This window comes from Ruegeria sp. HKCCD4884 (genome assembly GCF_013110855.1).
Lineage (GTDB): Bacteria > Pseudomonadota > Alphaproteobacteria > Rhodobacterales > Rhodobacteraceae > Ruegeria.
This window is the reverse complement of sequence record NZ_WVRJ01000019.1, coordinates 1-57,054: the sequence shown is the minus strand read 5'-3', so window position 1 is coordinate 57,054 and position 57,054 is coordinate 1. Positions and strand designations below refer to the sequence as shown.

The window sequence follows — 57,054 nt, the reverse complement described above, 5'->3', positions numbered from 1 at the left end:
TTTTGATGGTCCCGGCAAACACGCAAAGGGAAAAGCCGAAGACCCAAATTGCCCCAGCCTCTTCCCCGTTCGGTGCGAAACCTGGCATGACGCGATTTTCGTCAATCTCGACGGCAACGCCGGTCCACTGGCAGAGCATCTGGATCCTTTAATAGAACAGGCCGAAGGCTTTGATCTGAGCCAGTTCGAATATGCCCGCACCGTCAAAGGTACATTCGATTCCAATTGGAAACTCACAGTGGAAAACTGGTCAGACGTCTATCACGTCTTTGCGGTTCACCCGACATTGAACAAGATGATGGACGAGCAAGCCCGTACAGGCATGTTGACGGATCGGAACCTGATCTATTGCCGGTGGGGATATGACGAAAGTACGCTCGAAAACGAGGCGCTGCCCATAGCACAGAACCTTACCGGTGCAGCGAAAACCTCTTCCTTCATGGGGCACCTTTTTCCGGCGCTATGCGTCAGCTACCACCCTGCCATGTTGCTCTTTTGGGACTACAAACCGCTGGCGCATGACCGCACGCAGGTCAAGTTGCACATATATGTCGCGGGCGGCGCGGCATCTGATCCAGACTTTGCAGACGTGCTGGATCAACGTGTTCAGTACTACTTAGACCTAAACGGCGAAGATGATGAAGTCTGCCGCCTAATGCAGGTTGGGCGCCGCGCAGATGGCTATGATGGTGGGCGTTTTGCTCCATATTGGGACAAGGGCACTTTGCACCTTGCCAAACTGGTCGTTGATTCTGTGTCATGACGCCTCTGTCCAAGAGCGCTCAATCCCGTTAGTTTCGCGCCATGACGGACGAAACCTTAGAACCCGACAACCTCGTAGACCGCGCGGTTGTCAATACAACAGAACCCGGCGGCATCCGCCCCGGAGATAACAAAGCAATGATCGGCAATGAGGTGCGGTTCTGGCGAAAGGAGCGCGGCTTGACCGGTGCTGAATTGGCGCGCCGTGCCGAGATTACCGCCGGCATGTTAACGAAAATCGAGCTGGGCAAGGTGGCTCCGTCCATCTCAACCCTTTTGTCGATTGCTGATTCGTTAAACGTCCCGATCTCTATGTTTTTCCACCGGATCGAAAAGAGCCGCTATGTGTCCTTCGTTCCTGCCGAACAGCGCATGAAGGTTGACAAACGCGGTGCACGCGCCGGGCATCTTTATGAAATGCTGGGGCATAACACCGGTCAATCCATTGCGATTGAACCATTCTTTGTGACCTATGATACCGAAGCGGAGGCCTATTCCACTTTTCAAGAAGAAGGCTACAAATTCATCTACATGATGTCAGGTCACATCATCTATCGGCATGGCGAACGACATTTCCCGTTGAAGCCTGGCGATACGCTTATTTTTGATGCTATGGCCCCGCACGGCCCCGCAGAGCTGATCGAGCTGCCCTCGACGCTTCTTTCCGTCGCCATTTCGTCGCGCTATGATCCAGGCATGCGCTGACGCCAGATCATGCGCTGCCCCATACTTGCTGACGACCACAGGATCTTATGCAAACTTGTTTGACATCGGCGCTAATGGGATAGTCTAAGTCGATTTGATTAGAGAGGCTTTACGCTGCCAGTTGGGCGAAGTGCTGAAAAAGACGGAGTGCGGGCGTGAATTAACCTTTTCGGATCATGTTGATTGGTTCTACGCTTGCAAAGACAGATGCGACTGAAGCAAAAGATTTGAATCCTAGCATGGCTCTGTTCCTTCGTTTGATGAAACGGTAATCCTGTTCAAAGATGTTGTTGAGGAATTTCCGCCTGACCATTTCGATCGGGATCGGGCAATAGGCTGAATGCATCGGAACGGGCGTGGCGGTATGAAGTTGCGGTGAGTTGACAACGGCGGGGGCGGAAGATCTGGTTGATCTGGTCATGCGTAGACAAAATCCTCTGAGCCTGCCCCTAGACATCCAACGTGTGCTCTTTTTCCCAGCGTGAGAAATGACTGACGAAAGAGTTCCACTCCTGATGTTTCATTTTCAGGTAGGCAGCGGAGAATTCCAGGCCCATCGCCTCTTTCAATGCGCCATCCTTGTCATATTCACGCAGCGCATCCAGCATGTTCAGCGGCAGTTTCGGTGCATCGTCCACGGTGTGGCCTTCCGCATACATGTCGATGTCATAGCGACGGCCCGGATCGGCCTTTGACCGAATGCCCGACAGACCTGCCGCAATGACCACCGCCTGCAGCAGATACGGGTTAGTCGCGCCATCGGCCAGGCGCAGCTCGAACCGGCCCGGCCCGGGAACGCGAACCATATGGGTGCGGTTGTTGCCCGTCCATGTTACGGTATTCGGAGCCCATGTGGCACCTGACATCGTGCGCGGCGCGTTGATGCGTTTGTAGGAGTTCACGGTCGGGTTGGTGATCGCCGCCAGCGCACCGGCGTGCTTCATGATCCCGCCGAGGAAATGCTTGCCCTTCTCGCTCAGGCCCAGCTCACCGGTAGGACCGTCGCCTTCTCCTGCAAATACGTTGGTCTTCGCGTCCGCGCCCGGCGCATCCCAGACCGAGATATGGGCGTGACAACCATTGCCAGTCAGCCCCTCGACCGGTTTGGGCATGAAGGTGGCGCGGAAGCCGTGCTTCTCGGCCACCGATTTGGTCATGAACTTGAAGAAGGAGTGTTTGTCGGCGGTCTTCAGAACATCATCAAATTCCCAGTTCATCTCGAACTGGCCGTTGGCGTCCTCGTGGTCGTTCTGATACGGACCCCAGCCCAGTTCCAGCATGTAGTCGCAAATCTCGCGCACCACGTCATAGCGGCGCATCACCGCCTGCTGGTCGTAACAGGGCTTTTCGGCGGTATCGAACGGGTCGCTGATCTGTTCACCATCTGGGGTCAGTAGGAAGAATTCGGCCTCGATACCGGTTTTCACATGCATGCCCTCGGCGGCCGCCTCGTAGATCAGGCGGCGCAAGACGTTGCGGGGTGCTTGGGCGACATCCTCGCCTTCCATCACACAGTTGGCGGCAACCCAGGCGACCTCGGGTTTCCACGGCAGTTGGATGACCGAAGACGGGTCAGGCACAGCCAGCATGTCGGGATGCGCCGGGGTCATGTCGAGATAGGTGGCGAAGCCCGCGAAACCCGCTCCTTCCTCTTGCATGTCGGCAATCGCTTGCGCAGGAACCAATTTGGCCCGCTGCCCACCGAACAGATCGGTGAACGAAATCATGAAATACTTGACGCCTTTTTCCTTGGCGAAAGCTGCCAGATCTGTTGTCATGGTCACCTTCCCTTTCCCAGTTGGTTCAAAGAAGAAAGGCGCCGCCCTTTTGGGTCGCGCCTTCGTATTGTTTGCAGTTCAGAACACGGCTTTGCCCGGATACCAGTCGGTGCCCGCCAACGGCACTTTGGCCATCGCAGCCGCCTCCATCGTCAAGGCGCAGAGGTCCTCGGGCTCCAGATTGTGCAGGTGATTGTGACCGCAGGCGCGTGCGATGGTCTGCGCCTCCAAGGTCATCACCTTCAGATAGTTGCGCAGGCGACGACCGGCCTCGACCGGATCCAGACGCGCAGCCAGTTTCGGATCCTGCGTGGTGATGCCCGCAGGGTCCTTCCCTTCGTGCCAATCGTCATAGGCCCCGGTGGTTGTGCCCAGCTTTTGATACTCAGCCTCCCATTTCGGGTCATTGTCGCCCAAAGCGATCAGGGCTGCCGTACCGATGGCCACCGCGTCCGCGCCCAAGGCCATCGCCTTGGCCACATCGGCCCCGGTGCGGATGCCGCCCGAGATCACCAGTTGCACCTCGCGGTGCACACCCAGGTCCTGCAACGCCTGAACAGCAGGGCGGATACAGGCCAGCGTCGGAATGCCGACATGTTCGATGAACACATCCTGCGTGGCAGCGGTGCCGCCCTGCATCCCGTCCATCACCACGACATCGGCCCCGGCTTTCACCGCCAGCGCAGTGTCATAATAGGGCCGCGTCGCGCCAACCTTCACATAAATCGGCACCTGCCAGCCGGTGATCTCACGCAGTTCGAGGATCTTGATCTCCAGATCATCCGGCCCGGTCCAGTCCGGGTGACGACAGGCCGAACGCTGGTCAATCCCTTTGGGCAGCGTGCGCATCTCAGCCACGCGATCGCTGATCTTCTGACCCAGCAGCATGCCGCCACCGCCCGGCTTGGCCCCCTGCCCCACGACAATCTCGATGGCGTCGGCTTCGCGCAGATCGTTGGGGTTCATACCATAGCGCGATGGCAGGTACTGGTAGACCAGCTTGGACGAGTGCCCGCGCTCTTCGGGTGTCATGCCACCGTCACCGGTGGTCGTTGACGTCCCAGCCATCGAAGCACCCCGACCCAGAGCCTCTTTTGCCGGGCCGGACAATGCCCCAAAGCTCATACCCGCGATCGTGATCGGGATATCCAGCTGGATCGGATTCTTGGCAAAGCGTGTACCGAGCGTCACCGAGGTATCGCACCGCTCACGGTACCCTTCCAGCGGATAACGCGAGACGGACGCCCCCAGAAACAGCAGGTCATCAAAATGCGGCACCTTGCGTTTCGCCCCACCACCACGAATGTCATAGATGCCGGTGGCCGCTGCCCTGCGGATTTCCGCGTTGATCGGGTTGCTGAAAGTCGCCGACTGGATCGGCATGGTACGGGGGATGCTGTTCTTTGTCTCTTTCATTCCCGTGTCCTCAGTAGGCCGCTGTGTTGTCGACGTCGAAGTTGTAAAGCTGACGGGCCGAGCCATAGCGCTTGAACTCCTCCGGCCGGGCGTTGGCCCCGGCACGCTCCAGCAGATCGGCCAGCAGCTCCAGATGTTCCGGCCGTATCTCTTTCTCGATGCAATCCGCGCCCAGGCTCTTGACCGAGCCACGCACAAACAGCCGTGCTTCGTACAGCGAGTCTCCAAGCGCATCGCCTGCATCGCCGCACACAACCAAATTGCCTGCTTGTGCCATGAACGCGGACATATGGCCGATATTGCCATGCACAACGATGTCGATGCCTTTCATCGAAATCCCGCAGCGCGAGCTGGCATTGCCTTTGATCACCAGAAGCCCACCATGCCCGGTCGCGCCCGCATATTGGCTGGCGTCGCCTTCCACGACAACGGTGCCAGACATCATGTTTTCGGCCACTCCCGGCCCAACCGAGCCCTCAACCCGGATGGTCGCCTGTTGGTTCATCCCTGCGCAATAGTACCCGGTCGAGCCTTTGACGGTCACTTCAATCGGTGCGTCCAAACCCACGGCAATCGCGTGGCTGCCTTTTGGATTCTGCACTTCCCAACTGGTTTGGTTCGTTTCGTAGCTTTGCGCCTGTAGGGCCGCATTCAAACCCCGCAGGCCGTTTTCTGCAACATCATAGGTCTGCATCTCAGTGGCTCCAGAAATAGACAGTGGCGGGCTCGGGCTCCCAGACGCGGGCGTCTTCGATACCGGGCAGATTGACCAACGCGCGGTATTCGCTACCAAAAGCCACGTATTGATCAGTCTCGGCCATCACTGCGGGCTTGCAGGCAATGGGATCGCGCACTACCCCGAACCCATCTTTGGTGCCCACAACAAAGGTGAAGAAGCCATCGAGGTCCTTAAGACTGCTCTCCAGCGCCTCACCCAGCGTTGAACCGTTCTGCATTTTCCACGTCAGATAAGCTGCACCAACCTCGGTGTCATTCATGGATTCAACCCGAACACCCTCGCGTTTCAGCTTCCGGCGCAGCACATTGTGGTTAGACAAAGAGCCATTGTGGACCAAGCACTGATCCGCGCCGGTGTTGAACGGGTGTGCGCCTTCGGTGGTCACGGCGGATTCGGTGGCCATGCGGGTGTGACCTATTCCGTGGCTGCCGCTCATGGCGGACAGGCTGAACCGGTCGGCCACATCGCGGGGCAAGCCAACCTCTTTGTAAATCTCGATGGCCGCGCCATCCGACATCACCCGCAAACCCGGACGTAATTCTCGCACCGCTTGGCGAGCTTGGTCAGCCTTGTCACCGGCCAGCTCCAGAACCGCGTGCGTGGAATTTGCGCGCAGGGTCACTTCGGCACCAATGGCGGCCCCAAGATCCACGGCAAGGGTCGCAAAATCCGCCTCTGGCGTGTCGGATTGCACGGTCAGCTTGACTGCGCCGTCCGCCTCTGCCCCATATATCGCGATACCTGCACTGTCCGGGCCACGGTCCGTCATCGTGACCAGCATGTCCGTCAGCATTGAACCCAACTCAGGCTCTAATGCCCTGTCTTTCAAAAAAAGGCCAACAATTCCGCACATGGCTTTTGCCCTCCGAAATTTCGTCGTGAGGAACGCTAGCAGGCCAAAAATCAAAAAACAACTTCAAGAAATATTTTTTCCTGGTGGGAAAATATTTGTGCCTAAACCACAGGCACGACACAGCGTGTGCGAAAGACGCACCTCGGGCTTGTCGGGACGATGCAAGACGCATCAACTCGTTTGCGGATAAGAGATGATGGAAAGATATTTGGCAGGAAGTTTCACCAAAACCTCGGGCCCGTGCGCCGCGTCTGCGTCGAAAAACAGCGTGTCTCCCGGTTTCAGCGAATAGATATCGTCACCATGACGGTAATCCACCTCACCTTCGAGCATGTACAACATTTCGATTCCGTCGTGCTGAAAGGTTGGGAACCTGTCCGATTCTTCTGTCAGCGTGATCAGGTAGGGTTCGACAACCACGCCACTGGCATTGGCCCCCAAATGGCCTAGAAGATTGTATTGATGCCCGGCTCGTGTACCGGCCCTGTCGGTTTCGACCCCTTCACCAGCCTTGGTATGTACGGCATTGCGCGTTTCCTCATACCGACGAAAGAATGAAGTGATCGGAGTGCTAAGCGCGTTTGCCAGCAACTGCAGCGTCGTCAGCGACGCGGATGTCGCGCCGTTTTCAATCTTGGACAACATGCTGATGGACAGACCGGTCAGTGCCGCCAATTCAGCAATCGTTGTGCCCTGTTGCACACGCAGGGCCTTGATCTCGCGCCCAATCGCAGTTTCCAGGTTCTTTTCGCCGCTGTCCCGAAGCTTGTGCGGGTCCTGCGACAGGGCAACGGGCTGCTCGGGATCGTGTGACTGCGCCATCTGGCCTCCTGATCTCTCATGCGGGTTCATTAAGATGGATCGGCATTTCTCAAGTGATCTGTAAACGACCACAAACCTACTCGCAGATTGTTCAGATATTTAAAACATGCAAGCGCACTCCTCAAATCTCAGTGAAATTGGGCTAATCAGAACACCTCGTAAATACAGTTTCCAAGCGGTTCCGTTGCAAAGTTTGCGGTTGTTCGGAAAACTGCCTTACACGCAAAAACAGGGCGTTTCGCTCATTACTTCAGATGAGTTCAAAAGCCTCTATCACACTCGATAAGTATCCCTTATCGGTACTGATTGATTTTACCGGGAAAACCGCGCAGAATAACGCCCATGACACCAACAGCGCCCTATCTTCCCGCCGCCTCCCCTGCCCTGTCTCAAGCCGATCAGGACGCGCTGACAGACCTTTATGTCCGCGGCACGCCAGCCAATACGCTCAGGGCCTATGAGCGGGATCTGCTTTACGTGACCGCGTGGAAATCAGCGCGCTTCGGGTCAGCTTTGGATTGGCCGGAATCCGAGGCCACCGCCCTTGTCTTCATTCTAGATCACGCCCGCAATCTGGACGACGCACCAGAAACGGATGTGGCGCGCGAAACCGCAGAAGCGCTGATTGCTCAGCGGCTGCGCAAGTCGCTGGCTTGCCCAGCCCCGTCAACGCTGGACCGACGCATCGCCTCCTGGCTGGCCTTCCACCGGATGAAGAACCTCCCCTCCCCCTTCGACGCGCCACAGGTCAAACAGGCCCGCGCCAAGGCGCGCCTCGCCGCCGCCCGGCCCCCTACTCCAAAATCGCAGCACCCGATCACCCGCGATGTGCTGGAGCAATTGCTGGCCACCTGCCGGGGCAGCCGCCGGGACTGCCGCGACCGGGCGATCCTGATGCTGGGCTGGGCCAGTGGCGGGCGACGGAGGTCTGAGATCACTGGGTTGATGCGCGAGGATGTCAGCCTGAAAGCATTCGGCAAGGAACGTCTGATCTGGATCTCGCCGCTGGAAACCAAAACCACGAGCAAGGGTGAAACCCCACGGCTGGTCCTGAAGGGCCGTGCGGCACAGGCGCTGGTGTATTGGATCGAGGTCGGTGAAATCCGCGACGGGGCGCTGTTTCGTCCGATCTCAAAAGCCGATCGGGTGCTGAAACGGCGCCTTAGCCCTGACGCGATTGCGCAGATCGTCAAGCACCGGCTGAAACTGGCCGGACTGCCGGATGATTTCGCCTCACCCCATGGGCTGCGCTCGGGGTTTCTGACCCAGGCCGCGCTCGACGGTGCCCCGATTCAGGCGGCCATGCGCCTCTCCCTGCACCGCTCCATGGCGCAGGCGCAGAAATATTACGATGACGTGGACATTGCAGAAAACCCCGCGGCGGATCTGTTGGGGTGAAAGAAGGCGTGGTTTCGCGGCGAAACCCGACCCAGCGCGATGCGGACAAGAGGTTGTTTCTGTCTGGCCTAACCGACGATCTGGATCGCGAACACTTCCGCGCACATGGGTGGAGGTCAGGATTAAACGCAACGGCGATCTTTGCGTTTTGGGAAGAACTGGAGCCTGGTGTATTCGAAAATCTTGGATAGATTGAAACAACCTTGAAACGCGGGCTGCGTTTCAAGGTGGTAACAAAGTCAATGGTCAAAAGATTGCAACGGAACCGCTCCTAACTACGCTTTGCAAAGGATCAGGGACATTACGATTGGCTTATGGAGAATGTCGCAAAGTATCTTCGATTTGACCAAACCGGGTATGCGATGAAATCAGCACGTGGCCCAGCTATACGCTTCATGGTTCTGGGAAATGTCTTTCAGCGCGCCGAGAAGAAATGGTCTCATGGCTCTTGTGTGATTTCTCTTTTGGTAAAGATGGAAAGTGGTGAAATGAGACCAACGGCCTTGTTGGCAACAAAGGCCAATGTGAAAAAATCTCGACCTGTCTACTGAAAGAAACCACTAAAAAAGTTCACTTGTTGTGATGGTAAAGCTCAAGCAGTGCTTTCAGTTTTCAGGGTCTTCGATTTCAGTTGGTCGGATATTGACTTTCAATTGGTCGATCCCTTACTTTCAATCGGACGAAGAGAAGTCTCTCAAACATGTATCCAAGATTTGCTAAAACCAGAATAGAAGAAGCGTTGTCCGACACGCGTGTTGTTCTGATCTCCGGACCTCGGCAGTCTGGCAAAACAACTCTGGCAACAGAAATCGCCTCTGACAAAGTTCCCTTTTTGACATTGGACGATGCGACCGTATTGCAATCAGCTATAGATGATCCGGTCGGTTTTGTTCGCGGGCTGGACCGGGCGGTTATCGACGAGATTCAGCGAGCACCCGACCTCCTTCTGGCAATCAAGAAAACGGTGGATGATGACAAAAGGGCAGGGAGGTTTCTGCTGACCGGCTCCGCCAACCTAATGACCATTCCGCAGGTCGCGGACTCTCTTGCCGGGCGAATGGAAATTGTCCGTCTCCTACCTCTCAGCCAGACGGAAATCCTAGAAACGAAATCGGGTTTTATCGACCGGGCATTCGAAGCCAAAGCCCCCGTCGTAGACAAGCCGGTCATTGGGGATGAACTTGTTGAGACAGTTCTTTCTGGTGGCTACCCCGAGGCTCTTGGACGGAAACGATGGGGGCGAAAGCAGGATTGGTATCATGATTATCTTGATGCGATTGTACAACGAGACGTTCGCGATGTGGCCCAGATCGAACAGCTCGCAATCATGCCAAAACTACTGGGAGTTCTGGCGGAGCATTCTGGTCAACTGGTCAATTACTCGGGGATCGGTGCTGCCATAGGTCTGAATCACGTGACCACTCAGAAATACGTACGAGTGTTTGAAAACCTCTTTCTCGTGCACAGTTTGCAGCCGTGGTTCACCAATCGCCTGAAGCGCCTGACCAAATCCCCCAAGTTGCATTTCTTGGATGCAGGCCTTCTAGCAGCCATGCGCAGCATTTCTCCGGACACTGTCAAAAAGGACAAAACACCCTTCGGGTCGATCCTGGAAACATTTGTGTTCAGCGAGTTGCGTAAGATAGCCACCTGGAGTGAACAACGTTGCACGCTTTCGCATTTCCGCGACAAAGACAGAAACGAGGTAGATATCGTTCTTGAAAACAGGCGTGGCGAGATCGTTGGGATCGAGGTGAAGTCATCTGCGACAGTTACCTCCAGCGACTTTTCCGGGATGCGTAGATTGGCAGAGGCGTGTGGTAACAAATTCATCCAGGGGCTCGTTCTCTACGACCACGATCAGGTTGTACCCTTCGCAGACAACATGTTTGCGACTCCAATTTCCAGCCTATGGGCAACGAGTTGATGACAGGTACAGCCAAGGAAGGGCGGGGGGCTTAAACCATCGATATCTCTGCTCTCGACAGTTAGTATTCTACACAAAGGGCGGAAAGCAGGCATTCGCTACGCTTTGTGCCAATGACCGCTGTGCGGACAAAGCTGCCACACAAATGACCTTACTAAAATGGGGCGTTCAGGTTGGCACCGCCCCTGTATTGTGTTCCTACAAAGCATCATTGCTCGGCTGGAATAACGCCTACCTCTTCTGCATAGGCGTCGTAAGCGGCTCTCAGCTCGCTAAGCAGGTCAGGCATCTCAGCGGACAGATCGTTTGCTTCGCCGGGATCGGTTTCAACATTGAAAAGACGCCAGTTACCATCGCCATACGGTGCGGGAATTGTCACAGCTTTGAACGCTCCTTGCCGCATCCATTTGCCTTCGCCCATTTCGCCGCCGACCAGTTCATCTTCACCGTAGAGAGCATCGGTGTCACCCGTGAGCAGCGGCATCATGGACCGCCCGCGTGGCTGCTCCTTGTCCGCAGGGTAAGTGGCACCGGTGAGTTCCATGACGGTCGGAAGAATGTCCCAGACGTATGCGAAGGCATCAGTTCGCTCGCCGGATGAAATGCCGGGCCCCGCGATGATCAACGGCACACGCATCCCGCCTTCGCCGACGGTCATCTTGAACCGGTCGAGCGGCCCGGACGAGGCCCCCGCCCAGCCTGATCCGTAGGCGACGTTTGACCCCGGATGACCGATATTGCCAAGGCTGTTGTCGAACTGATCCGCAAACTCCGGTTCTGTTGCGCCGGGGTAATCTGACGAGAACCAGGGGTTTGCCCCGTTATCGGAGAGGAAGATGATCAGCGTGTTGTCTATTTCTCCAATGTCGGTCAGGAAATCGAGCATTCGGCCCAAGTGATAGTCCATATTGGTGACCATGCCCGCATAAATCTCCATCGCGCGGGCTTCGGCCGCCTTCCTGTCGTCGCTCAGTTCGTCCCAGCGTTCCACGATCGGGGCCATGGGGGCGAGGTCTGCGTCCTCCGGCAGAATGCCCAAAGTCCGGGCGCTCTCCCAGCGTTGCCGCTCAAGCACTTCGTACCCTTCGTCATACACTCCGCGATACATCGAGTGCCAGGGTTCAGGTGCATGAACCGGATCGTGAGGCGCGGTGAAGGCCAGATAGCCGAAGAAGGGGCGATCATCGTCACGGCCTGATCGGATCAGGTCCATCAAATGGTCTGTATAGGAGCGGCTGGAAAAGAAATCGGCAGGGAGTTCCTCGAGAAATTCCCCATTCATCGCGTATTCTGCCGGGTCATCTCCCGGATTAATGCCGAGCCGGTCGTTCCAGTGGCTTGCGCCACCAACGAGCAAGGTCAAGGTCTCGTCAAAGCCCCGGTCGTGCGGCAGTGACCCTTTTTCATGTCCCAGGTGCCATTTCCCGGCCATGTAGGTCTTGTAGCCTGCGTCACGCAGCACTTCGGCCATCGAGGCCACGCGATCATTGAGATGACCTTCATACCCAGGTTGACCGACTTGGTTCGGGGCAAGGATTTCGGCCATCTGACCCAAACCTGCGACGTGATTGTCGTTGCCGGACATGAGCATAGAGCGCGTAGGAGAACAGGACACCGAAGCGTGGAAATCGGTGAAAAGCGTTCCCTGCTCGGCAAGTGCATCTATTGTAGGCGTCGATATTTCACCGCCGTAGGGGCCGGTATCCGAAAAACCAAGATCATCAGCCACAACGAGGAGAATGTTTGGTCGGTCTTGCGCAGATGCCGCGCAGGGTATTGCAACTGCGCAAGCAAAAGTAGCTGCCATCAAATTCAGTCGAGTCTGTCGCGTCATTATCAGAGCCTTCAAATAGATTCGAAAGAGTGCCTACCTTGAAATACCATGCACTTATGTATGCTCAAAACACTTTCGTATATAGGATGTGATCTGGTACTGTGATACCGTGCCCAAAAACAAGGCAGACGAATGCTTAAGATCGAACTTGAAACTCGATACAATCGCAACGCATGGCTGGCGACAGCAATTGAGGTGCTATCAAAAGAGGGTCAGGCTAAGCTTAGGACAGAGCATATTGCTAAGGCGCTAGGAGTCACGCGCGGTAGTTTCTACCACCACTTCAAAAACCGCGATGAGTTCGTCTTTGCCCTTGTCGATTTTTGGGCGCAAACGTTCACAGAGCAAACGAACGCAAATGTTGATGGGCAGGAATTGTCTGCTGATCGTCGGCTGCTGTATCTCATGCGGCTGATCCGCGACAATCGTCTGGACAAGTACGACATCGCCTTTCGGAGTTGGGCGGCGCAAGAGCCGGCGGTCGCGGAAAAAGTCCGCGAGGTTGATCGCCTTCGCTATGAGTTCGTCGCAGAATTGTTTGCCGAAATGGGATTTGCGGGCGATGACCTAGAAGAACGAGTGCGTCTGTTTCTTGTTTACGAAAGTGCGCAGCACACTCTTTGGTTCCCTAAAAAATCCAGACAAGCGCGCGACAGTGTTGAGCGTCGCTTCGAACTGATAACGGGGCGCAAACCACCAGCCGATTGAGGTCTGCTTCGGGCTCAAGGCAGTCATCTGAGTCTTTAAGTCAGAAGACGGCTTAGGAACGGATAGCGGTCATTGTTGGTGGTCATTCCGAGAATTTTCGCCTGAAAGTCTGCATTGAACGGCAGCAGACGTTCGCAGAAATCTGCTGAACGACCGGCATGCGGACAGAGCAGACATCGAGCGACGAGCAAATTGCAAAGGACATGACACCTGTATACAGCTCCACCGCAAGGCGAATGACATTGGAGCTGGTCTTGAGGTGCTTGATTGGCGATTTTTATTTCATAGAGAAAATGGCGCGAAAGCCCCTGCCCGCCTCAACTCTAGTTCTTCTGGAAAGACCCCACCTTACGTCATTTACAAATCAATATATTCATTTTATTGATTGTTAATGGATCGAAATGAGTTTTCACGACGCAGATTCTTGTATGGCGCCACGTGTATCGCAGCGCTTGGAGTTCAATCCAAGATCGGGTGGGCAGAGTTACAACTCGGCGCTTCTGCTCGGATTACAACCATGTCAGATGGGTACCTGTCATTGCCTTCGGAAATGGTCTTTGGCGCCATGCCGAAGGAAGAGCTCAGGCAGCTTTTGGACAACTACAAGGTGGACGCGACCAAGTACGAGCCAGAGTGCAACGTGGCACTTTATAAAGATGATCAAAACTCCGTGCTGTTCGATGTGGGAGCTGGGCCAGATTTCATGCCCACTTCTGGTAAGCTTCTGAAGGCTCTTGAAACAACCGACCTGTCGCCCGAAGATATCTCGCACGTGATCTTCACCCATGCGCACCCGGATCACATTTGGGGCGTTTTGGATGATTTCGACGACCTTCTGTTCCCCAACGCCATGCATCACTTTGGCCGTAGTGAGTGGGATTATTGGTGGAACCCCTCAACGGTGGATACCATTGGAGAAGATCGCGCTGCATTCGCAGTAGGCGCAAAACGGCGCATGGAAGCAATTGAGGATCAGGTCGCGTTCTTTGACGACGGGCAAGAGATCCTTCCCGGTATTGCCGCACGCGCGAGCTTTGGACACACTCCCGGTCACATGGCGTTTGAAATTCGCAGCGGCGGTGAATCCGTGATGATTGTCGGCGACGCGCTGGGAAATCCACACGTAGCTTTTGAACGTCCCGACTGGCACAGCGGTACGGATCAGGATCCGCAGGCGGCGGCGGCAACTCGGATTTCACTGCTGGATCAGATTTCACACGAGCAAATGAAAATAATTGGTTTCCACCTGCCGAATGGTGGAATCGGCCGGATCGAGAAGACTGGGTCTGCTTATAAGTTCATTGGAGAACAATAATGATGCGATCGCTGGTGATTTTCTTGGCCCTAGCCACACCAGCTTGGGCAAGCGAGGATATTGCAGACCAATACCCGCAAAGTGTGCTGTATTCCGAACCGGTCGAGTACATCCCCGGGGTCTATTCCGCTATTGGCGCAACCGCCCCGCCGACCTACGAGAACTCTGGTCACAACAACAACCTCAGCTTCATAGTTACCGGAGATGGCGTGATCGTCATAAACGGCGGCGCGGCTTATGTGCTTGCCGAAGCGCTTCACCAGGAAATTCAGGCAATCACGGATCAGCCGGTTAAGTTTGTCTTCAACGAGAATGGTCAGGGGCACGCGATGCTTGGCAACGCCTACTGGTCAGAGCTGGGTATTCCGATCATCGCCCATTCGGATGCTGCGGCTGAATTCGAGGAATACGGCCCACAGATCCTTGAAGGAATGCAGCGGTACAACCAGGACAAGGCGGAAAGAACCTTCCTGGCAGGCCCAACCGAGACCTTCGAGGATGAATACGTGGTTGAAATGGGTGATTTCCGGATTGAGGCCAAATATCTCGGGCCGGCCCATAGTCCCGGCGATATCTCGATTTGGCTGCCGAACCAAAGCCTTGTTATCGCGGGTGATATGGCGTTTCACGAGCGAATGCTACCGATCTTTCAAGAGACCTATACGGCGGATTGGCTTGAAACATGGGACAACGAGTTCGAAGCTTTGGGAGCCAAATATGTCATCCCCGGACATGGTCATCCGACGAACATGGATCAGGTGCGCCGTTATACACGCGACTACCTAGTCTACCTGCGCGGCAAGATCCAAGAGCACATGGATGCCGGCGGCGATCTGGCAGAGGCTTACTATGTCGATCAGTCACCGTATGCCCATTTGGACACGTTTGAGGAACTGGCGACAAAAAATGCCGGGCGGGTATTTGAGCAGATGGAATTCGAATAACTCAGGACGTTTGAGGAACAGGAATTCGGCGCATTAACCTATGCGCGCTGATCGCTCCAACCCACATGAAGAAAACGGCAAGCCAAGCCGTCAATGACAGGGCGGACCCTCCTGAAAGCCCTGCACCCACGGCGCAACCTCCGGCCAGCATGGCTCCAAACCCCATGAGGACAGCTCCAACAAGGTAGCGCTCCATCGGAGCATCCGGACCAAAACGTTCGATCTTCCACTCCCCTGCAGTTAGGGCCGAGCCTGCGGCACCAATTGCTACGCCTGGAACAAGGCCGATACCGAAGGACAACACGACGTTTCGCTCGGCAACCAACGCCATCAGTGTATCCGTAGCCGGTCCGGTGAACGTGACTGACGAAACAGGAACGACTTCAAATGATGCTTGCGCGATGGCAAATGTCATTAACCAGCCAAGCGCCACCGCCACGCCAACTCCTGCGGCTGTTACGATCCTGATTGGCACGACTCTCCGGTGGAATGCGAATGCAATTGCCGACACCAATCCCAATACTGCAACGGCTGTATAAACCACTGGTGAAAATCCAAGTATTTCTGAAAGGTCTCTCGAGGTGCCACCTGAGACAGTCCAGATCCCGGAAAGTAATTCTCGGGCGGGACTAAGAACGCCCGTGTAGGTCGCCTGAGCCACTAAGGTTAAAACCAATCCTGTAATCAGGGCGCGCAGATTACCGCAGGCGGCCAATACCAACAGGCGAGATGCACACCCACGCGCCAACACCATGCCAACGCCGAACATCGCCCCGCCAAGTATTGCGCCGCTGAGGCTGCCCGTCGACGCAATCGCGCGTGTCTCGGAAAGGTCTAACCACTCAAACGCGACAAACGCCTGCACTAAGGTGAGCGCTGCGGTAAAAGCGATCAGCCAGACAGCCAGGCGAGGACCAAGCTCGCCTTCGGCGACTTCGATGGTCGACGCTCTCAAACAAAAGTGAGACTTCTGGGCCGTCACACCGAACAAGATACCGACAAACGCACCGGCAAATGCCAAAGCGCCAGGGTCTCCCAACAAATCGATGAGCCTTTCCATCAACAGAGACTCTCACTTGGTTGCTTGCGCGTCCTTGTCTTCGGTCAAGTTGCCATTGTCATTGAGCGGCCATTGGCCTGCGCGCCAATTGGCATTGCGTCCATAGCTCACCCAAAGCAGACACCAGTCGATCCACGTCGGCGGTGGAATGCACTGGGGAAGGTGTAATCCGTAAACGTTCCGTTCCCTTGGGGACGGTTGGATAGTTGATCGGCTGGATGTAAATTCCATAGTCACGCATCAGCACGTCAGAGATGAAGCGACACTTGACCGGATCGCCGACCATGACCGGAATTATGTGACTTGGGTTCGGTGTATGCGGAATGCCCAGACCGTCCAGCTTTTCTCGCACCTCTCGCACGCGCTGCTGGTGCAAATGTCGTTCCGAATTGCTTTGCTTCAGGTGCCGAACAGAAGCGGCAGCTCCTGCGGCCACGGCGGGAGGCAAAGCAGTGGTGAAGATAAACCCGCTGGCGAAGGATCGCACAAAGTCGACAAGCTCTTTCGACGCGGCGATGTATCCGCCAACTACGCCGAATGCTTTGCCCAACGTCCCCTCGATGACGGTTAGCCTTTCCATCAGGCCTTCGCGTTCGGCAATGCCTCCGCCGCGCGGTCCATAAAGCCCTACGGCGTGAACCTCATCCAAATAGGTCATCGCGCTATAGCGATCGGCCAGATCACAGATTTCGGCAATTGGTGCAATATCGCCATCCATTGAATAGACGCTCTCAAACGCAATGAGCTTCGGTGCATTGGCAGGCAGTTCAGCAAGGTGCCTTTCAAGGTCGGCTAAATCATTGTGTTTCCAGATACGCTTTTGGCAACGACTGTGGCGAATTCCTTCGATCATCGACGCATGGTTTAACTCGTCAGATAAGACTGTGATGCCCGGAATGCGAGACGCCAGAGTTCCCAGCGCGGCCCAGTTCGAAACGTAACCGGACGTAAACAGCAACGCAGCGTCCTTGCCATGCAAGTCAGCAAGCTCTTGCTCCAGCAAAACATGCTGGTGGGTCGTTCCAGAGATATTCCGCGTTCCTCCCGCTCCAGCACCAACCTCATCGATCACCTTGTGCATTGCTGCAATAACATTGGGGTGCTGACCCATCCCCAGATAATCATTTGAGCACCAAACAGTGACTTTCTCGGGGTCATTTTCCGCGTAGCTACGCGCTGTCGGGAACGCGCCACGCTTCCTTTCGAGATCCGCAAAGACCCGGTAGTTCCCTTCCTCCTTAAGCTGGTCGAGTTGACCACGAAAAAACTGCTGATAGTTCATTTCAGTTCCCAACGGCTTCTTCTACGATCCCGGACAACAGGGCCTGAACTTTTTGCATTGGTCCATCAGGATAGCTTCGGTATCCAACCATCACGCCATCGTCGCCTTCGGCTACAAAAATCCCATAGGGGCAGAAGCCAATATTCATCGGGTCTGCTTCCATCACTTCACGCGAGATTTTTGCCGAGCAGAAGATGAAGATGTCTGCAGCTGCAAATATCTGTTTGTCGCTGCCGACGTCAGCGCCTGTTCGATTCAACATGTCGCCGACGTGGCTTACATAGTCGATGACTAGTCCCTGTCCCACAATAGCGGACTCGACGGCGAACGTTGCATCATCAAAACTGCCGTCGAAGGGTATAGTAATGATCTCTTCTGCAAGCCCTTGGCTCGCCAGAACAGTGGAAAACGCGGCTGCGGCGATAAAGTGTTTCATGTTTTTAGTCCTCCTCATGAACCGCATTTTCTCAGATTGATCATCAGGGTCTTTGACACCGGTCAAAGCCCCCGATTGCCTCAACCAAACATGTCCGACGTGATACCGGCGTACCAACCCAGTGACTCTTCGTAAGTCGCTTTTCTCAAATCGGCATCTTCACCGGTTTGACTGATAAAGCCATCGACTTTCGCGATCTTTTCTGGCGTCGCCTCATAGGTTGCGCCAACCTTAACGCCATCATTGGTATCGATCAGCGACCAGCATGTGTTCGAGAACTTGGCCGGGAATACTTTAGACCCGGTCAACGCACCTCGTATCGCATTCGCACAGACCTTTGCCTGGCTGTTTGCCGAAAAACCGGATTTCGGCATGTCACCCTGCTGGCTGGCATCACCAAGAATATAAACGTCCGGATCGGCTTTGGAAGACATGTCCGCAGCGTTAACTGGTGCCCAGTTGCCATCGGTTACTCCCGCCATTTCCGCAATTCGACCTGCTTTCATCGCTGGGATCACATTACAGACATCGACTTTTGTCTCTTCGCCGTCGATAGTCACCGTCATTGCATCCGGATTCACGGATACATTGCCACCGCCGAAATCTTCGCCGATCCAGTCGACCATTCCTTCGTAGTTGTTTCCCCAGCCTTCTTGGAACAAAGCCATTTTCGAGAATTTCGGCTTCGGATCGGCTACAATGATCTTTGCTGTTGGGTTGTTTGCCTTCAGGACGTGCGCCACCATTGAAACCCGTTCATACGGCCCGGGTGGGCAACGGTACGGGTTGGGAGGAGCGACCATCGCGAAGGTACCGCCTTCGGGCATCGCCATGATCTGCGCTTTCAAAAGCTCTGTCTGAGAACCAGCTTTGTAAGCATGCGGCATCTTATTTTGGGCCGAGAGGTCCCAGCCTTCTACCGCACCATCAACAAAGTCGATTCCTGGGCTAAGGATCAGCTTGTCATAAGGAACTGATCCGCCACCTGCCAAGGACACCGTCTTTGCATCGCGGTCGACGCCAGTGGCCCAATCATGCACGACGTTGATACCGTAGTTCGCGGCAAGCGTGCCATAGCTGTGGGCAATGTCCGACAGCTCCTGAAAACCTCCCAAATAAAGGTTTGAGAAGAAACAGGTGTAGTAGGTTCGAGACGGCTCGATCAGCGTCACGTCAATCTCACCTTTGCTGTCCTTCGCTATGTAACGCGCGGCAGTCGCACCGCCCGCACCGCCGCCGACAACCACTACACGGGGCTTGCCTTGAGCCAGCACCATCGGAGCAGATAGCCCAGCGGCCACTACCCCGGCAGCTCCAAGAAATACTCGTCTATTGAGTGTCATCGCGTTTCCTCCCCTTAGACACTGTTACTCTGGATTATTGAAGTATGCGGCCAATGCCGCGATTTCGTCATTGCTCAGCCGCCCGGCGATCATTTGCATGACCGGATGTGGCCGCTGTTTGTCCTTGTAAGCGTGCATGGCGACCACAAAGTCCTCGTCAGGCCAATACACAATCGAAGGAATGCCCTCATCGCCTCCCTCAATCTGGTGACACGTTGTACATTCGCTGCTGAGATATGCGCCGTACTCAGGATCTCCCTGTATCGCCAGGATGGCAGGATCGATCGAATGATCCGTGCCTTTCGCGGTTGGATCCGCTTCCGGGATATCACGGGGATTGTCTGAAAACCCCCGCAAATACGCGATCACGTTGGCTCGGTCTTCCGGGTCTTTCAATCCACGAAAACTCATCCTCGTGCCTGACGCAAATGCACGTGGGTTTTCAATGTAGGCGGACAGAGTGTCAGCGTGCCATTCCAGACCCGAATTACCCGCGCGCGCTAGACTCTTGGAATATTTGAACCCCTCGAGACCTGCAGCTTTCCGACCAAAAACACCGTTTAGATGCGGGCCTATTTTGTTCTCTGCTCCTTCGCCAACCTGATGGCAACCTTTGCATTTGGCGAACACTTTTTTCCCAGCTTCGGCGTCGCCGAGGTCTTCGGTGGCGTGGGTGGATGGGGCGAAAGCAACCATGACCGCTGCGCACTTCAAAACGTTCGACCAGCGCATGATCAGCTTCCGAACGACTTGAGGTAAACGATCACGGCTTCAATATCGTCTGGTTTCTTAAGCCCTGCAAAGGACATGCGTGTGCCCTTCATGTACTCCTTGGGTTTTGCCAGAAAGGCCGCCATTTCTTCTTCGGTCCAAACAAGGCCAGCCTCGGCAGCCGTTTTCATAGCTTTGGAGTATTTGAACCCTTCAGCCGACCCTGCGTTGGCCCCTATAACCCCGTTCAGCGCCGGACCCGTACTGTCCTTTGCACCGTCACCAACCTGATGGCAGGATTTACATTTCTTGAATACCTTCTCACCGGCTGCGAACAGTTCCGTAGTCTGGTCAGCCTCGTCGGTTTCTTGAACAGCCGGTGTTGCGGCGGCTTCTTCCTCAGGCTTTGGCGCTGCGGCCGGAATGAACGAGGGCCCTTCCACCGTGAACGTCGGCAACTCGTCCGCGCTGGCTTCGTTCATGACCGAATTCGAACCGCCTTCTGGTGGCGTCTCAACCAGAAATACAGAGCGCATAGTAACACCGGCTTCTGTTTTGCAGTTCTCCATACAGGGCTCTTTTCGCCATTCTGCGTACTCAGTCTCAGGTCGCGTATCGACGACAAACCCATCCTTGTTGTGCATCTCGAATTCGGCGAAGTTGTCATTGCTGAGAACGAAATCGTCATCCACCAGGTCATTGGAATATAGAATGTAGGCGACGATTGCGTAGGTCTCATCCGCCGTCAGCGTACCCGCTTCACCAAATGGCATTGAGCGGGAAATATAGTCCCAAGCGGTCGACAAATGCGGCCAATAAGACCCGACGGTTTTTACAGGATCCTCGTCGGCAAGCGTGTCGAATCCACCGGCCAGAACAGGCCAATTGTCGGCGCCTTCGGCAAACTCGCCGTGACAGGACGCACACCGGTCGACAAACACTTCTTCTCCAGTCCAGACATCGCCTGATCCAACCGGCAAGCCACGCCCATCGGGCAAGATGTCAACGTCCCAGGCAGCGATCTCTTCCTCCATTGCAGGACGTCCAAGCCCAATAGTACCGTCGCGACTGGGCGCTGGTGCAGTTAGGTTCGCACCATTTGCAACCCGCTCCGCAGCGGCCGCTTGGATTTCTTCGACTTTAGTCTCGAGTTCAGCCGCTCGACTGGCCTCCGCTTGCGCGTTTTCCAGAGCTGATGCTGCATGCGCTTCAACCTGACCTATCCGGGTTTCCAAAGTGTCTATCTTCGACTGGCCGTAGTTCCGATTGGCAAATACCAACGCTGCCGCAAGCACCAAGGCTGTGCCACCAAATACGGGCAGGAAAACATGACTAAGAGACTTCGACATTCTCAGCGATCCCTTCTGCGCTCACGTACCAAGTTTGGATACAGTTGTTGTGGTAGACCGCGTTTTCTCCGCGCTTTTCGCGTAGCTGGTCTTTGGTTGGCTGCACATAGCCGGTCTCGTCTATCGCCCGGGCCTGTAACAACATTGGTGCTCCGTCCCAATTCGTATCGAGATAGAAACGCGTCAAAGCCTTGCTGTCGCCCTGCTTGCCAAGACGCGCCGTCTCCCAGGTGATCCCACCGTCCTTGGACACATCAACCCGCGTAATTTGCCCGTGGCCTGACCAGGCAAGCCCGGAAATGACCAATGGTCCCGGTCCGTGTTTGATGGGCATTTGCGGGCTGGGTGAAGTAATGACAGACTTTGCATCCATCACCCACGTCCATTTCTGGGCTATGCCATCGGCGTAGACATCAGTGTATTTTGATGTTTCCTCGCGGCTTTCGACCGCCATATCGACGACCTCAATGCGGCGCAGCCACTTAACCCACATGTTGCCTTCCCAGCCAGGAACAACCAGTCGCACCGGATATCCATGTTCCATGCGCAGCGCTTCACCATTTGCCTTGAAAGCCACCAACACGTCATCCAGTGCTTTTTCCATCGGGATGGAGCGGCCATTTGATGACGCGTCTGCGCCTTCAACATAGACCCATTTGTCTGGTGAGATATCGGCGCCTGCTTCCTGCAACAGCGTGCGCAGAGGAATACCGGTGTATTCCATGTTATGAATCATGCCGTGCGTAAATTGGACGCCATTGAGTTGAGCACCAGCCCACTCCATACCGGTGTTCGCCGCGCATTCGCAGAAATACACATGGTTTTCGCGCGGGAAACGCTCAATGTCTTCATAAGTAAACACAAGCGGGCGATCGACCAGCCCGTTGATCATCAGGCGATAATCCTCCTTGCGCAGCTCGATCGCACCAGAATGGTGACGCTCAAAGGCGCATCCTTGCGGAGTGATAGTGCCATCAAGCGCGTGGATCGGTGTGAAGTTGATCGACGAAATTGGAGAGGCGGTCAGCCATTCCACGTTGCGCCGAACGACATGAGATTCGAAGCTGATCGGCATGCCATAAGGTGACTCATCAACACCGGCACCCGTGTAAGACGCCCAATCCTGAAGCTCTGTTATCAGTGGGTCGGGCGTGTCCGCCGCTGCCGCACCCGCAACTGATCCTGCGGCGACCGCAGCGCTGCCTTTCAGGAAGGCCCGGCGGGACGGTTTGAACGCGTCATCCATAACTTTTAGGTCTCCATCTGTTTCTTAAGCGCCGACAACATCGACGCTGGTGTTCTCTTGCACCGTGACGGTGCCAAGGTTGCGAATGTGGTTTTCGACGACATCCCAGATCGGCGGCCCCTCGGTGCCTTCGTTGACACTGGCCCAACCAGCCACGACGTAGGTTTTCGATGGATCAATCGCTTCACCCGTTTTGAGCAAAGTCATTTCGCTGATCCGTTGCCCTTGTGGTTTGTTCACATCGATGCGGTAGCCAAGCCCACCGACGCGGACCATATCGCCGCCCTGCTGGTAATAAGGATCGGGGTTGAACAGGTTGTCGCCGACATCCTCGAGGATCACATGGATGAATTCGCCTGTCATTTCTGTGCGATAGGCATTGGGATACGACATCGATGTGACGTTCCAGATGTCCTCGCGCGTGATATCTTGTCCCGGCAGGATTGAGGGTCCCCAACGGACGCCAGGCGACATCGCGATGTCTGCCTCACGCTCATTGATCAGGGCATCGCAAATCAGGTCATCCCAGGTGCCGTTAAAGTTGCCGCGGCGGTAGAGCAACGAATCCGTTTTGCCAATCACCTCACTCAGCGCAGCCTCGTACGGCGCGCGCTGATCATCTATCAGAGCGGTGATCTTAGGATCAGGAGCGATGACGTCAGAGAAGATCGGGATCAGCTTGTGCTTCAGCCCCATCATCTGCCCGTCCCTCACGTCGAGATCGACGCGGCTGACGAACTTTCCGTTCGAACCAGACGCGATGATATGCGTTTTTCCGACCAGTACCGGCTCCGGCAGCGCGTCATGAGTGTGGCCGCTAAGGATCACGTCGATCCCTTGCACCCGACCTGCCATCTTCTTGTCCACGTCAAAGCCGTTGTGGCTGAGGACGACAACGACATCAGCGCCGGCATCGCGAACCTCGTCGACCATGGCCTGCATGTTTTCATCCCGGATACCGAACGAATATTCTGGGAACATCCAGCCTGGGTTCGCGATTGGCATGTAAGGAAACGCTTGCCCGATGACGGCAACCTTTGCGCCGCCCCGGTCAAAGAACTTATAGGGCTGGAACAATTCCGCAGGTTCGTCCCACTCGGCATCAAAGATGTTTTGACCTAAGGCCGCAAAAGGCAAACCTTCAACGATTTCGTTAACCCTGTCGCTGCCCAACGTGAACTCCCAATGGAAGGTCATAGCATCGGGATTCAGAGCGTTCATGATATTGACCATGTCCTGACCGGCCGTCTGATAGCAGGTGTAGGACCCGTGCCAAGTGTCGCCCCCGTCCAGTAGCAGGGCATCAGGACGGTCAGCACGAATGGCGTTAATGACAGTTGAAACTCGGTCCAATCCACCAACCCGACCATAGGTCTTAGCCAGCGAAGAGAAATCATTGTAGGTCAGCGCATAGGCCGACGGGCTTCCATCTTCGATCCCGTAGGCCTTGCGGAACGCCGCCCCTGTGACATGCGGCATCTGCCCTCGTGCATCGCCAATACCAAGGTTTATCTCGGGTTCGCGGAAATAGATCGGTTTGAGTTGCGCGTGAATATCGGTGACATGTATCAGGCTGATATTTCCGAAGGTCTCGAACTCCAACAATTGATCCTGCGTTAGGCTTTGCTGCGCGGCAAGTCTGGCCCAGTTTCCGAACCCGGACGCCCCGTACAAAGCCGATGCAGCCATTGAAACCTGCAAGAAGTCACGTCGAGAAATCATGTATCAGTTTTCCTATAACACATATAAATGTGTGAATGTTATTTACCTGGAAAAACCCGCGCAGGACACTGTCCACGCGGGTCGTTCGTTATTGCCGTACTGCAGGTGTTTCGACTGAAAGTCCGTTGCCACGCGAGGCCACATAAAGCTCAAGCGCGCGAAACTCGTCCGATCCTTCGGCAAAAGTTTCCGCCCGCGTATCGCGAATACAGCCGCGGAAGCGATTGTGGCGCGAGATCAGCTTGGCTTGTTTCAGACGATATGTCGGGAACCCGTTGATCATACCCTGGCTCAGGTGGTCGGCACGGATCATGTTGCCCCAGTTGTCTTCATGACAATTGGCACAGCTCAGCTCCAGCTGACCATAGCGGGTATAATACATCTCCTTGCCCTGCTCCCAAAATGGGGCGGCATCGCCATCAATCGCGACATTCATTGGCATCCCGCGTGATTGCAGACCGATCAAAGCGACCATGCCCTGCATATCACCCCCGGACCATTTCCAGGCATCGGCTTCCATGCGGTCCGTGCGGCACTTGTTGATCAGATCTTCCATGACGACCAGCTTACCAGTTTCGGCATCCACCTTCGGCATGGACGCCTGCAATCCCTTGAAGCTTTCCACCCCATCGTGGCATGAGGCACAGCTCTCGCCAGCGGCACCATCAACGGTCTCGAAGAGATCGGTGGCCTGATCGACGAAGATCATTGCGGGGTTGTCGAAGTCATCAATTTGAAGCGCTTGCGTTTCATCCGTGCGAAAATGCCAACCCGAGTAGATCGTGTCCAAATTTTCCAGATGTGCCGGAGCTTCAGTAACCGAAGTCATGTCCAACTCATCATTGATCACCAAATTGTCTTCGTCCGGTCCAGCCATCGCTGCAGCCGGGAAAACCAGAATTGCCGCGATCGCCGTAAGTGCCTTGGTATTCATTGCGTTCCTCCCTTGGTGGATCAGCGCCAACTCCTCCTACCAGCGCTGATCTGCCTTAGTGGTCGAGCCGTCAGGCGATCTCGATCGTTTTCTTCTCATCGTAGACAGAGCCGTCATCATCGAACCAAGTGAAGACAAACTCACCAGCCTCGGGCACAGTCGCTTCGAACTGGAAGTACGGGTTGGTCGAAATCGCCGGCTCCATCGTCACATCCACCACCATTTCTCCATTAAACTCGCAGGTGAAACGGTTGATGATCGAACGCGGGATGACGTTGCCTTCTTTATCCTTACGCTGGCCGCTTTCCATTTTGTGGCTGATCAATGTCTTGATCGTAACGGTTTCGCCAGCAGCGGCTGTCTTTGGAACCTTGACGCGGGGTTTTACACCGGAAGCCATTGGTTAATCTCCTGTTCTTCGAGGCATGCGTGGCGATTAGCCGCCGCAGCCGCCGATTGTCACTTTTACGGTCGCAGACGCTTTGGCAAAGCTGCCATCTGCCATCTTCGCCACGGCAATGACATCCTGCGTTCCGGCAAGCCGGATGCGGGTTGATGCGGCTTGCTCAGCAGCCAAAGGACCGAAATTGAAGGTTGCGACGCCCGGTTCGGGGTTACCTGCAGCTACGATGAGAATTGCAGCTGCGCCCGGAGCACTAACTTCGATAGGTACAGTATTACCGTTTTCTGCGATTTCCGGTGCAGTCAACGTAACACCGCCGTTAGCCACATCTGCCCCGCCTGTAAATGCCGCAATGGCATCTTCAGCAGCTGCATTTGCCCGAAGCGGCATAATTGTCAGGAACGCGGCGCCCAGCCCAAGGGCCAGTGTCTCGCGGCGAGAGAGTTCCATTTTCAATCTCCTTTGATTCTTCGAAAATCCGCGCCTGAAAGCGCAGCTATTCTTCTTTCAGGGTCGCTAGAAACGCGACCACATCCTCGATTTCTTGTGCTGTCAGGATCGACGTCAAAGGCGCGGTTGGGGCTTTTCCGGTATAGGCGTCGCCCGGGCGGATATAGCCGTCATCCTTGTAGAACGCAGGCATCACCGTGCCTTCAAACGTCATCTTGGCATTTGCGACCAATCCGCGAAGTTCTGCTTCGGTCCAACGATCACCGGCGCCATCCAGCATCGGACCAACTTCGCCATGGAACGGGATGTCGGCCAAAGCCGAAACCGCGTGGCACGCGACGCAGTTGCCTTTTGACTTGTCCCCAACGATGAGCGCGCCATTAGCCGCATCGCCAGCAGCACCGGTCAACGAAGCCTCAATGGCACCATAGTCGTCATAGTTTACGTCTTGCGGGTCTGTTTCTGCCGCAAATGCGGCAACGCCTGTCATTGCGCAGACCAATGTTAAGAGTCTCAGCTTCATGATCCCTCCCATTTGCTAACGCGCCGACGGCGCCTTGCGACCCAAAGCCTTTGTGTACCGTAGTCGACGAGTACCAGTTGTCGCAACATTAAATTCATAATAATGAATTTTTTTATTTATAACGGCAGCACTCAATCCTGAGAAACATTGTTTCGCTCTTGAATGCGCCGCGCATGATACCGTTGGAAATCTTCACCATTATCAAGCTCATATCGTTTTTCATCGACCCAGGTGAAAAGGTCTAAGGTTGTTCCCTTTGAGAACGCTCCGGGCATAACAGCGACCGCAGCATCGATGGCTGTCGCGTCCTCTGGCACCTCTTCCGGCAGAAATACGAGCGTCGGGGTGAACAGAATCCCCCATTTTCGCATCAGCGCTCTTTGCTCATTTTCTTCCCCGTCAAAGTCGATGGCCGCGGTGCTGCCATGCAAATCCAGTTGGACGACAAAGAAATTCTCTTCGATGAACGCTGCCAGGTCAGGCTGGGGGAACACCTCTTCATGCATTTTCTTGCAATAGATGCAGCCCTGCTGCTCAATGAATAACACAAGCCGTTTGTCCTCGCTTGAGGCCTCTTCGAGATCCTCTCGGAGGTCTTTGAACGTGTCGCGCATCCACGGCGTTTTATGTAAACCGTCGTCACCCAGTTCAGCGGCGGAAAGTGCCCCGCCGATCAGATAAGCGATCAATACTGTCAAAACTCGTTTCATGTCTTCCTCCCGAATTATCCAATGGCTGCCAGCCAAGGCATATGGTCGAGCATCCATTGTGCGACGTGATTGATGGAGTTGGTTGCGATGAGGATGCCGAAGAGCAGTAGAAAGCCACCCATTGCCTTTTCGATGAGGGGCAAGTGCTTTCTGAACTGTGCCATCCATTGAATGAAGGGGCGGACCAGGAAGGCTGCCAGAACAAACGGTGCGGTCATTCCAACCCCGTAGACGAATAAAAGCACCGCTCCACGCCAGGCCGTTTCGGTTCCGGCCGCTGTAAACAGGATCGCGGCGAGCACCGGCCCAACACAGGGTGTCCAGCCAAAAGCAAACGCCAATCCAAGAACATATGCCCCAACAAGGCTTACATTTGATGTATCACCAACATCCGCTCGAAATTGGCGATACAGGAAGCCGATGCGGATAATCCCCAAGAAATGCATGCCCATCACAATGATGATGGCCGCAGCGATCCAACGCAGGATGTCAAAATACTCTCGTACCAGCTGTCCGAATATCGAAGCCGTCGCACCCAGCGCCATGAAGATCGTTATGATCCCGGCTGCAAATGCTATCGCAGAAAGCGTTGCCTTGCGACGAACGCCGCCGGGAATTGTAGAACCCGCAGATATCTGATCAATTCCAACGCCGGCCAGATAGCTAAGATAAAACGGCACGATAGGTAGGATGCAGGGCGACAAGAAAGACAGAAGTCCTGCGACCAAAGCTCCTGCAAATGTAATGTCGAGCATGGTCAAACCTGTCCTGGCACGCTATCATTCACATATTCAAAATAGTAAAGATATACCGCTGCGGTCAATCGGAGCTTAAGATGCGCCACCTAATTCCACTATTGCTTGCAATCGCGTTTCTTGTTTCTCCCGTGATTTCACGGGCAGAAATGACTCTTCTGATGGCCGAAGAAGATGGGTGTATGTGGTGCGCACGTTGGGACACAGACATCTCGGAGATCTACCCCAAGACACCGGAAGGACATGCTGCTCCACTTCAACGCATCGATATCCACGCAGCTCTGCCTGATGGCATCGCATTGGAGCGGCCTCTCTACTACACGCCAACCTTTGTTCTGCTGGACGATGGCCAAGAGGTCGGCCGGATCGAAGGCTATCCCGGCGAGGATTTTTTCTGGGGATTGCTGGGCGTTTTGCTGCGTGACGCGGGGGTACCGATTGAGACCTCTGGATAAACTGTGGCGCATTACATAAACTGTTATGAATGCGTGAAGCTATGAAAGCGAGGCGATCTTGTTGGACAAATCTTCGAAACTGCCTGTGTTCTCCCCGGACATGTGCGCCGAAGACATGGACAGAATGATGGAAAATGCTGAGACGGCGTCAAGTTTCCTTAAGGCAATCAGCCATGAAGGACGCTTGATGATCTTGTGCTATCTGTCCTCGGGTGAAAAATCTGTCACGCAGATGGAAGAAATGCTCTCGGCACGCCAGGCCGCCGTGTCTCAGCAACTGTCTCGCTTACGTTTTGAGGGCTTGGTCAAAACACGACGCGAGGGGAAAACGATCTTTTACAGATTGGCGGATGATCGATCGACACAGATCCTGGAAGTTGTTTACGATCTATTCTGCAGGGAGAAGTAGAAGCCGCCAAAACACCCGCCAGCTTTGGGAGGAGACTGGCAATGTTTGAAGCATTGGGAGACGCCAACACCGTCGCCCTGATCGGTTTGATCGGTGGCATTGTGTTGGGCTTGGCCGCACGCATTGGCCGTTTTTGCACGTTGGGTGCAATCGAAGACTACCTTTACGCAGATGATGACCGGCGGCTGCGTATGTGGGCAATTGCGATTGGCGTAGCAATTGTCGGCAGCCACTTAGCTATGGCTTTAGGTTGGCTGGACCCTCTAGGAACAAGGTATCTTGCACAGACCTGGAACCCACTTGGGTCGATAATAGGTGGTCTCATGTTCGGTTACGGAATGGCCATCAGCGGAAACTGTGGCTATGGCGCGCTGGCAAGGCTTGGAGGCGGCGACCTTCGATCATTCGTCATCGTTTTGATTATGGGTCTTTCTGCTTACGTTGTCATGTCCGGGCCCCTTGCATATTTGCGCGTATGGGTCTTCCCCGAGGAAATGGATCTTGAAGGCCCTCAGAGCATTAGCTTCCTTGCCGAACAACTGACCTCTATCCCAGCTTGGCTCATTGGCGCTGTCATCGGCATTGCGTTGGTGATTTTCGCCTTGGCAAACCGGCGTTTCCGCCGCGCTCCCGCACAGGTATTTTGGGGATCGGTAGTTGGGCTGGCGATCGTATCAGGGTGGCTTGGCACGAATTGGGTTGCGACGCACGGTTTCGATGGTGAACCGGTTCAAACCCATACTTTCGCTGCACCCCTTGGCGACACAATATTCTATCTCATGACAGCCTCCGGAAACACTTTGTCCTTTGCGGTCGGATCAGTCTCCGGCGTTCTCATGGGTGCATTTTTGGGGTCCTGGTCCAAAGGTCATTTCCGATGGGAAGCATGCGAGGATCCACGTGAACTAAAGCGTCAAATGCTCGGCGCGGCGATTATGGGGCCAGGCGCGATCATCGCGGTCGGTTGCAGCGTCGGACAAGGTATATCTGCCTTCTCACTATTGGCCTACAGCGCGCCTGTAACATTCGCTGCCATATTCGCCGGTGCCGCGCTTGGCTTGAAACAACTCGTGTCTGGACTGTCCTTCATAACTGAGCGTTGAGGTCACAGTTCAAACGAGAATTCACGAGTGAAGGACCGTTTCGGCGGTTCTCTTTTATTCAGAAAGCGATTGCCTTTGATGGCACATATGGGAACGAGGCGTTCATTAATCAAATACGCTCATACGTTCGCTATGCGGACCAAAGCGCTCGTTCTGATCACGTTCACAAACCAAGCTGATCTTAGTCACTCGCACGCTTCTGCAATGAGCGTTGTCCACGCATCGTTCTGGGACAAGAAAACCCTGCCGTTCAGACTGTCGACAAGATGAGACCGTTTGAGTCTGTCCATGACAGGCCCCTTAACTTCGGACAGATGTAGGCCAACACCAAGCTCTTTGAGGTGGTGATTGATCGCCTCGAGAGTTTCCAGCGCTGAGTAGTCCAGTTCGTTAACGGCGGAGAACATCAAAACAACATGTTTGACCTTAGTCCGTTCGGCAAGACGACTTAGGATCAGTTCTTCCAGAAAGCCAGCGTTTACAAAGTAAAGGCTCTCGTCGATGCGCAGCGTCAACACCGTAGGTGCGGTTTCGACATCGTGGCGCAGGACATTTCGAAAGTGCTCTGTCCCTGGCACGCGGCCCACTTCCGCAACATGCGGTCGAGACGTCTTGTACAAATGCAAAAGCATTGAAATCGCCACTCCAGACGCGACGCCGACTTCGACACCCAGACCGAGCGTCAGCAAAACCGTTGAAGATACCGCGATGAAGTCCGCACGGGAATAGTCCCATGTTCTGCGTAATATTGAAAAATCCACGAGGCTCAGAACCGCCACAATGATTGTGGCGGCCAACGTAGCGTTTGGCAGAAAGTACACCAATGGTGTCAACGCCAAGGCGGCGATCGCGAGGCCAAGCGCAGTATAGGCGCCAGCAGCTGGAGTTTCAGCGCCAGCATCGAAATTGACGACTGATCGCGCAAATCCCCCCGTGACCGGGTAGCCTCCGGTGAACGCTGCGCCTATGTTGGCGGCGCCCAGTCCAATAAGTTCCTGGTCCGGATCAATCCGTTGACGTTTCTTGGCTGCCAAAGTTTGCGCGACTGAGACGGATTCGACAAAGCCAATCACTGAAATTAGAATTGCCGGAACCAACAGCGCTGCAAGCAAGTCGGGCGCAAAGACTGGCAATGTAAGCGGCGGCAGGCTTTGCGGGACTTCCCCAACGATTTTCACACCCATTTCGACAAGATCAAGTGCCCAAACCGTAACCGTAGTGGCAACTACGGCGGCAACAGGTCCCGCCTTCGTTAGAATATCGGCAAGCGCCGCCGGAGCACCCAACCTTAATAATCCGGGTTTTAACCATCGGCGGGCCCAAAAAAGGAAGGCCGTCGCACTGAGGCCGATTACGAGCGTAACCCAATTCACCTCGTGCAAGTGCGCTGCAATCGATGCGACGATCTCGAGCAATGTATGTCCGTGCGCATTTACACCCAAAATGTGCTTGAGTTGGCTGGCCGCAATCAAGATCCCAGATGCTGTGATAAACCCGGCGATCACCGGGTGGCTCAAAAAATTAGCCAGGAAGCCCAGCCGCAAGAACCCCAAAAGCAACAGGAAACTGCCAGAAAGAAATGCGAGGGTCAGTGCCGCAACCGCGTAACCTGCCGTGCCTTGTTCAGCAACCTGACCGACAGCCGACGCTGTTAATAGTGAGACAACGGCAACCGGGCCAACCGCTAAGGCGCGACTGGTTCCAAATATTGCGTAAAGAAGAATTGGCGCGATGGATGCATACAGCCCCGCTTCTGGAGGCAATCCAGCCAGGAGCGCGTAGGCCAAGGATTGGGGTATCAGCATGATGGTGACGATCACCGCCGCCATCAGATCGTTAGAAAGCTCTACCCGTCCATAGCTGCGAGCCCAACTCAGAACCGGCAGATATTGCGCCGTCCGCATCTTTACCTCCCGCTACGCCGCAGTGTCTCGTCGTGCGTGCCACAGCATTGCAGCGCGCTGACCGCTTCGGCAGTAGCCAAGGACAGGCTCGGACAGTTCTGCCAACGCCTCAGAAAATGCAATGTGGTTCGCTTCTGTTGCGCCGGAGGGTTTAACCGGCACATAGCGAGATTGCAGACCTTGCGCCTTGGCGCATTCTTGGATCTGGCCAAAAGTAGGCTGCTCCTTTTGTTCGCCGTCAGGACGCACACAAATTAGCGAGCGAAATCCAAGCGTTTTGACTTCCGCCAAGTCATCGGTCTTCAATTGACCGCAAGTACTGAAGTCGTTGGAAATTTGGGTGATTTCCATCTCTCTCATCCTTTCAAAATCAGAGTTTGTTGACCGGAACCTTGAGCATGGGGTTGCCGTCCACGTCCGTTGGCACTTCACCCGCGCGCATATTTACTTGAAGTGATGGGATGATCAGCTTCGGCATTGCCAGCAGAGCATCTCGTTCTACTCGGAACTTGACGAACTCTTCTTTTGATTTGCCACCACCAACGTGGATATTGTGGGCTTTCTCATTGCCGACAGTTGTTTCCCAGGCGATGTCGCGCCCGTTTGGTCCATAGTCATGGCACATGAAAAGTCGTGTTTCGTCCGGCAGGCTCAGGACTCTTTGAATGCTATCGTAAAGCGTTGCTGCATCGCCGCCGGGAAAATCTGCGCGCGCTGATCCCCCATCCGGCATGAACAAAGTATCGCCCACAAAAGCCGCATCTCCTGCGACATGTACCATGCAAGCCGGCGTATGGCCGGGGGTGTACATTGTGAACACCTGCATATTGCCAACCGTGTACGTATCGCCGTCTTCGAAAAGCTGATCGAACTGGCTGCCATCACGCTGGAACTCGGTACCTTCATTGAAGACCTTCCCAAACGTGTCCTGCACGATCATGATTTTTGAACCAATGCCGATTTTTCCCCCAAGCTTTTGTTGGATATACGGCGCTGCACTCAAATGATCGGCGTGAACATGGGTCTCAATGATCCATTCCAAATTCAGATCTTGGCTTACGATTTGGTGGACGAGCTCGTCTGCGTGATCGTGAGTGATGCGCCCCGCCGCGTAGTCAATGTCCATTACGCTATCGACAATGGCACATGAGTTCGAGGTGGGATCCTTCACAATATAGCTGATGGTGTTCGTCGCCTCATCGAAGAAAGCCTGAACGTCCGGCTTGATGTTCATGTTCACGGGATACGTCATCTGATTGTACTCCAGGGAGGTTCAGGGAAATCGGTGACTACGCCGCCGACTGAACAGGACGCGCGAAAAGGAGCCTGCGCAGTACAAACCCGGCAAGAACGGCAACCAGAAAGAGAACAACTTCCCAACGCCCGGTACCAAGTGCCGGTATTGCAGCGCCGGGGCAGAAGCCTGCAATTCCCCAACCGATGCCGAAGAGAGCCGAACCACCAACCAATCGCTTGTCTACGGCCGTCGCGTTTGGGATCTGAAAACGCCCACCAAAGAGCGGCGTTGTTTGCCGCCAGGCAAGTCTGTAGCCGAAGAACGTGACCATGAGCGCACCACCCATAACAAAGGCGAGGCTAGGATCCCACGTCCCGGCAATATCGAAGAAATTCAAAACTTTGGCCGGATCCATCATGCCCGAAACAGCGATACCAACGCCAAAGATCAGGCCGGTAAACAAAGCAAACACAAGTTTCATTGCTTTATACTCCAAAGACGTGACGGATCAGGAAGACTGTGATTGCACCTGTGACCATGAAGGTCGGCACTGCCACCAAAGAGCGAACAGACAGCCGAGATAGTCCGCAAACACCATGCCCTGACGTGCAGCCAGATCCGAGACTGGCGCCAAGACCGACGATCACACCGCCGATCACGATCATAATCGGGCTGACAGGTACTGTAAGTTCAGGCATTGCACCGGTCGCAGCGTAGATCAGGCCCGGTGCGAGCATCATTCCCACAACCAAGGCTGTTCGCCAGGCGAATTCCTCGTGGTTTTCTGGGAATGCCAAGCCAGACAATATGCCCGTTGCACCCATGATCCGTCCCAGTCCGAGCATCAAAAGCACGGATCCAAGTCCAATTGCGAGCCCCCCTCCAAATGAGGCGATCGGCGTAAACACGGTTTCCATCAGGCGTCTCCGGTTGTTCATGTTGCAACCTGATTACCGGTCGGCACCTCACTCTTCAGTGACAATGTCACTTAACGCAAAGAATTCATGCGCTGTTCGCCAAACGCTCCAGTTGAGGTTTGTTCCGGAGGGTGATCCGCCCCCTCGTCTGAAGGATAAGTCCTCGCTTCTGAAAATCATTCAGTATGCGTGAAACGACCTCACGCGCTGTCCCTAACTCGTTTGCTAAAGCCTGATGCGTCGCCTGGATTTCGGAATGGCCTTCTCCTAGCGCCAAAAGGCGCTCTGCCAGTCGAACATCCATTCTGCCAAAGGCGACATCGTCTACTACGCGCAAAAGATCAATCAACCGACGAGAATAAGCCGAGAAAACGAAACCGCGAAAACTGTCTTCTTCAGCAGCCAGCCTATCAAATGAAGTTTTAGGTAATGTGATAGCAGTGACGTCAGTCTCCGCAATACCCTCAGCATTATAAGCTTCCTCGGACAGCATGCAGGCGGTGGTCAGCACGCAGCTCTCTCCAGCTTCAACGCGATACAGCACGATTTCTCGCCCGGCATCAGAACTTTGAGAGACGCGTATGCGGCCGGCATGCAAAAACATCAGACTGTCCGGGATGTTGTCGGGTCCAAAAACTTGCTGACCCTGCTTGTATGAAACCACGCGTGCTTCATGTAGAAGCTTATCCCTGACCCGCCGAGGTAGATTTCTGGTGCCAAGAAAGCTTTCGGTCCAATCTCCGACAGTTGTCTTCAATTTATGTCCTATGCGCTGTGCGTTCGGTTCACTGGTTCCCCAAAAAGATGCGGTGGCACGCGATCTGGATCAATGGCTCTCTTCGTTTTTCTAACCAGCTAGATCCGAGCATCGCCCAACATTGACCCGCCCGACTTGCCATTAACGCACGGTTCAGCGCTTTGGCCGCTTCGGACTCAAGGAAGTCATCTGAGTTTTTCATTCAGATGACGGTTTGGGAGCGGATAGCGGTCATTGTTGGTAGTCATTCCGAGGGAATTCGCCTGAAGGTCTGTATTAAACGGCAGCGGACTTTCGCTGAATTCTGCTGAACGGCAGAGTTGCGGACAAAGCGGCCGCTGCCATTTCAGCAAATTACCAATGGGTGCAATCATTCAGGACGCTAGAACGTAACTCTAAACCTGACGCTTGCTGTCAGGACGTCGTCAAGTGCAGTTGTTGCCGCCGGATTCTTAACCCATTGAATTGACGGAGTGATGACAAAATTCTGAACCAAGGTCAGGCGGTAAAAGGCTTCTGTAGTGATTTGCTCCCGCAATGCCGGGTCTGATGGGTCACCCCAACTTACTCCTATGCCAAGCACATCACTTGCCGCACGGTGTTTGGTATCGAAAGCGATACCCAATCCGGCAGTCACATCCGTTTTCATGATTGATCCGTTGCCGTCGGAATGCCCTGCAATGAAAAACGGGAACCACTTGTCGTCGTATAGGCGGCTCGCAAGGAATGTAACGCCTTTGGATTCCGGTACGCCTTTCGCCACCAATGCGTCTTGATGCCAGAGTTGAAGACGGACCACATCCCACCGACGTCTGTCACGAGTGGTAGGCCAGTAGCGAAACTCAATAGATTTGTAGAACTCGCCTTCTTTTATTGTATCGAACGGGTTTCCTGCTGTCTTAGCATTTGCGTCGTGAATGCCAGCGACCACACCGAAGTTAGGAGTAAACTCGTATGCAACTCCACCGCCTATTCCCCGGCCCGGTGATGGCTTGGTCAGGCTGCTCTGCAACGCAAGGTTTTGAAAACCACGTAAGCTCGATGAAAGAGCATGACCATTGTACCAAGACAAGGCGCTTATTTTTCCAAACACAAACCGAAATTGTCCATTCAACAGAGATTGACGCCAAGCCAATTCAGTGAGTGCAAATCCAAAATCACTGAACCCTCCCGAAGGGGTCAAGCCTCCATACTGTGACGCCAAACTCGTTGGTGGAATTGTTGTACCCAACGTGGTTCGTTCTTCTAGTCGAAAAGTCAGCAGGCCCGGATTATTCGTTCCTCTTCCAGCAAGTTCCCAAGACCCCTGCAATTGAAGACGCGCTGCGGCTGCATCCTTTTCCCCAAGCGTCCTGTTTAACTCTTGGCGTAGGGACTGATAGCTGAATTGTAATTTTAGGCCGTATTCATCGTTAAGTCGTTTTTTCCAAGAAAACCAAGGAGAAAAGAACTCTTCCACTCTTGGGAAGTTAAGAACCCCATCAACTCGCTGATCATCGATTGCCAGGTCTTCAGTTACACTGTCACCAGTTTCCAGATCCGCCGAAGGTCCGTACCCTGACAGAGTGTTGGATTGACTATTTGATGCTCCTTGCGCAAGGGAAGAACTGCTCCAGCAACTTAGAAGAACAATTCCAAGTGCGCAGGTTGTTAAAAGTGACAGCGCGCGCAATGCAGCCGGGGCACTCATTGTGAGCTTTTGTCAAACAAAGTGTAGTACTGGTGAAGATCGTCACCAACCATCTGAACAGGTGCATCCGTACTTGCTTCGACGATAACACTCTTGTCGGGAGTAGTGATCTCGAAACTCCAACCCTCCGCCGGAGTCAATTGATCAGCAAGATTTCCGGGATCGCCATTCTGCACCTTTGCCCCATATGCGTTTAAGACATAGGTATTGCCCTTGTTGTCGACCAACTCATACATTGGCTTACCGGCTTCGAAGACCATGGTCTGCTTCTTGGAACTCGTGAAACCAACGTAAGGGTCAGACCCTTCTCCAGCTCCGAGAGCTGATATCGGCAGGGTGGCTGCGTACCGCGCATCTATTCCGCCAAATGACTTCGTATCGCCAAGTTGAAGGGTTTGTTCGTCCATCGCCCAAAACTTTGGACCGTTCAGTTGAGCATTCTTGGCGTCATTCTCTTTGGCGAGAGCAGTGATATCTAGCGACTCCCATTTGTCTTCTGAACAATCACTTGACCCTGTTGTATTATAGATCACCACCCGATCATCGTAGATCAAAAGAAATTCACAATACCGCATTCCACGAATGTCTTTGATAGTGAAATCTTCCAAAGCTTGTTCGGCGCTGGCGTAACTCGCGAAGGTTGTGATAAAAAGAGCTACTGCCATAACAGGCTTGATAAGCGGTTCAAACAGGCGACTTTGATAGCTGAAAAACATATCTTTACACTCCTTCTGCCGTCACTAAGACCAGCAAACATTAGCATTTTTGAATGCAGAGAGGCTTGATATCGATCAATAGGTTCAAAGAGCGAAGATTGAGCCAGTCGTTTGAACCCACCCGGATACTTTCACTCGTACGCTATTAAATACGTCAGTTATGGCTCGGAGTGGCCGTTCGCGGCACCAGGCCTGAATGACAGCTCTGCGGACGATTCTGATATTCGTTGCCAAGCAGAACTGCTTGAGCGTTTAAACAATTTCTCCACAAACAATGACACCTAAGTTGCGAGCAATTTTGAACGGCATGAAAATTTGGAAAAGCGCGGTCACTGGGTCTTATTGATTCAGATCAACGCCATAACTCTCATTCACATCAGAATGCTGGAATACAAATTCGGGCCTTCGCGTTTAAGAGGATCTTGCAGCCAGTGATTTTTGGGAGGGTACTATGCAACGGCTACCTGCACGGAAGACCGCATTATTAAGTTCAGCACTTATTTTAGCGGCACCGATGGCAGCGCATTCCAGCGACTGGAACTTCGAGGCCACTATTTATCTGTTCATGCCAGAGACCGAGACATCGCTGGATACTCCACGAGGCAACATCGATGCCACGCTCAGTTTTTCGGATGCGCTAAGCAATTTGGACCTTGCATTTATGGGTACAATTGCTGCTAGCAATGGGCGGTGGAGCTTGCTAGCTGACTACAACTATACCGACATTTCTTTTGGAGATGACACACCTGGACCAGCGTTTTCCGGGTTGGACACATCACTCAAGACGCAGTTTTTGAGTGGCTATGTTGGCTACCGTGTCTATGAAGATCCATCCGTACAGGTAGACGTTGCAGGAGGTTTCCGGTGGTTTAGTACAGAAACCCAGTTCACACTGTCACCCGGAGCGTTGCCCGGGCGTACAACTTCTGTGGACGCAGACTGGACTGACCCTGTTGTCGGAGCCCGTGCTCGGTTTAAATTCTCAGACAGGTGGACCGGCACGGCGTTTTTAGATTATGGCGGATTCAGCAGCGACAGCGAGACTTGGCAAGTATTGTTGACCGCGGATTACTCGATAAACGAAAGATGGATGATTAGAGGCGGATTTCGCTACATCACGTTCGATCACGAGATCAACGGCAACGACTTTACTTTCAGTCAGTCGGGGCCGGTTATCGGTGCGACGTACCGCTTTTGATTAGCACCCGAAGAACTGTGTGCAATTGTGCGTGCATGACACGGATGCGATAGCGCAACACGAAGCAATGGATTTGCAAAGATTGCTGTTTCCGCGGAAGCTTGAGACAGACAGTTCTTGTTTGGGCCAGTAGCAACTATTCCCTCGATTACGCTGGATGTCCACTTTGTAGACGATACTATCATTTGTGCGGCAGGGCCCATAGTTTACTATGCAATACTAAACCCGAGTACTTCTAACGGGTGACATTCAAACAAATGATGGCCTCTTGGCGACGCCACTCACTCTACGTCACCAAGAGGCGAACCAGACAAATCTGGCAAATGCGTGAGCAACAGAGGTAATACAAATTTGCCACGCGTTCGAATACTTGAATCCAAGATACAACAATTCAAGGATTTTACGCGCGGGAAGAATATTTTTATCGCGCGGACTATGCTTGCGTGAGTATTAGATCTCTCAGTCCTACTTTTGAAGGTAGGGGCTTGCTATGCAGGTAGTTGGTTACCAATTGGGACAACACTGTTGTGCAGCAGTGGCCACACCAATCAGGTTGACTTCGCTTGCCCAAATACGCGTTGCAGATAGTCTGGGCAGTCCCATGACCAGACTATGGCTCGCGCTGTCTGTCATCCCAGATCATGACGGCGCGGGTATTTGGATCACCACCACGTTTTGCCTTGCCTTTAGCGCGCGAACACTTGGACACCAAGTGGCTGCAAAGCAGAATTCAGTGGTTTCTAAGTCGCGCACAGCAGCCACCTAAAAACCAGCTTAAATGCCCTCTTAATCAGACGGCTCGATTGCAGGAAAGGACCAATTTCCGTTCAAGATCTCTTCACGAGGTTCATATAGCCGAACAGTGTAGTTCCAGCCTGGCGTGATCGGTATGCAATTCGCGCGCCCATCTTCGCACGCGCCGAAATTGATGGTAATGCTGCCGTCGGTATTGGCTTCTGCTGTAACGTTGTTGAGACTGTTTCGACCGAGATCGTTTGCTTCCAGATATCCGTCGGCGTTGTAGACCGTAATCGACCAGAACGCGTCAACCGGGACTTCATTCACCGTCACCGAATGTGGTGTTTCGCCATCATTTGCATCGACGCTGTCGATTTCATAGAGCGCAGCCGTTCGCGGCAGTCCGCCCCAGCCGGCAGCGGCTCCAACCAAATGATCGATGGGCCTGGTCTCTTCCTCAGTGCCAAACGAGTAGAAGCTGCTGAATCCCAGCTCGGCAAGGTTGCTTAAGGCAATGCGTGCCTGTGCCAGATCATTCAGATCCCAATCCGGCGCTTCGAACGGACCTGCCCCGCCTCCAGTCACGATAAGACTGTCCTGAGCGGCATGTGTCGCTATCACGTCGTCAGGATCGTTGGCGTCCATGAATATCCGTACAGTCACATAGGCAAAACGAGAACCAACGTTTTCCTCGGTCAGGTTGTAGGTCCCAGGCGCGGTTTCGACGAACATGTAGTGATCCTGATTGATCACATGCATCGAGATGTATCGCTCGCCCAGATCAGGCAGAGTGAATTCAACCGGATCGGATAGGTCCAAGACGATCCCGGAGTAGAGTGTGTCCTGGTTCATCCGGATAACCGGTTGATTGTCAGGGGTTGTCGGTTTGCGAACGTGGATCAATTCCCCAACACCCGCATCAAAAGCGGCCATGTTGGCACGGAACATATGATCCGTCTCCGCCCGGACAAAGTTGCCCAGCGTCACTGGTTCGGCAACAGCCAGAGATGGGGCCAGCAGTGCAATCGGAAACAATTTCTTCAACATCATTGGCCTCCTTCTCAGTTCACATGTTGCGCGGTGGGAAATGTCCAGCTTCCATCTAGGACCTCCTGACGGGGGCGATACAAGCGCACCACGTAGTTCCAGCCTTCGGTGATGGGCAAGCAATTCACCCGCCCGTCGTCGCAGGCTCCAAGATGGATGGTCATACTTCCGTCAGCATTCTGCGCGCCGGTGACGGAGTTGATGCTGTAGGAGTTCAGAGTGTTCGGTTCATAGAAGCCTTCGGCATTATACATGCTTACCGACCAGAAAGCGTCCACCGGTACGTTCTGCGGCACCTCGATCTTGTACGCGCCGACGGGCAGACCTGGGAAAAACGCGGGGTAGAACGCTTCCTTTTCCGGCAGCCCGCCCCAACCGGCAATCGTGCCGAGCATGTGACGTATGGGGTGGACGTCTTCTCGTTTACCGAACATGCGTGAGCTGTCTGGTACGAACCCGAGGGCACCGAGCGGCAGCAGCTGTTCGACTACCGCCTCAAAAGCTTCGTCATCGTAGTTCGGGGCCACGAACGGGTTCGATGCGTTGGCCTCAATTGTTATTGTGTCCTGGATCATATTGACGGCCGCCACGTCCTCTGGATCTGCGGCATCGACCAGCACGCGAAGATACACAATCACGTACGGGGTGTCGAACGTTTCCATGTCGAGGGTATAGGTGCCGCCACCGAAGAACACCTCGTTTATAAAGTGGTCCTGATTGACGACCATAGCCGTCATGTACCGATCCGCAGCTTCGGGAAGGATCAAGGTCGCGCCCTCGCTGATATCGACAACCGCGGTGCTATAAAGTGTGTCGCGATTCATCCGGATCGTCGGTTGGTTTTCGACGGGGGTCGGTTCCCGGAAATGGTAGAACCGATTGATGCCACCCGCGAGCGAGACATATTTTTGAAACTCAAGGTCTGTGGCCGCCCGGATGAAATTGTCCGCGGTGATCGACACTTCCACGCTCTCGATCAGACCCTCAAGGGTATTGGTCGTCGTTTGCGCTTGCCCGTTTGTTCCGACAATTATTGCCAAAGCCAAGGCAATTTGACTTACTCGCATCGCGATTTTCCCCCACATCCCAATAGCAAGCCAATATGCGCGTTTGACCTCAGAATTCTTTGACCTGCGTCAAGCTTTACGCCCCAAGAACACGCCGTTGGATTCGATATGCAAATTCTTTGGATTACTTAGCGAAGCCGGAGTGAGAAATGTCATTTCCTGCTGTTTGACGTATGTCGGCAGAGGGTTTCTGGGGAAAATTCGCTCTGGTCTCATTCCGATCATTGGTTGGATTTTGTCCAAACGGTCACCTCTCGAGGACAGACTGGACGAACATCCAATATCAAATATCAGCGTCCCGGCGCATACCAAATCGGAGAGGTATAAGCTCGCTCTTGGTGGACCATCACAGCGTCTTCAGGCAACTCGAGGTTGCCATAGAAAGCTTCATCATAAGCTAGCCATGTCGGCGTCGGGATTTCTAAAACGCGGACGTAGTAATAGACACGATGAGTTGGGTCGAACTCAGGATCCACCCAATGAGCACCAAGAGCAGCGGAACCAATGGTGTTTGTATAGTCCGCGCCGCTAACAGTGTTCCCTACGGGTGGAAGAATGCCGTCAGCGTTGGGCGCCCGGTCTCCAGCCCAAGCGGCGTCGAAAACCTTCGTCTGGGGTTCGCCATTCGCATCGACCCAACCCTTAACGATTTGAATGCGGTCCAGGTTCGCCCCGTCGGGGTCGCGGAGAGCACGAACCATAAAGCTGGGTGCAGAACCTTCGGGTCCGTCAAAAAGATCAGCGCCCATAGGGACGCCACGGGCATATCCTTCGGCTGCGAAGTCGGGCCGATGAACCTCCTCTGGTTCAAAGTCCCATCCGGCAAAAACACGCACGGTCATTCGTGGACCGGTTGTGGCATAGACTTCCTTACGCTTAAACGCATCCCAGATAGCTTCTCGAGTATTCTCTCTCGCCCAAGCAGCAGCGAGACCTGAGGCGATGGTCTCGTAGTGTTTGACCGTGATTTCGTCGCCAAGGAAATCTGGCTGGATAAGGTTCTCAGAAATGCGGTCTTCAATTGCGCTTGGCTCTGCCATCGACGCCTTGCCGAAATAGTTGTCTTCCCGTGCCGTCGCGAGCGACGTGTGACTGTCTGTCGAACCAATCATGCCGAACTTGAACGGGTTAACGCCGATCTCTTCCTCGTATTTCAATCCCCTCGCCAAAGCGTCCCGGGCATATTCGCGCGGCAGCATCTCCGGTGTCTTGAGTTCGGTCCCAAAGTTCCCGCGATCCCAAGTACCGTAACCGGCGAATTCGTCATTAGGTGAGAGCATGGGATGCGCCTCACCATCACCCTTGATCTGAGTGACCTCGTACAGCGGTTCCCACCGCATTCGCCTTTCAGCGTAGGCAGCATCCAAGGGTTCGCCATTTGCACGCGCGTCGTCGAACATCAGGCCGTTAGAGAGGTTCCCGTTGTGTGGAAAGGCCATGACCTTCCCACCCGTCCGCGCCTCGTACGCCTCCATCCAGTCCCACAGGTCCTCGGGATCCGAGCTGTCATAGTTGGAGAATGGGACAATGTCCGCGACCTTGTCGGCACCGTCACGGAACATAACGACCCGGTGGAGGTTGTTTGCATTGGTAACTGACGTCCACTCAAAGCCATTCAAGGCCGTGAATACACCGGGCTCGTTGTAGTACTCGGCGGTGTCGACAATACGGTTGTAAAATGTCCGCGTAAGGTCGTCGTCATCCAAAGGATCCGTGTTCACCATCATAGACTCGCCCCAAAGCACGTAGGCTGACAATGGATCGCCCGCCTTCACCAGATCATGGACCTGACGACCCCACGAGTTGGCTAAAAGCTGTGGATTCGACTCCGAAATCATGGGAGCCAAACCAAGATTTTCGGCGTGGTCAGCTACAACGAGAAAGTCGAGTGGTCGCACGAGTTGAGCGTAATCGCCAAGCGAAGCTCGAACCTTTTCGCCACGAGCGAAGCGGAACGCTTCATCTGGCCCAAGCGCATTGCCGACCATTCCTGCATCCGTTGAATAGGACGTGTGCAGGTGGGTGTCTCCCCAGAATACCCGGTTGGGAAAGGACTGGTCGACAAATGGCGAATAATGTTGCGCTCCAAGCCTTACGCCCTCCGGATCAATCGCCACATCACCCACATAGGACTGGGCCAACCCTGCTCCGGTCATTAGGGCAGTCAAACTCACTCCAGCAAGCACTAGTCTCATCAAAGCCTCCCGTTACGCCGCGACATCTGATCGAGGGTAACATATTACTGGGTTATTAGTTTGACTTGGATCACGAAAAGATTGCCCTGGTGAGATTGGTTGCAACTTGGGTGAGCGGGATTGGCCGAGTTGGCAGGGGTCGCAGCGCCAAAGGCCAGTTATGAAATGGTGTTGGGTGTCGTCAAAGAGCCGATAGCGTCATTTGGAGGCAAATCGGTTGAACTACTGGCTGTAAAAGCAGGGAGAAGTCACTCTATCGTTGTCTTGTTTGACCCTCAGCGACCAGTGTCCGCAATTGAAGTAGACACTCTTTCGGATGAACTGGAGCAGAGTCTGCGACAGAAACTTAAACACGCGAACATATTGACTGTGGTAACTTCTTCGAGCGGAGATTCAGAAACGCATTAGAGATTTGATCCTCGCTTTTAAGGTTTGCCCAATTCCGCATTGGCTGTTGTGAAGGTCAGCTTTGGGCTGCGACAAGCCAATCATGCAAACCGCAGAGTACGGCGGCTTCGAGCCCATGCTGGTCATTGGACGGCGTGCGGCGAAGGTCCGCTTTTTTCATATTTCCCAAATCTCGCCTCCAAATGTGCGTTTTGAGAGTGGGCATTCACGGGGGCGCGCAATATTCAGACATGGAAAATTTGGTCATCACGGCACATGTGAGCATGATCAATCTTGGGAACGCAGTTCACAGGCCGAAGCCTCGATGAAGCCTAGTGCGTCAACGATGACCATGAAGGCGTAGCCCTGAGTTTCGGTGCTCTCTTTCAGTTTTACCATGATTGTGCGCCTAGGACCGCAGTAGGCATAAGATCGACGCTAAAGGAACTTGCCTTGAAGAACGACATTGCATTTGTCCGGCTCACGGAAATTGAACCAAGTGAGATTGTAGCGCACATGTCTGACCCTCGGGTAGCAGAACACATGCCGCTTTTGACATTCGCGTGGGATCTTAAGGTCGCGGTCGGTTTCGTCTCGAAGAAGGAGGAATATTGGGCGCGCGACGGTCTTGGGCATTGGGCGTTTGTTGTCGATGGCAGGTACGTCGGGTGGGGTGGCTTTCAGAAAGAAGGCAACGAGTGGGACTTCGGTCTCGTCCTACGACCGGAGGCGTTCGGACTGGGCCGCCGCATCACAAGGAAAGCCATTGAATTTGCTATCGCTGACGACCGAATTCCTTTCGTGACGTTTCTGTTGCCGCCGTCTCGCAAAAACCTGGGCGCGCTTCGCAGGCTTTGCGCGAGGCAGATTGACGAGGTCAAGTATGATGGGGAAACCTTCCTTAAATTCCGTCTTGAGACAGAATGACCACGGCGTTCGACGTCTGGGCATCAAGTGGGACACTCACCTTTCAACCTGACGGGACGCAAGCGGACGGCGGGTGCCAATTATTGCGCTTTTCGCATGGCATCGGACAGGCCGCGCGCGAGCAAATCGAAGACGATCCTTATGCGGCGGCTGGTCTGTAACTCTCGGTGGGTCACAAGCCAGATGGGGAACTGCAGCGACGGAAACTCGGGCAGAACTTTCTCGATCCCGGGTTCTTCGTCACCGAGAAGTTCGGGCTGCATCGACACGCCGTAACCCGTTTTCACAAGCTCCCATGCAACCACGCCACTTTCGCTGGACATAACGAAACGGTCAGCGTGAACAGGAATGCCCATGTTGTGCAAAGGCGCCAAAAGCCGTTCAGGATCGGCATTGCCCACGAAGTCATACGCAGCCACATCCCGCGGCGTTTTGGGGCGGCCCATCCGATCGAGGTAGGATGTCGCGGCATATAGATTTGCCCGAAAGTCACCAACGTGTCTCGCTATCAAGTCCGGTTGCTCTGGCCGCACATGGCGGATCGCGATATCGGCCTCTCTTTGAGTGAGGTTCTGTATGTCGCGCGACGCAACGATCCTCACTCTGATGCCGGGCGCCGTTTGGCGCAGTGGCACCAGAAGACCTGGCAGCATTGATGCAGAAAACAGGTCTGTCGCGGTCACAGTGACTTCTCCGGTGACTTCCTGCGATTTGCCCTCCGCCACCATGGAGATCAGCGTCGCCGCTTCGCCCATGGCCTGGACGTGATCGAGAAGATCACGACCGGACTCCGTCAGCTTCGGCCCGCGCACGCTCCGCTCCACGAGCGTGACACCAAGTCTCGCCTCAAGCTCGGTGATCTGCCTGCCAATCGTTGGCTGGGTCGTCTTCAGAACCCGAGCTGCACCGCTGAACGAGCCTTCCTCGACGGTGGCTAGAAAGGCCCGCACTTGGTTCCAGTCAAAGGAGATCGCATCCCAGTTCATGCATGGGCGTATATCAAATGTAAAAATCCAGACAATTCATAGTTTCTCAATGCACAGCTAAGTGAGCGTCAGTCAAGGAGACGCTCACCATGCAAACCGCAACGTTACACACAGAGACAGGGAAATTCTGGGACAGGATCGCCCCGAAATACGCAAAGAAACCCGTCGCCGATCCGGCTGCCTATGAAGAAAAACTCGACCGCGTTCGGGCGCTCTTGCGCGCCGAGGACCGCGTTCTGGAGATCGGTTGTGGGACGGGGAGTACGGCTCTCAGCCTCGCCCCTACGGTGGCCGAGATCACAGCGACGGACATCTCACGCGGGATGATCGAGATCGCCGAGGAAAAACGCGCTGCCCCTGGCATCGAAAACGTCGAGTTCCTGCAAGCGGATGCCACCGAGGTGTTCCCGGAAGCGCCGTTTGATGTCGTCATGGCGTTCAGCTTGCTTCATCTCGTAGACGATGTGCCGGCAGTTCTTGATGCAGTCTTTGGGCAGCTCAAACCCGGCGGCTTGTTCCTGTCAAAGACTGTTTGCCTCGGAGACACGCATTATGGTTTGCGGCTCTTCGTTCGGTCGCTCGGCGCGCTTGGGTTTGCCCCGCCCGTTACGATGCTGCGCAAGGCCGATGTCAGCCAGGCGCTCATCGCGGCGGGCTTCGATCTGGTGGAGTGCGGGTACTTCGGCAAAGGCCGCCTAAATCCCTTCATCCTCGCGCAACGTCCGGCCTGATCCGGACCGTTACCAAAACCATCAAGCAAAACGAAAGTCAGAAACATGCGAAACGTAGACCTTCCCCAAAACCCGCGCACCCTGTTGTCGGCGCTTTGGGTCTTTCTCCTGATGAACATTATCTTCCGCGATATCCATCAGTTCCTCTCACCCGGCTACATGGACTGGGTTCTTGCGGGCGAGATACTCGGCCAGCAGATCACCGATGAGCTGCTGCTCTACGGTGGGTTTGCCGTGGAGGTAATGATCCTCATGGTGCTTCTGCCCCATGTCCTTCCTCGCAGAGCGCTCAGGATCGTGAACACCTTTGCCATTCTGTTCACAGCAGCCCTTGTCCTGTTCACCCCACTAATCGACCCCGACGATGTATTCTTTCTGATCATTGGTCTTGCGACACTTCTGGCAATCCTCTGGTTCGGATGGTCGCGGTTCGCTCCCCCGGTGGCGTCCATGCACCCCCCGATCACACACTCCGCCTGACCTCGCGCGTCCGGTGGTCTCGTATGGCCGCCGGCTCCCAGCCCTCAAGGAAAGTCACCCTCAAAATGCACGTCCTGACCCGAGGCGAATGGGCATTTCTCGTCGCCATTTTTGTCTACTCTTTCATCCCGTCCGTGGTCGGCTTGTTGCGCATTCCCGAGCTTCTCGGCGGCCCGATGCTTATGCCTTCAAACCCGCGCGCCGTCACCGAGCCGGTGCCGATCATCCTGCACATCCTCGGCAGTGCCGTCTTCTGCCTTTTGGGTGCGCTGCAATTCCTGCCCAGCTTGCGCAAAATGCGCCCCCATCTTCACCGCAGACTAGGTTGGTTTGTCGCGGTCGGAGGGGGGATCAGCGCGCTCACCGGGCTTTGGATGACGATTGGGTACGCGTTTCCGCAGGCGCCACAAGGTCCACTTCTTTTCTCTGCGCGGATCGTTTTCAGCCTGGGGATGCTGGGCTTCATCGTCTGGGCCGTGTTTGCCATCCGGTTCCGAAACGTTTGTCGGCACCGTGCTGCCATGCTGCGCGCATACGCTATTGGTCAGGGGGCCTCCACACAAACCGCGCTCTTCTTGTTGGTGATGGCCTTCTTTGGCACCGAGCCGCTCGGTTTTGCCCGGGATGTTCTGATGGTCGCCGCTTGGGTGATCAATATCGCGGCCGCAGAAATCCTTATCCGACGGGTGTTCGTGCCAAGGGGTGCGATCTCCAAGGCAATGTGAGCCGATGACCGGTGGCCGACCGAGCAATCAAAACCGAGCAAAACTCAATCAAAAGGAAGAATACTATGCAGAGTGAAACCGTGGAGATCGCGCAGATCCGTTTGCGACGGGGTGTGACAGAGGAGGATTTCCTTGCCGCATTCCAGCGGTTTGTTGACGGCTTTGCACGTCAGCAACCGGGTTTTCTGAAATGCAGGTTGTTGAAGAAAGAAAATGGGGAGTTCGTGAACCTCGTTCATTGGGTGACCCGTTCGGATGCTATCAACGCGTTCGATCGGGCCACTCAGAACGCCGCGTGCCTTGCCTTTTTTGAGCTTCTCGAAGTGGACGAGGCGGATGCCAGCTCCGGCGTTGAGTATCTAACGACGATACTCTCTGAACCGGCAGGTTTTCGATGACTGCTCAGCTCTCACGTCTGTCGTTTTTCTTCGGCGGGTTCTGGTGGCCCCTGTTCTTCCGGGTGGCGTTCTTCGCCTTGCTGGCCGGCGCGGCCAACCTGTTATTGGTCTCCCAGGCGCCATACGCTGCGAGCATCTCCGATCTGACCAGCGGGACCGTTTGGAGCATCGCCGTGATGCTTGCTCTTTACGTCCTGTTGCTTTCGGTGCCCTTTGTGCCCGGGGCTGAGATCGGCCTGGCGCTCCTCGTCGGTTTCGGCGCTGTCATGGCATGGCCCGTCTATGTTGCGACGGTTCTGGCACTGTCGATTGCTTTCGGCGTTGGGCGCCTTGCGTCCCAATTCCAAAACGCTCGGGTTGCTGGCGCGGCTGATCCAGCGTCAGACGCATTGGCGAGATTTGGGCAAGGCGTGGCAGGTCGCCGCTGGCTCCAACGATTGCGCCGCTTTCGATGGCTTGCCATCGCCCTGCTGATCAACATGCCCGGCAACACCGTCATCGGCGGGGGCGGCGGCATCGCGATGGCCGTGGGCTACAGCAGAGCCTTCCCCTATCTGGCATTCCTTGCATGCAGCGCCGTGGCTGTAGCGCCGGTACCAGCCATGGTTCTGCTCGCGGAGCATTTTGGGTTCGGGTTTCGCTTTGACCTGTGGCTCTGCAGTTTCACGGATACACCAACCAGAACAGCGGCAGACTGATGATGCCAAGAGTGACCTCTTGGCATCAAAGTCTCAGACCAATTCCATGAATCGCCTGATGTCCCCGGGGGAGCGCAGGTGAAAAACGGTCTTCTTGGTTTTATACTCATCCACCGCTTTTCGATACCGCGGCGTCAGTTTTTGGTGACACAGCCATATCGTGCGATAGCTCCTCACGGTGCTTTTCCACATGGGGCTGCCCTCGGGCCAGCCTTCGGGGGTTCTGAGCAACCCTTTGAAAAAGCGCTTGGTTACCCACCAAGCGTGAACAGCAAGCGGCAAATCCAAGTAAACGAGTGTATCTGCAGCCTCAAATCGCTGCCAAGCAGAGGGAACACTTCCGAAACCATCGATGATCCATGTGTCTTGTTCGAGGACTCCCGCATGGGCACTCAGATACTCCTCATGGGGAACAGGTGCGCCGCCGGGGCTATACTCGATCAAATCGAGCGTCACCAATGGCAGCCCCGTTTTCTGGGCGAGATAACGCGAAAGGGTCGATTTCCCGGCCCCGGTATTTCCAAATATAGCGACTTTTTGCATCTTGCTTCCCGACTTGATTTCAAATGGCCCTGAGAAGAAGCAGAGATAAAAAAACCGCCACTTTTTCAGGGCGGGTCCGATAAGATTTGCACAAACGACATCCCACCTCATTCAAGGAATGAAGCGAATAATCTCAACGGTTGTGGTTTGCATTTGTGACCTCATGCGTGGGTAGTGTGCGCTGCATCGGTCGTTGTCAATAGCTTTAGTCAATGACGCTGGTTTCACGATGTTATCCTGTGCGACCAATGCTGAAACACCAAACCGACGGCACCTTAAGGCTGGCAACCGCTCATGCGTATCTCGGCGATCCACAAAGCCGACATTATTGCAATGTCTGCATTGTCCGCGGACTGTGAGATCGCAAGAGCTCCGAGTTTGCAGTCGCGGTGAATGACGGTTTTGGCGGGCCGCAATGCAGCGATGAAGGTTGTTGGCCAATGGCGGGTTTGGGCCGTTCTCATCTTTTATAGTAAATAAGATCAACTCCATTGTGGTACGTAAGCCAGTTCAATGCTTTTGTTGAATGGCACCTATCGAATGGAGAGAACATTTCAGCTGACATTACATGGTCGCTGAAAAGATTGCGGCGCTGAAAACTGTCTGACTATATTTTTTTTAAGTATGCCCAAGAGACATACCCCTTAAGTCTACGCGCACGCTCTAAAGAAACACGGCACCAACGAGTGGCACCGGTCTGTTCGCAGCTGTGAACTCGTAAAGCGGTTCCATTTGGAAGACCAACGATCACATTGAATCCCGTTCCAGGTCCACTGCGCATTTTTAGCATGTCACCGTTTTCGACGCCAAACACCTCGTATCGTCCGAGTGACGCGGCCGCGGTCGGTTCGACGCCCATGATGGTTCCTAGGAACAAAGCCGCTAGGGGTACGAAGATTGCATTGCGCATTGCGATGTCCTGCTTTTTGCCTCAACTTTGATCGTAGCGATTCAAGTCACCAAGAGGAACAACTCTTACCTAGGAACACGCAATCAGATGGTGAAAAAAGACGAATTCTTAGTCGGAACGAAACACCACGGCGACCCGATCCAGAATATGAGTGTTGGCGTTTCGCGACGCTTGTTCCGCCGCGGTGAATAATTCCTGCATCCGAGAACGCACCAATGAAAGTGTCTTTGACGGTTGTCGTGCAAAGAAGTCATAGATTGCGTCGATACCTAGATAATCCGGTATCTCTCTCTGCTCAGCGCTACGTTGGCTGACATCCTTTTTGGCTTCAATCCAGAATGAGTCGAGTTCCTGGGCCCAGGATTCTGAGAGCTTTTCCAGTGATGGCAGAGTCAGGTGCCCGAACCGGTTGTAGCCCTGATTCTTTGAGGGGCCGGACGCCAGAAATCTATCCAAAGACTCCAAGAGTGAAACCGTTCTTTCGGGTCGGATATCCCAGTGTACCAGGCTTTCCAAAGTTGGTTGTAGACCCTCGATCACGGAACCCAACTCTGCTTCTGTCGGTCGGACCCGGTGTTTCCCTGCCTTAACGGTCTCGCCATAGGCATCACGCAGAAGCCTCGTCACTTGTGGTTGATCCCGGATGATTTCCTGGCGATCATTGATCTCGCGAACGGCCAACAATCGTGGTGGCAAATAGGACGCTTCGACCAGCGATGGTGAGCGCCCGCCAAGCGCAATGATGGTCATCGGTGACTTGCCGGCCAGAATACAAAGCTCAGCGCCCCAAAGACTTTGAGGCTTGATGCGCTCCATAGACTGGAGGAGGTCGTCTGGCAGTTTACGCCGCATGCCTTCGACCAGATCATAGAGGTTGTTTCGGCGAAGTGGCCGTGGCTTCTCGTGTTGCTCCAAAATCAGGTCCGTCAGGTCGCCGGCAGAAAACTCGAGATACTCGTCTGCGAGATCTGAAGCACCGACGCCCGAAAGTAGGGCGATGGATTCGATACGGTCGCGACCTTTCTTGTCAGAGGACAGAACAAGCCCAGGAAGATCGAACGTAGTGTAGGTAATCTTGGAATGTGGACTATCGATACGGTCAATCCGACCAAGGCCCTGGAGCAAACTCTTAATGTCTGAGGTCACGCCGACAATTCCGAGGGCGCGTGCACGCTGTAGGTTGATGCCCTCTGCCATTTGAAAGGTCATGAACATGGCGCGGCGATGGTCGTCGGATGCCTTCTTGCCGTCGAGAGCTAAGTATTCTTGGGCTTCAGCGCCATTTCGGGCGACGGTAATCCCGGTTCCGGGACCCAATTTGTGATTGGCAGCCACGAGGATCACGTCGGGCTTGGGGCCCTTCCGGGAGGAGAGGAGGCGTGCATAGACTTCCAAAACACCAATCCGCTCAGAGAGGAAAATCACTTGCCTATGCAGGTTGAGCATCTCTGCCATATGTTCGGCGCGCTGCTCATCAATCGCATCAAGTACCGAGCTTTGCAGCAATTCCCCGATACGGTCACAGATTGGCGTAGTCGTCCGTTTGTCGAGGGGGAGTTCGCCGCTCTTTGGTATGATCGTGATTGTTGCGGTCTTCCCTCCGCGACTTTCACGCTCGGATCTCCTAAGGCTTTCGCCGATGGATTTTGGGCCGCGCCCATCTGCGTCTGCAGCGCGTCTTCGTTCCCAATCCTCTCGTGCGAAGGTGATCGACGACCTTAAAATCGCCAAGAAATTCCGAATGTGGATGCGGGCTTTGTCGTGAAATCGGACCTCTGTGTGGCCCGCTCGTTTCGGGTCGGCAGATACAAGTGTTGTACCCGTCGAAATGCTCTCGGCGAGTTTTCTGATTTCATCCAGAAGGGCTGATTGCTCGGACGTGAGATTGGCGTCGATCCGGATGCTCTCGATCTCTGGATATGCAAAGACTCCTGGCCCGCGTTTTTTGGATTCTCCAATGCAATGCCGCTGACGCCTAACGACGTAGGGCGCCAGTGCGTCCGCCATGTCGGCCTGGATTTCGCGAGGATCTAACCGTTTGCCTGCAAGCCGTTCTTCGGCTTCCTGAATTGGTTGTGCGAGGTCTGCTTTGGACAGGAACATGTCATCCATGCCCGACCGCTGACGGTCATCAAAGTTCTGCCGAAATTCGCGTAGTGCATTCAACTCTGATGCTCTCTCGCGTCCGCGTTTTAGATTGTCGTTGATCGTTTCCGTGATTTCGGGGGGCACATAGATCGACGCACGTCGTTCATGGAAGGCGAGCAATCCGTCCAAGCCCTGGTTTCCCATCAGTGTCGCGGACAAACACGATGTCCAGATCGCAGGGCTTTGTTCGAAGACAAGGGAACGCCTCGATGGCGCGAGGTAGCGGGAATTAAGTCGATGGCTCTCGTCGACGATCATGGACGCTGCCGATCGCGCGCCTCGGTTTATTTCTCCGAGTTCTTCGGCTTCATCGTCTTTCTTCCTTGATAATTGGCTATGTTTGATAAGGTTGAGGTTCGTGGGTTTGATTTTGTTCCAGTTGTTAAGAACGCTTGCGGGAATAATACCGAGCGCGCCATTTCGTGTTTGATCAGGGCGTTCACTGCCGTGTCGGAGCACGACGCTGGAGTGCATCGTCGGCAAAACTGTGGCCAGGTGTTTACCGATATCGGTCTTTCCTGCACCAGTCGGAGCCTCTACGAACGCGAACCCGTGTTCATACGTTGTGCCAGCTGCCTCGTAGACGAGATCGGTCTGAAACGGCAGCGGCGGACGCCCAGCCGCGCCGTCACCGCCGACACGCCAAGGCGCAAAGGACGTCATTTCGTGGACTGTTCGAGCAACGGCTTCTTCAGCGCTCACTGGTCTCAAAAGTGCCCGTAAAATTTCGAGTGCTTGATCCGTCCAATCTGTGCCGAGCGTCCAAAACTCTTCTGCGGCCTTACGGCGCGTTGCAGCGAGATCAGGGTACGCTTGCAGATCGTCGACGTACTCAAGATTGCGACTTAGGCCGCCAACCGAAAAGTTGGCACTGCCCGCGAGCACGCCGACGTCACTGGCGAAGAGCTTTGCGTGCAACATCGCGTGGGAACGACCAAAGCGCTCCTGAGCAAGCTCTGTGTCGAAGATACGAAGAGAAATAGCGCCGGATTTGATCGCATCGTAGGCTAGAACAGCCCGCAACTCGTCGAGCGAACGCAGCGAAAGCCCACGTGTTTCGAGAAAGTAATCGCGGGCTTGTTCAGACAACCCACGGTCACTTCCGTTGAATCGCCTCTGGTTGTCAGTATTCGTCCCAAATATGATCCGGATCGTTTTGGGAGTTTCTGTTGCTATGCGCGGCCGAACTCTAAGAATGATGGACATCGCGGACAGGAAGTCCTGGTATCCGGTAACGACGAGAGCATCTGAGCCATTAAGAGTGCGCTCAACGAGCTTTCGGACCGACCGGTCCCCATTTGTTGCCCAGACTAGCTCGCTTTCCCCACCGCTATCGATTGCTGGCGCCGTTTCAGTACCGGCGCTCACAGTTTCCTGGTCGTGTTCCTTTGAACTACGAAACAAAAATCTTGATATGAAACTGTCTACTTGCTCGCGCGCCATTCCAGTAACCTCAAGTTCAGTCTATCGCGGGTAGAGAATTGGCCAAGTGCTTGATTTCCATAGTGTGATGAAACTGACTTGTTGAGCTATCTCGGATTTACAGCCCAACGCAATGTAGGATCAGTTTTTCGAGGATTTTCGTGCGTGCTTCTTTGAGCCTCGTCACGTGAGCTGCAACAGAAGTTCGAAATGCACAGTTTCCTATGCAGACCAAATGGCGGAATTTTGAAAGCCAGGATAAGTCTGGGAGCTGGCTGTTATGCGAATCCTGTGGGAGATGTCTCAATTGTTGATCCTAACAGCCAGCGTAATTCTTGTTTCCGCTTGCAGTAATCGTATAGGTGCCGCCTCTTGGACCGGTATAACATTGTGAAGCTGACGTTCTAACTGTCGCAGAAGGTCGGCGGTATTGTGAGATACGCCTGATTTGAGTGCCCCACTCGCAAGCAAGTCCGTCACCATCTCCATCCAGGTTGTACGGATCGGATATGGGGCCGCCAGAAGCCAAGAAGAATTTTTGTGCCGCCGCCCCACTGGAGAAATCGCCACAATCGTAGTCAGCTCCAGTCACAGAGTTTGAAGGGGAGCCGGAGCGTTCGTAGGTCTTGGTTCCGAACGTCGAAAGGCTCACTTGACCGTAATTCCCCAAGTTGCATTGGCTCACCCCTCGGACAGCCAACTCCGCTTCAATCATCAGCTTACCTCTCGAAGTGGTTTGAGGTAACAAGTAGGCTGAACACAACTTAAAGGTTGATGCCTGTGCAACTCGCGATGACAGTCGCTCAGGCGATTGAATGTCGGCAGTGCAAGCAGCTAAAATCAAGATTATTAAAGAAAAAGACTTCCGCACAACAATTCCCTTTGGTTAAAATCAGAACAACCTTAAGTGTATTTGGTTTTCCAGACTAGGCTTATGCCCAAGTGAAATGTTTTGCCAGCTTGGCGCCCCTCGTGTGGATCAATTGGTCCTGGTAGGGAAGCAGAGCAAGAGCGTCATCCTGACGTCATGTCGAACATCCCATATGAAGATTGGGCTAGGTTGCCATCGAGGATCAGAATCTTTTCCCGGGAATTGATTTCGCAATGTCATTGGACAGACGGGCTGAGTTTGCCGACAATCGCGTCATGGAACTGACGGCAACCACACCTGTCCACCTGATCCATGTAGATCCAGACGTCAACATGGTCTACACCGTTCTGCCCAACACCCAAATGTTAGTTCAGCAAGATCATTTCATGTGGTTTCACATCGAGCCAGTTTCCGAGGCCAAAACACGGTTTCGTATGGCGACCGTCGTTCCAACTGATGCTCCGCGTACCGAAGACATGGAAAAACACTGGCAATTGAATCACCGAATATCCCTGACAGCGCTTAAAGAAGACTTCGAGATTGGGGAAGAGATCCAAGCAGGTTTTGCATCACGCGGCAATCCCACGCATCTGTTCGGCCGATTTGAAGGCGCGCTCAATCGTTTCAACCTCGCGGTTGAAGAGATGATTGCAGGTTAAACCGCGAAATTGCCTAATAAGGGTTTTCGAACAACCGAGAACTTTGCAACACAACCGACAACAAACGCTGAAATCTATATGCTCGCCGATCCAACTCCAAAGATTGCGACACATCCCTCCTTGCTCAGTTTATAGGCAAATGACATCTGCCTGAAGCCCAAGGTGTGGTAGGCTTCGTCCATGTCGACATCGCTGCGCAGAGCGTTCGTGCCCTCAAGATCAAAGCTGATCGCAAGACATCCTGCCTGCTGCGCGGCTTTGATGCCTCAAAAGCCGAACACCAGCCGGAACCGCTCCGGCGAGGCGAGAATACACCGTCGGTAAGCGGTCAGAACGGCTAGGGTTTCGTGGCGCGGTAATACGTCGAACCCGACAATGATGCCGAGATAGTCGGCGTGTCGCATCCGCCATTCGTCGAGAACGCTCAGATCATTGCGTGGCGGGAGAAGGATGCCTGCGGGTGCGTCCCAGATTAGGGTCCGGCGCAGGAGATCCACTGTCATACCATGTTTCTCGGATTAATATGCCCGCTGAGAACCCGGCTCGCCACACCACCCACCCGGATTCGGTTGATCACGCCATTTTCAGCGTCGATAAGCGTGGTGATCTGGCTGGGTCTGCCGATCTCAATCCCCTGTTCTGCGCGGATTGTCCAACAACCTGGCGAAACCGGAGGCGTCAAACCCACCTGCATGAGGTATCCGGCAAGCGCAGCATTAGTGGTGCCTGCGGCGGCAGATTCAGCGACGCCGACTGCTGGGCAGAAATCCCGCACGTGGAGGTCCGCTGCAGGGTCGATTGTGTCCAGCGTAAAGGTAGCAACGGTCTCAATCCCGTTGCGCCGACAGAAGGCCGCCAGTTCGGGAAAGCTCGGATTCAGCCGCCCGATCGCGTCGAGATCGTGGAACGGCAGACACAGGTGTATGAAATCCGCAGAAGCCACCAAGATCGGCATGGTGTCGGGAACATCGCTGACCCGCGCGCCCAAAAGACCGGCGAGCTCCTCAAGATCCAGTTCAGCAGAGGTATAGCGGGCCGGGGTCACGTCCAGCATCACCTCGACCCGCCCTTCCCTTGTCTGGTGATAGGCGACTGTGGCGCTGCCCTTGGGCAGGGACAGCGTGATCTCGCGCCGCCCCGTGCCGGGTGCGGGCAACAGCCCGGCATCCACCAAGCTGGTCACCAGGCACATCGTGCCGTGCCCGCACATCGGTAATTCCATCACGGTCGAAAAGAACTGGACCTCGACCTCTGCGCTTTTGATGGCGCTGACAAAGGCGGTTGCCGGGGCGCCGATTTCCCGCGCAATCCGTACACGCTGCGCGCGCGGAACCTCTGAGGCGTTCAGCACCACCGCGCCGGCGCTGCCAGCATAGGGCGTTGAGCAAAAGGCGTTGTACATGGAAAAGGGCAGATCGCCTCTGCTATCTTCTGTGCCGGTGAAATCCTGCATCCGGGCATTCCCCGCCGAGCTGTTTGTTTCCCGGGTTTACCCCGGGATGTCATGTCGGATCAGCGCATTGCGCTGCTTCCCTCACATAACGGTTCTTTGTTCTACATGCGCTGGGACGAGGGCGCGGACGAGGTCTTTCATGTTGAGGATGCCGACCT

General features: G+C 54.5%; 55 protein-coding genes and 2 pseudogenes (1 of these 57 only partly in view). 19 read left to right on the top strand and 38 right to left on the bottom strand.

The window, feature by feature from the left end; genetic code table 11:
• On the top strand, nt 1-763 hold the 3' portion of the coding sequence (locus tag GS636_RS21050) for an aromatic ring-hydroxylating dioxygenase subunit alpha (RefSeq protein WP_171672386.1). 377 nt of this gene lie to the left of the window's left edge; 763 of the gene's 1,140 nt are visible here — the last part of the coding sequence; its start codon lies beyond the left edge, outside the window; its stop codon occupies nt 761-763.
• A gap of 41 nt (nt 764-804) precedes the next feature.
• Complete coding sequence (locus GS636_RS21045) at nt 805-1,467, top strand: XRE family transcriptional regulator (RefSeq protein WP_171672383.1); 663 nt, start codon at nt 805-807, stop codon at nt 1,465-1,467.
• 160 nt (nt 1,468-1,627) lie between these two features.
• Here GS636_RS21045 and GS636_RS21040 read toward each other — a convergent pair.
• From GS636_RS21040 to GS636_RS21015, 6 genes and pseudogenes are all read right to left on the bottom strand, one after another.
• Nucleotides 1,628-1,798, bottom strand: a pseudogene (locus GS636_RS21040) (DDE-type integrase/transposase/recombinase); the annotation flags it as partial.
• A 118-nt stretch (nt 1,799-1,916) separates the two neighbouring features.
• A complete protein-coding gene (gene glnT / locus GS636_RS21035) occupies nt 1,917-3,245 on the bottom strand; it encodes a type III glutamate--ammonia ligase (protein WP_171672381.1) in 1,329 nt (442 codons plus the stop codon).
• Between the two features lie 78 nt (nt 3,246-3,323).
• Nucleotides 3,324-4,661: an FMN-binding glutamate synthase family protein gene (locus tag GS636_RS21030; protein WP_171672378.1), complete on the bottom strand. Its 1,338-nt coding sequence runs from the start codon at nt 4,659-4,661 to the stop codon at nt 3,324-3,326.
• Nucleotides 4,662-4,671: 10 nt separating this feature from the next.
• Nucleotides 4,672-5,355, bottom strand: a complete 684-nt coding sequence (locus GS636_RS21025) for a GXGXG domain-containing protein (protein ID WP_171672376.1) — start codon at nt 5,353-5,355, stop codon at nt 4,672-4,674.
• 1 nt (nt 5,356) lies between these two features.
• Nucleotides 5,357-6,253, bottom strand: a complete 897-nt coding sequence (locus GS636_RS21020) for a glutamine amidotransferase family protein (protein WP_171672373.1) — start codon at nt 6,251-6,253, stop codon at nt 5,357-5,359.
• 171 nt (nt 6,254-6,424) lie between these two features.
• A complete protein-coding gene (locus GS636_RS21015) occupies nt 6,425-7,075 on the bottom strand; it encodes a helix-turn-helix domain-containing protein (protein WP_171672371.1) in 651 nt (216 codons plus the stop codon).
• Between the two features lie 342 nt (nt 7,076-7,417).
• Here GS636_RS21015 and GS636_RS21010 point away from each other — a divergent pair, with 342 nt between their 5' ends.
• The 3 genes and pseudogenes from GS636_RS21010 to GS636_RS21000 all read left to right on the top strand — a co-directional run bounded on the left by GS636_RS21010 (nt 7,418) and on the right by GS636_RS21000 (nt 10,400).
• Entirely contained in the window at nt 7,418-8,473 is a 1,056-nt protein-coding gene (locus GS636_RS21010; protein ID WP_171672368.1) for a tyrosine-type recombinase/integrase, read from the top strand.
• Between the two features lie 2 nt (nt 8,474-8,475).
• Nucleotides 8,476-8,664, top strand: a pseudogene (locus GS636_RS21005) (replication initiation protein); the annotation flags it as partial.
• 509 nt (nt 8,665-9,173) lie between these two features.
• Nucleotides 9,174-10,400 (top strand): ATP-binding protein, encoded by a 1,227-nt coding sequence (locus GS636_RS21000; protein WP_171672366.1) that lies wholly within the window; start codon nt 9,174-9,176, stop codon nt 10,398-10,400.
• Nucleotides 10,401-10,608: 208 nt separating this feature from the next.
• Here GS636_RS21000 and GS636_RS20995 read toward each other — a convergent pair whose 3' ends face one another.
• Nucleotides 10,609-12,207: a sulfatase-like hydrolase/transferase gene (locus GS636_RS20995; protein WP_171672363.1), complete on the bottom strand. Its 1,599-nt coding sequence runs from the start codon at nt 12,205-12,207 to the stop codon at nt 10,609-10,611.
• 159 nt (nt 12,208-12,366) lie between these two features.
• Between GS636_RS20995 and GS636_RS20990 the strand changes: the two genes are divergently transcribed.
• The 3 genes from GS636_RS20990 to GS636_RS20980 all read left to right on the top strand — a co-directional run bounded on the left by GS636_RS20990 (nt 12,367) and on the right by GS636_RS20980 (nt 15,201).
• Nucleotides 12,367-12,942 carry a TetR/AcrR family transcriptional regulator gene (locus GS636_RS20990; protein WP_171672360.1) on the top strand — a complete coding sequence of 192 codons (576 nt, stop codon included), beginning with the start codon at nt 12,367-12,369 and terminating at the stop codon, nt 12,940-12,942.
• A 517-nt stretch (nt 12,943-13,459) separates the two neighbouring features.
• The gene (locus GS636_RS20985; RefSeq protein ID WP_253762947.1) at nt 13,460-14,257 is read left to right on the top strand and encodes an MBL fold metallo-hydrolase; all 798 of its coding nucleotides are present in this window, start codon (nt 13,460-13,462) and stop codon (nt 14,255-14,257) included.
• Complete coding sequence (locus tag GS636_RS20980) at nt 14,257-15,201, top strand: MBL fold metallo-hydrolase (protein ID WP_171672356.1); 945 nt, start codon at nt 14,257-14,259, stop codon at nt 15,199-15,201. The genes GS636_RS20985 and GS636_RS20980 overlap by 1 nt, the downstream gene beginning before the upstream one ends.
• A gap of 1 nt (nt 15,202) precedes the next feature.
• Here GS636_RS20980 and GS636_RS20975 read toward each other — a convergent pair whose 3' ends face one another.
• The 14 genes from GS636_RS20975 to GS636_RS20910 all read right to left on the bottom strand — a co-directional run bounded on the left by GS636_RS20975 (nt 15,203) and on the right by GS636_RS20910 (nt 28,125).
• Entirely contained in the window at nt 15,203-16,261 is a 1,059-nt protein-coding gene (locus tag GS636_RS20975; RefSeq protein WP_371808760.1) for a YeeE/YedE family protein, read from the bottom strand.
• A gap of 58 nt (nt 16,262-16,319) precedes the next feature.
• Nucleotides 16,320-17,543, bottom strand: coding sequence for a 5-aminolevulinate synthase (hemA, locus tag GS636_RS20970; protein ID WP_171672351.1), 1,224 nt, complete (start codon nt 17,541-17,543; stop codon nt 16,320-16,322).
• 1 nt (nt 17,544) lies between these two features.
• Entirely contained in the window at nt 17,545-17,979 is a 435-nt protein-coding gene (locus GS636_RS20965) for a DUF302 domain-containing protein (RefSeq protein WP_058276423.1), read from the bottom strand.
• Nucleotides 17,980-18,059: 80 nt separating this feature from the next.
• Nucleotides 18,060-19,322, bottom strand: coding sequence for an NAD(P)/FAD-dependent oxidoreductase (locus GS636_RS20960; protein WP_171672348.1), 1,263 nt, complete (start codon nt 19,320-19,322; stop codon nt 18,060-18,062).
• Between the two features lie 24 nt (nt 19,323-19,346).
• Entirely contained in the window at nt 19,347-20,018 is a 672-nt protein-coding gene (locus tag GS636_RS20955; protein ID WP_171672432.1) for a c-type cytochrome, read from the bottom strand.
• A gap of 38 nt (nt 20,019-20,056) precedes the next feature.
• Nucleotides 20,057-21,382, bottom strand: coding sequence for a c-type cytochrome (locus GS636_RS20950; protein ID WP_171672346.1), 1,326 nt, complete (start codon nt 21,380-21,382; stop codon nt 20,057-20,059).
• The gene (gene soxC / locus GS636_RS20945; RefSeq protein ID WP_171672343.1) at nt 21,366-22,628 is read right to left on the bottom strand and encodes a sulfite dehydrogenase; all 1,263 of its coding nucleotides are present in this window, start codon (nt 22,626-22,628) and stop codon (nt 21,366-21,368) included. Before soxC ends, GS636_RS20950 begins: the two co-directional genes overlap by 17 nt.
• A gap of 24 nt (nt 22,629-22,652) precedes the next feature.
• Nucleotides 22,653-24,350, bottom strand: a complete 1,698-nt coding sequence (gene soxB, locus GS636_RS20940) for a thiosulfohydrolase SoxB (protein WP_171672341.1) — start codon at nt 24,348-24,350, stop codon at nt 22,653-22,655.
• 88 nt (nt 24,351-24,438) lie between these two features.
• Nucleotides 24,439-25,284: a sulfur oxidation c-type cytochrome SoxA gene (soxA, locus tag GS636_RS20935; protein WP_171672338.1), complete on the bottom strand. Its 846-nt coding sequence runs from the start codon at nt 25,282-25,284 to the stop codon at nt 24,439-24,441.
• Between the two features lie 70 nt (nt 25,285-25,354).
• Nucleotides 25,355-25,684, bottom strand: coding sequence for a thiosulfate oxidation carrier complex protein SoxZ (gene soxZ / locus GS636_RS20930; RefSeq protein WP_171672336.1), 330 nt, complete (start codon nt 25,682-25,684; stop codon nt 25,355-25,357).
• A gap of 36 nt (nt 25,685-25,720) precedes the next feature.
• Entirely contained in the window at nt 25,721-26,137 is a 417-nt protein-coding gene (gene soxY, locus GS636_RS20925) for a thiosulfate oxidation carrier protein SoxY (protein ID WP_171672333.1), read from the bottom strand.
• Between the two features lie 46 nt (nt 26,138-26,183).
• Nucleotides 26,184-26,660: a sulfur oxidation c-type cytochrome SoxX gene (gene soxX / locus GS636_RS20920; RefSeq protein ID WP_171672330.1), complete on the bottom strand. Its 477-nt coding sequence runs from the start codon at nt 26,658-26,660 to the stop codon at nt 26,184-26,186.
• 131 nt (nt 26,661-26,791) lie between these two features.
• Nucleotides 26,792-27,370, bottom strand: coding sequence for a thioredoxin family protein (locus GS636_RS20915; protein WP_171672328.1), 579 nt, complete (start codon nt 27,368-27,370; stop codon nt 26,792-26,794).
• Nucleotides 27,371-27,384: 14 nt separating this feature from the next.
• Nucleotides 27,385-28,125 (bottom strand): cytochrome c biogenesis CcdA family protein, encoded by a 741-nt coding sequence (locus GS636_RS20910; protein WP_171672325.1) that lies wholly within the window; start codon nt 28,123-28,125, stop codon nt 27,385-27,387.
• Nucleotides 28,126-28,205: 80 nt separating this feature from the next.
• On the opposite strand from GS636_RS20910, the gene GS636_RS20905 reads away from it, so the two are divergent.
• The 3 genes from GS636_RS20905 (at nt 28,206) to GS636_RS20895 (ending at nt 30,092) form a co-directional block, all read left to right on the top strand.
• Complete coding sequence (locus GS636_RS20905) at nt 28,206-28,580, top strand: hypothetical protein (protein ID WP_171672323.1); 375 nt, start codon at nt 28,206-28,208, stop codon at nt 28,578-28,580.
• Nucleotides 28,581-28,680: 100 nt separating this feature from the next.
• On the top strand, nt 28,681-28,989 hold the full coding sequence (locus GS636_RS20900; protein WP_171672429.1) for a metalloregulator ArsR/SmtB family transcription factor: 309 nt from the start codon (nt 28,681-28,683) through the stop codon (nt 28,987-28,989).
• A gap of 41 nt (nt 28,990-29,030) precedes the next feature.
• The gene (locus GS636_RS20895; protein ID WP_171672320.1) at nt 29,031-30,092 is read left to right on the top strand and encodes a YeeE/YedE family protein; all 1,062 of its coding nucleotides are present in this window, start codon (nt 29,031-29,033) and stop codon (nt 30,090-30,092) included.
• A 185-nt stretch (nt 30,093-30,277) separates the two neighbouring features.
• On the opposite strand, the gene GS636_RS20890 is transcribed toward GS636_RS20895, so the two are convergent.
• The 8 genes from GS636_RS20890 to GS636_RS20855 all read right to left on the bottom strand — a co-directional run bounded on the left by GS636_RS20890 (nt 30,278) and on the right by GS636_RS20855 (nt 37,313).
• Nucleotides 30,278-31,996 (bottom strand): SulP family inorganic anion transporter, encoded by a 1,719-nt coding sequence (locus GS636_RS20890; RefSeq protein ID WP_171672318.1) that lies wholly within the window; start codon nt 31,994-31,996, stop codon nt 30,278-30,280.
• 12 nt (nt 31,997-32,008) lie between these two features.
• Nucleotides 32,009-32,347, bottom strand: coding sequence for a TIGR01244 family sulfur transferase (locus GS636_RS20885; protein ID WP_171672316.1), 339 nt, complete (start codon nt 32,345-32,347; stop codon nt 32,009-32,011).
• 19 nt (nt 32,348-32,366) lie between these two features.
• Complete coding sequence (locus GS636_RS20880) at nt 32,367-33,248, bottom strand: MBL fold metallo-hydrolase (protein WP_171672314.1); 882 nt, start codon at nt 33,246-33,248, stop codon at nt 32,367-32,369.
• A 37-nt stretch (nt 33,249-33,285) separates the two neighbouring features.
• Nucleotides 33,286-33,714, bottom strand: a complete 429-nt coding sequence (locus tag GS636_RS20875) for a DUF6691 family protein (RefSeq protein ID WP_171672311.1) — start codon at nt 33,712-33,714, stop codon at nt 33,286-33,288.
• A 4-nt stretch (nt 33,715-33,718) separates the two neighbouring features.
• Nucleotides 33,719-34,150 carry a YeeE/YedE family protein gene (locus GS636_RS20870; RefSeq protein WP_171672309.1) on the bottom strand — a complete coding sequence of 144 codons (432 nt, stop codon included), beginning with the start codon at nt 34,148-34,150 and terminating at the stop codon, nt 33,719-33,721.
• Nucleotides 34,151-34,235: 85 nt separating this feature from the next.
• Nucleotides 34,236-34,907: a Crp/Fnr family transcriptional regulator gene (locus GS636_RS20865; RefSeq protein WP_171672307.1), complete on the bottom strand. Its 672-nt coding sequence runs from the start codon at nt 34,905-34,907 to the stop codon at nt 34,236-34,238.
• Between the two features lie 382 nt (nt 34,908-35,289).
• The gene (locus GS636_RS20860) at nt 35,290-36,597 is read right to left on the bottom strand and encodes a carbohydrate porin (RefSeq protein ID WP_171672304.1); all 1,308 of its coding nucleotides are present in this window, start codon (nt 36,595-36,597) and stop codon (nt 35,290-35,292) included.
• Nucleotides 36,594-37,313: a hypothetical protein gene (locus GS636_RS20855; protein WP_171672301.1), complete on the bottom strand. Its 720-nt coding sequence runs from the start codon at nt 37,311-37,313 to the stop codon at nt 36,594-36,596. The genes GS636_RS20860 and GS636_RS20855 overlap by 4 nt, the downstream gene beginning before the upstream one ends.
• Before the next feature lie 451 nt (nt 37,314-37,764).
• On the opposite strand from GS636_RS20855, the gene GS636_RS20850 reads away from it, so the two are divergent.
• Complete coding sequence (locus tag GS636_RS20850; RefSeq protein WP_171672299.1) at nt 37,765-38,511, top strand: porin family protein; 747 nt, start codon at nt 37,765-37,767, stop codon at nt 38,509-38,511.
• Nucleotides 38,512-39,297: 786 nt separating this feature from the next.
• Here GS636_RS20850 and GS636_RS20845 read toward each other — a convergent pair.
• The 3 genes from GS636_RS20845 to GS636_RS20835 form a co-directional block, all read right to left on the bottom strand.
• On the bottom strand, nt 39,298-40,296 hold the full coding sequence (locus GS636_RS20845) for a DUF1214 domain-containing protein (protein WP_171672297.1): 999 nt from the start codon (nt 40,294-40,296) through the stop codon (nt 39,298-39,300).
• 14 nt (nt 40,297-40,310) lie between these two features.
• Nucleotides 40,311-41,363 carry a DUF1214 domain-containing protein gene (locus GS636_RS20840; RefSeq protein ID WP_171672270.1) on the bottom strand — a complete coding sequence of 351 codons (1,053 nt, stop codon included), beginning with the start codon at nt 41,361-41,363 and terminating at the stop codon, nt 40,311-40,313.
• 290 nt (nt 41,364-41,653) lie between these two features.
• On the bottom strand, nt 41,654-43,558 hold the full coding sequence (locus GS636_RS20835; RefSeq protein WP_171672267.1) for a DUF3604 domain-containing protein: 1,905 nt from the start codon (nt 43,556-43,558) through the stop codon (nt 41,654-41,656).
• Nucleotides 43,559-44,461: 903 nt separating this feature from the next.
• On the opposite strand from GS636_RS20835, the gene GS636_RS20830 reads away from it, so the two are divergent.
• Nucleotides 44,462-44,872: a hypothetical protein gene (locus tag GS636_RS20830; RefSeq protein ID WP_371808762.1), complete on the top strand. Its 411-nt coding sequence runs from the start codon at nt 44,462-44,464 to the stop codon at nt 44,870-44,872.
• Between the two features lie 80 nt (nt 44,873-44,952).
• Here GS636_RS20830 and GS636_RS20825 read toward each other — a convergent pair whose 3' ends face one another.
• Nucleotides 44,953-45,858: a LysR family transcriptional regulator gene (locus GS636_RS20825; RefSeq protein WP_171672262.1), complete on the bottom strand. Its 906-nt coding sequence runs from the start codon at nt 45,856-45,858 to the stop codon at nt 44,953-44,955.
• Nucleotides 45,859-45,947: 89 nt separating this feature from the next.
• Here GS636_RS20825 and GS636_RS20820 point away from each other — a divergent pair, with 89 nt between their 5' ends.
• The 5 genes from GS636_RS20820 to GS636_RS20800 are packed head-to-tail and all read left to right on the top strand — an operon-like array spanning nt 45,948 to nt 48,890.
• Complete coding sequence (locus GS636_RS20820) at nt 45,948-46,589, top strand: class I SAM-dependent methyltransferase (protein WP_171672260.1); 642 nt, start codon at nt 45,948-45,950, stop codon at nt 46,587-46,589.
• Between the two features lie 45 nt (nt 46,590-46,634).
• Entirely contained in the window at nt 46,635-47,069 is a 435-nt protein-coding gene (locus GS636_RS20815) for a DUF6326 family protein (RefSeq protein WP_171672258.1), read from the top strand.
• Between the two features lie 23 nt (nt 47,070-47,092).
• A complete protein-coding gene (locus GS636_RS20810) occupies nt 47,093-47,794 on the top strand; it encodes a DUF2306 domain-containing protein (RefSeq protein ID WP_253762944.1) in 702 nt (233 codons plus the stop codon).
• A gap of 11 nt (nt 47,795-47,805) precedes the next feature.
• Nucleotides 47,806-48,192, top strand: a complete 387-nt coding sequence (locus GS636_RS20805) for an antibiotic biosynthesis monooxygenase (protein ID WP_171672255.1) — start codon at nt 47,806-47,808, stop codon at nt 48,190-48,192.
• Entirely contained in the window at nt 48,189-48,890 is a 702-nt protein-coding gene (locus GS636_RS20800) for a hypothetical protein (RefSeq protein WP_171672252.1), read from the top strand. The genes GS636_RS20805 and GS636_RS20800 overlap by 4 nt, the downstream gene beginning before the upstream one ends.
• A gap of 33 nt (nt 48,891-48,923) precedes the next feature.
• Here the strand turns inward: GS636_RS20800 and GS636_RS20795 are convergent, their stop codons facing one another.
• The 3 genes from GS636_RS20795 to GS636_RS20785 form a co-directional block, all read right to left on the bottom strand.
• On the bottom strand, nt 48,924-49,433 hold the full coding sequence (locus GS636_RS20795; protein ID WP_171672250.1) for an isopentenyl transferase family protein: 510 nt from the start codon (nt 49,431-49,433) through the stop codon (nt 48,924-48,926).
• 607 nt (nt 49,434-50,040) lie between these two features.
• Nucleotides 50,041-50,214 carry an SH3 domain-containing protein gene (locus tag GS636_RS22955; protein WP_371808761.1) on the bottom strand — a complete coding sequence of 58 codons (174 nt, stop codon included), beginning with the start codon at nt 50,212-50,214 and terminating at the stop codon, nt 50,041-50,043.
• A 237-nt stretch (nt 50,215-50,451) separates the two neighbouring features.
• On the bottom strand, nt 50,452-53,934 hold the full coding sequence (locus GS636_RS20785) for a phospholipase D family protein (RefSeq protein WP_171672246.1): 3,483 nt from the start codon (nt 53,932-53,934) through the stop codon (nt 50,452-50,454).
• A 1,083-nt stretch (nt 53,935-55,017) separates the two neighbouring features.
• Here GS636_RS20785 and GS636_RS20780 point away from each other — a divergent pair.
• The gene (locus GS636_RS20780; RefSeq protein ID WP_171672244.1) at nt 55,018-55,443 is read left to right on the top strand and encodes an SRPBCC family protein; all 426 of its coding nucleotides are present in this window, start codon (nt 55,018-55,020) and stop codon (nt 55,441-55,443) included.
• 266 nt (nt 55,444-55,709) lie between these two features.
• Here the strand turns inward: GS636_RS20780 and GS636_RS20770 are convergent, their stop codons facing one another.
• Together GS636_RS20770 and GS636_RS20765 are read right to left on the bottom strand one after the other, a co-directional pair.
• On the bottom strand, nt 55,710-55,946 hold the full coding sequence (locus GS636_RS20770; protein WP_171672242.1) for a hypothetical protein: 237 nt from the start codon (nt 55,944-55,946) through the stop codon (nt 55,710-55,712).
• Nucleotides 55,943-56,896, bottom strand: a complete 954-nt coding sequence (locus GS636_RS20765) for a PhzF family phenazine biosynthesis protein (RefSeq protein WP_171672239.1) — start codon at nt 56,894-56,896, stop codon at nt 55,943-55,945. Before GS636_RS20765 ends, GS636_RS20770 begins: the two co-directional genes overlap by 4 nt.
• Nucleotides 56,897-57,054: the final 158 nt, after the last annotated feature.

Coding starts and splice junctions, on each gene's coding strand:
- GS636_RS20950 (WP_171672346.1), bottom strand. CDS start 21,382: ATGTCGAAGTCTCTTAGTCATGTTTTCCTGCCCGTATTTGGTGGCACA.
- GS636_RS20810 (WP_253762944.1), top strand. CDS start 47,093: ATGGCCGCCGGCTCCCAGCCCTCAAGGAAAGTCACCCTCAAAATGCAC.
- GS636_RS21045 (WP_171672383.1), top strand. CDS start 805: ATGACGGACGAAACCTTAGAACCCGACAACCTCGTAGACCGCGCGGTT.
- GS636_RS20870 (WP_171672309.1), bottom strand. CDS start 34,150: ATGGAAACCGTGTTTACGCCGATCGCCTCATTTGGAGGGGGGCTCGCA.
- GS636_RS20845 (WP_171672297.1), bottom strand. CDS start 40,296: ATGTTGAAGAAATTGTTTCCGATTGCACTGCTGGCCCCATCTCTGGCT.
- GS636_RS20980 (WP_171672356.1), top strand. CDS start 14,257: ATGATGCGATCGCTGGTGATTTTCTTGGCCCTAGCCACACCAGCTTGG.
- GS636_RS20955 (WP_171672432.1), bottom strand. CDS start 20,018: ATGGTTGCTTTCGCCCCATCCACCCACGCCACCGAAGACCTCGGCGAC.
- GS636_RS20875 (WP_171672311.1), bottom strand. CDS start 33,714: ATGAAACTTGTGTTTGCTTTGTTTACCGGCCTGATCTTTGGCGTTGGT.
- GS636_RS20885 (WP_171672316.1), bottom strand. CDS start 32,347: ATGGAAATCACCCAAATTTCCAACGACTTCAGTACTTGCGGTCAATTG.
- GS636_RS20780 (WP_171672244.1), top strand. CDS start 55,018: ATGTCATTGGACAGACGGGCTGAGTTTGCCGACAATCGCGTCATGGAA.
- hemA (WP_171672351.1), bottom strand. CDS start 17,543: ATGAACTATCAGCAGTTTTTTCGTGGTCAACTCGACCAGCTTAAGGAG.
- GS636_RS20850 (WP_171672299.1), top strand. CDS start 37,765: ATGCAACGGCTACCTGCACGGAAGACCGCATTATTAAGTTCAGCACTT.
- GS636_RS20975 (WP_371808760.1), bottom strand. CDS start 16,261: ATGGAAAGGCTCATCGATTTGTTGGGAGACCCTGGCGCTTTGGCATTT.
- GS636_RS20990 (WP_171672360.1), top strand. CDS start 12,367: ATGCTTAAGATCGAACTTGAAACTCGATACAATCGCAACGCATGGCTG.
- GS636_RS20965 (WP_058276423.1), bottom strand. CDS start 17,979: ATGAAACACTTTATCGCCGCAGCCGCGTTTTCCACTGTTCTGGCGAGC.
- GS636_RS20835 (WP_171672267.1), bottom strand. CDS start 43,558: ATGAGACTAGTGCTTGCTGGAGTGAGTTTGACTGCCCTAATGACCGGA.
- GS636_RS20890 (WP_171672318.1), bottom strand. CDS start 31,996: ATGCGGACGGCGCAATATCTGCCGGTTCTGAGTTGGGCTCGCAGCTAT.
- GS636_RS20825 (WP_171672262.1), bottom strand. CDS start 45,858: ATGAACTGGGATGCGATCTCCTTTGACTGGAACCAAGTGCGGGCCTTT.
- GS636_RS21000 (WP_171672366.1), top strand. CDS start 9,174: ATGTATCCAAGATTTGCTAAAACCAGAATAGAAGAAGCGTTGTCCGAC.
- soxC (WP_171672343.1), bottom strand. CDS start 22,628: ATGGATGACGCGTTCAAACCGTCCCGCCGGGCCTTCCTGAAAGGCAGC.
- GS636_RS20860 (WP_171672304.1), bottom strand. CDS start 36,597: ATGAGTGCCCCGGCTGCATTGCGCGCGCTGTCACTTTTAACAACCTGC.
- GS636_RS21020 (WP_171672373.1), bottom strand. CDS start 6,253: ATGTGCGGAATTGTTGGCCTTTTTTTGAAAGACAGGGCATTAGAGCCT.
- GS636_RS20985 (WP_253762947.1), top strand. CDS start 13,460: ATGTCAGATGGGTACCTGTCATTGCCTTCGGAAATGGTCTTTGGCGCC.
- GS636_RS20830 (WP_371808762.1), top strand. CDS start 44,462: ATGTCTGACCCTCGGGTAGCAGAACACATGCCGCTTTTGACATTCGCG.
- soxZ (WP_171672336.1), bottom strand. CDS start 25,684: ATGGCTTCCGGTGTAAAACCCCGCGTCAAGGTTCCAAAGACAGCCGCT.
- GS636_RS20785 (WP_171672246.1), bottom strand. CDS start 53,934: ATGGCGCGCGAGCAAGTAGACAGTTTCATATCAAGATTTTTGTTTCGT.
- GS636_RS21010 (WP_171672368.1), top strand. CDS start 7,418: ATGACACCAACAGCGCCCTATCTTCCCGCCGCCTCCCCTGCCCTGTCT.
- GS636_RS21025 (WP_171672376.1), bottom strand. CDS start 5,355: ATGCAGACCTATGATGTTGCAGAAAACGGCCTGCGGGGTTTGAATGCG.
- GS636_RS21015 (WP_171672371.1), bottom strand. CDS start 7,075: ATGGCGCAGTCACACGATCCCGAGCAGCCCGTTGCCCTGTCGCAGGAC.
- GS636_RS20905 (WP_171672323.1), top strand. CDS start 28,206: ATGCGCCACCTAATTCCACTATTGCTTGCAATCGCGTTTCTTGTTTCT.
- GS636_RS20800 (WP_171672252.1), top strand. CDS start 48,189: ATGACTGCTCAGCTCTCACGTCTGTCGTTTTTCTTCGGCGGGTTCTGG.
- GS636_RS20880 (WP_171672314.1), bottom strand. CDS start 33,248: ATGACGTATCCCGTGAACATGAACATCAAGCCGGACGTTCAGGCTTTC.
- GS636_RS20995 (WP_171672363.1), bottom strand. CDS start 12,207: ATGGCAGCTACTTTTGCTTGCGCAGTTGCAATACCCTGCGCGGCATCT.
- GS636_RS20960 (WP_171672348.1), bottom strand. CDS start 19,322: ATGACACTCAATAGACGAGTATTTCTTGGAGCTGCCGGGGTAGTGGCC.
- GS636_RS20770 (WP_171672242.1), bottom strand. CDS start 55,946: ATGACAGTGGATCTCCTGCGCCGGACCCTAATCTGGGACGCACCCGCA.
- GS636_RS20895 (WP_171672320.1), top strand. CDS start 29,031: ATGTTTGAAGCATTGGGAGACGCCAACACCGTCGCCCTGATCGGTTTG.
- GS636_RS22955 (WP_371808761.1), bottom strand. CDS start 50,214: ATGCGCAGTGGACCTGGAACGGGATTCAATGTGATCGTTGGTCTTCCA.
- GS636_RS20840 (WP_171672270.1), bottom strand. CDS start 41,363: ATGCGAGTAAGTCAAATTGCCTTGGCTTTGGCAATAATTGTCGGAACA.
- GS636_RS20795 (WP_171672250.1), bottom strand. CDS start 49,433: ATGCAAAAAGTCGCTATATTTGGAAATACCGGGGCCGGGAAATCGACC.
- GS636_RS20855 (WP_171672301.1), bottom strand. CDS start 37,313: ATGTTTTTCAGCTATCAAAGTCGCCTGTTTGAACCGCTTATCAAGCCT.
- soxB (WP_171672341.1), bottom strand. CDS start 24,350: ATGATTTCTCGACGTGACTTCTTGCAGGTTTCAATGGCTGCATCGGCT.
- soxY (WP_171672333.1), bottom strand. CDS start 26,137: ATGGAACTCTCTCGCCGCGAGACACTGGCCCTTGGGCTGGGCGCCGCG.
- GS636_RS20910 (WP_171672325.1), bottom strand. CDS start 28,125: ATGCTCGACATTACATTTGCAGGAGCTTTGGTCGCAGGACTTCTGTCT.
- GS636_RS20900 (WP_171672429.1), top strand. CDS start 28,681: ATGTGCGCCGAAGACATGGACAGAATGATGGAAAATGCTGAGACGGCG.
- GS636_RS21030 (WP_171672378.1), bottom strand. CDS start 4,661: ATGAAAGAGACAAAGAACAGCATCCCCCGTACCATGCCGATCCAGTCG.
- soxA (WP_171672338.1), bottom strand. CDS start 25,284: ATGAATACCAAGGCACTTACGGCGATCGCGGCAATTCTGGTTTTCCCG.
- GS636_RS20765 (WP_171672239.1), bottom strand. CDS start 56,896: ATGCAGGATTTCACCGGCACAGAAGATAGCAGAGGCGATCTGCCCTTT.
- soxX (WP_171672330.1), bottom strand. CDS start 26,660: ATGAAGCTGAGACTCTTAACATTGGTCTGCGCAATGACAGGCGTTGCC.
- GS636_RS20820 (WP_171672260.1), top strand. CDS start 45,948: ATGCAAACCGCAACGTTACACACAGAGACAGGGAAATTCTGGGACAGG.
- GS636_RS20815 (WP_171672258.1), top strand. CDS start 46,635: ATGCGAAACGTAGACCTTCCCCAAAACCCGCGCACCCTGTTGTCGGCG.
- glnT (WP_171672381.1), bottom strand. CDS start 3,245: ATGACAACAGATCTGGCAGCTTTCGCCAAGGAAAAAGGCGTCAAGTAT.
- GS636_RS20915 (WP_171672328.1), bottom strand. CDS start 27,370: ATGAAACGAGTTTTGACAGTATTGATCGCTTATCTGATCGGCGGGGCA.